The organism is Streptomyces lunalinharesii, from assembly GCF_039532155.1.
In the GTDB taxonomy this organism is placed as follows: Bacteria; Actinomycetota; Actinomycetes; order Streptomycetales; family Streptomycetaceae; genus Streptomyces; species Streptomyces lunalinharesii.
In genome coordinates this window covers 112,009-166,903 of sequence record NZ_BAAARK010000001.1, presented here as the reverse complement: position 1 = coordinate 166,903, position 54,895 = coordinate 112,009, and the positions used below count along the sequence as shown (strand labels likewise).

The window sequence follows — 54,895 nt, the reverse complement described above, 5'->3', positions numbered from 1 at the left end:
GGCCTCCGGGTCACCGCCGAGCCGGCCGCGCAGCTGGTCCAGCTCGCGGCGGTCGCGCTTGGTGGGCCGGCCCGCACCGCGGTCGCGGACGGCGACGACCGCGACCTCCTCGCGCGCCGGCACCGGCGGGCTGTGGTCGACGTAGCACTCGACGGCGACCGGGGCGCCCACCCGCTTGCGCACCAGCCGGGTCACCACGACGATGCGCTCCCGGCCGGCCTGCCGCAGCCGCACCTCGTCGCCGGCGCGCAGACCGTGGGCGGGCTTGACCCGCTCGTCGTTGACGCGCACGTGTCCGGCCCGGCACGCCGCCGCGGCCGCCGACCGCGTCTTGGTCAGCCGCACCGACCAGATCCAACTGTCGACCCGGGCGGTGGTCATCCCCTCGTCTGGCGCCATGCCGTGACTCTAGAGGAACGCCGGGCCCGGCCGCGCGGGAGATCCGCGCCCGGGCGCCGGGCATGGTCAGGACGCGCTGGACTTCGTCGTGCGCTTCGCCCGGGACGGCTTCTTGGCCGCGGTCTTCCCGGCTGCGGTCTTCCCGGTCGTGCTCCGGCCGGCCGCGGTCTTCTCGGCGGCCGCCTTCCCGGTGGTCCTCCTGCCGGCGCCGCCCGCCCCGCCGGCGGCCTGCTTCGCGGCGGAGGTGCGCCCCGTCCGCTCGCTGTCGCCCTTCGCCCGGGCCGCGGTCTTCGCGGCGGCCTTCTTACGGGTCGGACCGCGGCCCCGGAGCGGGGTGACGGAAGCGTTGCCGGCGCCCTCCCGGTCGCCGCCCCGGACGGCCCGCACGCTCCGCTCCAACGCCGCCGTCAGGTCGATGACCCGCGCGCCGGGCGCGGCGGAGGCGTCGGGGACCTGCGGGGCGCCACCTTCCCGCTTGGCGGCGACGAGTTCCTCCACCGCCTCGCGGTAGTCGTCGTGGAGCTCGGCCGGGTCCAGCTCGCCCAGCGCGTCCATCAGCGTCTCGGCCAGCTTCATCTCGTTCTCGCGGACCGTGACGGCCTCCGGTGCGACGCCGTCCGCGGAGCGGATCTGGTCCGGCCAGAGCAGGGTGTGCATCAGCAGCGCCCCGTCGTGCGCCCGCAGCATGGCGAGGGTCTCCCGGCCGCGCATCGCCACCTTGCCGATCGCCACCTTCGCGTGGTGCTCCAGCGCCTCCCGGAGCAGGGCGTAGGGCTTGGTGGCGGCGGTGCCGTTGGGGCCGAGGTAGTACGCCTTGTCCAGTTGGAGCGGGTCGATCTCGGCGGGGTCCACGAAGGAGAGGATCGACAGCGTCTTGGCGGTCGGCATCGGCAGGCGGGACAGGTCCTCGTCGGTGATCGGCACCACCGCGTCGTCGCCGGGCGGCTGGTAGCCCTTGCCCACGTCCTCGTTCGGCACCTCCCGGCCGTCCAGCTCGCAGATCTTGCGGTACTGGATCGGGGCGCCGTCCTTCTCGTGGAGGCGGACGAAGGAGACCGACGAGGTGCGGTCCGTGGCGCTGTAGGTCTTCACCGGGATGGTGACCAGGCCGAACGATATGGACCCGTTCCAGATAGCTCGCATGGTGCGCACCTCATGTGGGATTCTTCATGGTATGTCGCCGATCACCGTCGTGGAGGGGCGGCGCCTCTCGCTGACGAACCTGGACAAGGTCCTCTATCCCGAGACCGGCACCACCAAGGGTGAGGTGCTGCACTACTGCACCACCACCGCGGACGCGCTGCTGCCGCACCTCCACGACCGTCCGGTGTCCTTCCTGCGCTACCCCGACGGGCCGGACGGCCAGCGCTTCTTCACCAAGAACGTGCCGCCCGGCGCGCCCTCCTGGGTGACGAGCTGCGAGGTCCCCCATTCGAGGTCGGGGCCGGCCCGGCAGGTGCTCGTCCAGGACCTCCCCTCGCTGGTCTGGGCCGCCAACCTCGTCGTCGAACTGCACACCCCGCAATGGACCTGCGGCGCGCCGGGCGTCGCCGACCGGCTGGTCTTCGACCTGGATCCGGGCGCCCCCGCCACGATCGTGGAGTGCTGCACCGCCGCCCGGTGGTTGCGCGACCGGCTGGCGGCGGACGGCCTCGACGCCTACGCCAAGACCAGCGGCTCCAAGGGGCTGCACGTCGTCGTGCCCATCGAGCCCACCGCCGCCGACCGCACCACCGCCTACGCCCGGACGCTGGCGGTCGAGGCCGGCGTCGCGCTCGGCGAGCTGGTCACGCACAAGATGACCCGGGCGCTGCGGCCCGGCAAGGTCTTCATCGACTTCTCGCAGAACGCCGCGGCCAAGACCACCGCGACCGCCTACACGCTGCGGGCCCGCCCCCTGCCGACCGTGTCCACCCCGGTCACCTGGGACGAGGTCGCCGCCTGCACGGAGCCGGGGCAACTCACCTTCCTCTTCGGCGAGATCGCCGGTCGCCGCGCGCGCTACGGGGACCTGCACGCACCGCTGCTCGGCGCGGCCCGGGCCCGCCCGGTACCGCGCGGCGCCCGCCGGCCCGCGTAGGAGTCCGGGGTCCGCGGTCGACGAACGCCGCACGTCCCGGGGTTACCGCGGCGGACGGACCGGCGCGGGAGGCGTGCGCGGTGCGGTGCTGACGGTGCGTCGCACCGTACGGGAGCGCTGGGCCGCCCCGGCCGGTCGGCGGGCGGCTTGCGCCGGCGGTGCGGCCGGGAACCGTATGGAGTAGGCCAACCGGCGCGCGGCCCGCGGCGTTCTTAGCGTGGCCACATGTCGACAGCGACCTGGTCCCCCGTCAGAGCCCTGACCGCAGCAGCCGTCTGCACCGCGAGCATGCTGGCCCTGTGCGGCCCGGTGGTCGCCGACGGCCCCAACGGCGTCGACGACCTGCGCGGCGCGCCACCGGCCCCGGCCGAGCACCTGCTCGACGAGCGCGGCGTGCAGTTCCTGCCCCGCCCGGGGGTCTCCGCGCCACCCCGGGTCTCGGCTCTGTCCTGGGTGGTGACGGACCTGGGCACCCACCGGATCCTCGCGTCCAAGGACGCCCACCGCCCGCTGCCGCCGGCCAGCACCCTCAAGACGCTGTTCGCGCTGACCCTGCTGCCGCGGTTCGCCCAGGGGACGGTGCGCACCGTCTCCTCCGCCGACCTGGCCGGCATCGAGGCCGGCAGCTCGCTCGCCGGCGTGAAGGAGGACATGCCGTACCGCGTCGCCGACCTGTGGCGCGGCGTCTTCCTCAGCTCCGGCAGCGACGCGGTGCACGCCCTCGCGGCCATGAACGGCGGCTGGGGGAAGACCGTCGACGACATGCAGGCGACCGCGGACCGCCTGGGCGCGCGGGACACCAGGGTCGAATCCGCCGACGGCTTCGACACGCCCGGCCAGGTCTCCTCCGCCTACGACCTCTCGCTCTTCGGCCAGGCCGGGCTGACCAACCGGGACTTCGCCGGTTTCGCGGCCACCAAGACCGCCCGGTTCCCGGAGGACGGCGGCCCGGACGCGGGCGGCCTCCAGAACACCAACCGGCTGCTGGTCGGCTCGCACGGCGTGACGCCCTACAACGGCCTGATCGGGGTCAAGAACGGCTACACCAGCCACGCCGGGAACACCCTGGTCGCCGCCGCCCGGCGCGGCCACCGGACCCTGCTGGTCACCGCGATGAACCCGCAGTCCGGTGCCGAGAACGCGGTCTACGAGGAGGCCCGGGCCCTGTTGGACTGGGGGTTCGCCGCCGCGCCGCGGGCCGCGGCGGTCGGTGCGCTGCCCGCCCCGGCCCCCGACCCGAAGGACCCCGGGGCGGCGCAGGCGGCCCACCGCTCCCCGACCACCGCGCTGCACCAGGCCGCGGCGGCACGGACCGGCGGCCGAACGGGCGACGTGGTCCTGTGGTCCTTCTCCGCCGCCGGAGTGATCGCGCTGGCCGGGCTGGGCACCGCGCTGTGGTGGCGCCGACGCCGGCCGGCCGGCCCCGCGGACGGCGGACCGGCTTCCTGACGCACCCCTCCGCGGCATCGCACATCCGTCCGATCGGTCGGGGATGCGGAGGACGCGGTGTGGCCTTGCCCGGTGAAGGATGACGCGTTTGCCATGATTTGTGGTGACTGGTGGGCCCGGTCGGTGTAGCGTCCTGATCAGCTGTCGTGGTTCCGAAGTGCCGGGCGCCCGTGTCGCATTCACGGGCGTTCTTGCTGTCCGGTACGTCTCCGGACCAGGGCGATCACCTCCGGATTCCGCGCGGTGCGGGAGCCGATTCGAGCCCATAGAGCGAAGGAGACGCAACATGGCTTCGGGCACGGTGAAGTGGTTCAACTCGGAAAAGGGCTTCGGCTTCATCGCGCAGGACGACGGCGGCGCCGACGTCTTCGCGCACTACTCCAACATCGACGCGACCGGCTACCGCGAGCTGTTGGAGGGCCAGAAGGTCAGCTTCGAGGTCACGCAGGGTCAGAAGGGCCCGCAGGCGGAGAAGATCCGGGTGCTGACCTCCACGTGAGCACGGCCCCGGCCGCACGGGACGGCGCCCGCCCTCGCGCAGGGGGCGGGCGCCGCCGCACGACGCGCCGCCGCTACGGGTGACGGTCGTTGAGGATCTTCTGGAACAGCCGGTGGTCCCGCCAGGCGCCGTTGATGTGGAGGAACTTCTCCGCGGTGCCGTACGGAGCGAACCCGCAGCCGGTCAGCACCCGCTGCGAGGCGACGTTGTCCACCAGGGTGCCGGCCTCCAGCCGGTGCAGGCCGAGTTCCCGGTCGGCCGCCGCGCACGCCGCCCGCACCGCGGCGACGGCGAGCCCGCGGCGCAGCTGGCCGACGTCGATCCAATAGCCGACGCTGGCGCTGCGCAGCGGGCCGTAGGTGATCTGGGACAGGGTGATCGCACCGACCACGTCCGGCTCCCCTGATCCGTCGTCCGGCTCGCGGACCAGGACCCAGGGCAGCACGCGTCCGGCGTCCCGCTCCGCCAACTGCGCCGCGAGCCGCTCCGCCTGGCCGGCCGGCGTGTAGAAGTCGTCCGGGCGCGGCGGCTCGGTGGGCCGGAGGTGGTCGAGGTTGCGCAGGTAGGACCGGGAGAACCCGGCCGCGTCCGCCAGCTCGGCGGGGCGCATCAGGACGTCGGGGGCGAGCCTGGCGGACGAGGTGATCATCCGGTCAGCCTAATCCCGACCCGTGTCCTCGTCCCGGGTCGGGAAGGGCGAACCGGCGGTGCGCGGGATCACCGCCTCACTGCGGCGGCCGGTCCGTGTCCCGGTCCGTACCGCCCAGCTGCTCCTTGAGCTTGTCCTGCGCGGTGTCGACCTGGCTCTGGTACTTCCCCTGGGTGCGCTCGTCGACGTAGTCGCCGGCCTTGTCGACGCCCTTACCCGCTTGGTCCTCGTGGCCCTTGAGCAGTTCCTTGAGCTTGTCCAGTACGGACATGGATCGTCCTCCTCAGCACGACCCCCCTCCACACCAGCATCACCCCCGAACGGCCGATCTGCATCAGGAGCCGCTGGGAACCGGGGCCTTCAACTGGTCGCTGATGAATTTCATGGAACTGGCGTCCATGCCCTTCTGGTAATCCCAGGCATTGTGCCGGCCACCGGGAATGATCTGGAGCGCGGTGTGTATCGGCCCCTTGCCGTACTTCGCCCGGAAGCGGTGTATCGGATTGAGCACCGCGGCGCCTTCCTTGCTGCCGGCCTGGAACGCGAGGTAGACCTCCGGTCCGCCCTTCTTCAACAGGCCCGCCGCGAGCTTTTCCGGATTGTTGGCGTCCTTCTCCTTCTGGTGGCCCGCCCACATCGGCGAATCCGGCACGATGTCCGGGCCGCTGGCTATCGCCGCCTTGAACTTGTCCGGGTGCTTCAGCACCGACTTCAGGCCCACGAAACCGCCGGAGGACGAACCCATGAAGCCCCAGCCGTCCCGGGAACCGAAGGTGCGGAAATTGGCCTTGACCAGGTCGACGACGTCGTCGGTCAGCCAGGTGCCCATCTTCTGCTGGCCGGGAATGTCACTGCCGTCGTGGTAGCGGGTGTCCGGATTGAGCATCGGCATCACCACGAGGAACGGCAGGCTCTTGCCCTCCGTCGTCCACTTCGTGAGGTTCTCCTGCAATTTGATGTCGCCGCCGACCCAGTAATTGGTCACGCCGTCCTTGTCCTGCGGGCTGCCCAGGCCGCCGGGCAGGGCTATCAGCACCGGAAACCCGCTCTTGGCGTATTTGGCTTCCTGGTATTCCTTCGGGGCCCACACCCAGACGCTGCCGGTGACCCCGGACTTCGCGCCCTTGAGCGTGGTCCTGGCTATGTGGGTGCCGTCGTCCAAGGTGCGGGTGATCCGGAAGTCGCTCTTCGGTCCGGTGGGCATCCGCGTGTCCTGGTCGACGGGTGTGACCGGGGTGGCTGCGCTGCCCGGCGCTCCGGCGTTGAAATCGACCGGGTTGCCGTTCTCCGAGCAGCCGGCGAGCAGGACGGCGCAGGACGCGACGACGACGGCCGTGAACGCGCGGGCGTAAGGGTGTTTCAACGGTGACTCCGCTACTGGACGATCACATGCGAGTGACCATGACGATCAAGTGCAAGTGACCATAAAGAGTCGATTTGACCGCCGGCGGTTCCGTCGTGCGCCCATCGGCCCGTTCGACGGGCAGTCCGCGCCGGTCCGGCTGAGAATGCAGCGGTGACCGATGAACAGCGCAGTGCCGATGACACCGCCCCCCGCGGCGTGCCCGGTGCGCAGGAGCGACGGCTCGCCAGAAGGGCGCTGGCCGGCCGCGCACGGGACGCGGCGGACCTGTCCCTGCTGATGGACATGCTCGGGCTGGACCCCTGTCGGGACCCCGGTCAGCAGGCGCCCGCGGCGGCCGGGCCGCGATCCGGCGGCCGCGGGCGCGGCACCGGCCGGGCCCGGCGGCAGGCGGTCCGTCGCGGCGCCTGCCGCGACGCCCGCAACCCGCCCGCCGACCCCGGCTGAGCCGCCCGGCGCCGCGCCGCCCGCTCAGCCGACCGACCGGCCGTCCGCCGACCGGCGCAGTCGCAGCGTCACGATCTGGAACGGCCGCAACGCCAGCCGCACCGCGTCACCCTGCCGCTCCAGGGCCGGACCGTCCTCGACGGGACGCTCCAGCAGATCCGTGGCGACCGCCTCGACCAGCGAGAACCCGCAGGTCAGGGTGGGGTGGGCGCGTCCGCCGCGAGCCTCGTACAGCCGCACCACCAGATCGCCGCTGCGGTCGTCGGCCAGCTTGACCGCGGTGACCACCACCGCCGCTTCGTCCACCGAGACCAGCGGCGCCACCGCACCGGACCCGGTGACCGTCCGCTCCGGCAGGTTGATCCGGTGCCCCTCGCGCACCGCGTCCCCGATGGTCGCGCCCGGGACCAGCGCGTACCGGAAGCGGTGGGTGCCCTGGTCGGTCTCCGGGTCCGGGAAGCGCGGGGCGCGCAGCAGGGACAGCCGGATCGTCGTCGTCGTGCCGCGCGCGCCCTCGGTCCCGCCCTCCCGGACGGTGCGCGTGACGTCGTGCCCGTAGGTCGCGTCGTTGACCAGTGCCACGCCCCAGTCCGGTTCCGCGGCGTGCACGAACCGGTGCGCGCACGCCTCGAACTTCGCCGCCTCCCAGCTGGTGTTGGTGTGGGTCGGCCGGTACAGGTGCCCGAACTGGGTCTCCGCCGCGTACCGCTCGGCGTGCAGGTCCAGCGGGAACGCGGCCTTGAGGAACTTCTCGCTCTCGTGCCAGTCCACCTCGGTGTCGACGTCCAGCCGCCGGTGTCCACGCGTCAGCGTCAGCGTCTGGACCGCGCGCGATCCGCCGAAGCGCCGCACCACGCGGACCGTCGCGGCGTCCGGCGTCGCCGCGACGAGCGCCACCTCGTCCGCCTCGGTCAGGTCGGTGACCACCTCGCGGTAGAAGGCGTCGACGTCCCAGGCGTCCCACATGTTGGGGAAGTCCGGATGGATCTGCAGCAGGTTCGCCGCCGCGCCGGGGGCGACGGCCTCCCGCCCGGCGCTCACGTCGTACGCCGAGACGACCAGGCCCCGCTCGTCGACCTCGATCCGCAGCCGGTCGTGCCGGAGGACGAAGCCGCCGCCCGGGCGCGGTTCGGCGGTCACCGGGGCGCCCTCGCCCACCGGCGGCGCGATCGCCCCCGCCGCCACCCCGGACCGGGCGTGCGGCGCGGAGTTCGCCACCAACCGCCGGTCGCCGGCGCCGGCCAGGGCCGACAGCGCGGCACCGATCAGCTCCTCGAGTTCAGCGGCGACCGCGGCGTAGGTGCGCTCCGCCTCGCGGTGCACCCAGGCGATGGACGAGCCGGGCAGGATGTCGTGGAACTGGTGCAGCAGCACGGTCTTCCAGAGCCGTTCCAACTCCACGTACGGATAACGGAATCCGGTGGTGACGGCGGCGGTCGCCGACCACAGTTCGGCCTCCCGCAACAGGTGTTCGCTGCGGCGGTTGCCGCGTTTGGTGCGGGCCTGACTGGTGAGCGTCCCGCGGTGCAGTTCGAGGTAGAGCTCGCCCACCCACACCGGCGCGTCGGGGTACTCGGCCGCCGCCCGCGCGAAGAAGTCGCCGGGCTTCTCCCACCGCACGGTGGGCGAACCGTCGAGGTTCCCCAGCCGGCGCGCCTTGGCGACCATCTCGCGGGTGGTGCCCCCACCGCCGTCGCCCCAGCCGGTCGGCGCCAGGGAGTGCCGCGCCACGCCCTTCTCCTTGAAGTTCCGTGCGGCATGGGCGAGTTCGGCGCCCGAGAGCTGGCAGTTGTAGGTGTCCACCGGCGGGAAGTGGGTGAAGATCCGGGTGCCGTCGATGCCCTCCCAGCGGAAGGTGTGGTGCGGGAAGGAGTTCACCTGGCTCCAGGAGATCTTCTGCGTCAGCAGCCACTTCGACCCGGCCGCCTTGATGATCTGCGGCAGGCCCGCCGCGAAGCCGAAGGTGTCCGGCAGCCACGCCTCGTCGTTCTCGACCCCGAACTCCTGAAGGAAGAAGCGCTTTCCGTAGACGAACTGACGGGCCATCGCCTCCGAACCGGGCATGTTGGTGTCCGACTCCACCCACATCCCGCCCGCCGGGACGAACCGGCCCTCCGCGACCGCCTGCTTGACCTTGGCGTACACCTCGGGCCGGTGCTCCTTGATCCAGGCGTACTGCTGCGCCTGCGACATGGTGTAGACGAACTCCGGCTCGTCGGCCAGCAGCGCCGTCATGTTCGCCGTCGTCCGGGCCACCTTGCGGACCGTCTCGCGCAGCGGCCACAGCCAGGCGGAGTCGATGTGCGCGTGCCCCACCGCGCTGATCCGGTGCGCGGACGCCGCCGCGGGCGCCGCCAGCACCCCGCTCAGCTGCCCGCGCGCCGCCGCGGCCGTCCCGTTCACGTCCTGGAGGTCGAGCGCGTCCAATGCCCGGCCCACGGCCCGTAGTACCTCCCAGCGCCGCGGGCCGTCCACCGGCAGCTCCGCCATCAGCTCGCCCAGCACCTCCAGGTCCTGGATCAGCTCCCACACCTCGGTGTCGAACACCGCCAGGTCCATCCGCGCCAGCCGGTACTGCGGCTCGCTGCCGGCGGTCTCCCGGTCGCCGAGCGCCGTCGGCCGGAACGGATGGACGTCGAGGATGACCGGGTTGGACGCGGCCTCCAGATGCCACTCGACGCGTTCGCCGCCGCGCACCGGCGCCCCCACCCGCACCCACTGGTTGCGCGGGTTGAGGCCCTTGACCGGCGTCCCGTCCGCCAGGTACACCAGCGCCTCGCACTGGAACCCCGGCATCCGCTCGTCGAACCCCAGGTCCAGCACCGCCTCCACGGTGCGCCCCGCCCACGCCGCCGGCACCGTGCCGCGCACCCGGAACCAGGTCGTCGCCCACGGCGCGCCCCAGGCGTCCCCCACCGCCACCGGGGCGTGCCGGGCGGCCAGCCCCTCGGCGAGGGGAACCGGTTCGCCGGGCGCGACCCAGGCGGCCACCTCCAGCGGCACCGACTCCGGGTACAGGGCGGGCCGGATGCGTTCGTTGAGGACCCGCTTGAGGCGGGCTTCGACCAGTGCGCGATCGTCATGCATGGCGCTGCGGCTCCAGAGGTCGGGGAGAGGGGCGGTGCGGGAGAGCGGGCGAAGGGGGCGCGGGCGAAGGGGGCGCGGTCATCGTGGCGCCACCTCCTCGGGGGTGTACACGTCGGTGATTCCACGAGCCGTCAGATGCCTTGCGTCAGTGGCGAGTTGGGAGAGCACCAGGGTGGGGCGGGCGCCTTGGGCGGCCAGTCGCGCCCAGGCTTCGAAGACCGGACCACCGGGGGCGCACACCGACCGGTGGGGCGCCTCCTCGACGTCCCCGGCGTCCACGACCAGCGCGGTGGAGCGCACCGACGGCCGGTGCGGACTCTCCCGCCACCGCGCGACCGCCTCGGCGAGGGCCCGCCCCACCGGCTTCACGACCCGGTCCTCGGTGAGCAGACCCAGGCCGTACTCCAACTCGGGGAAGTCCGCCAGCGACCGCGACACGTCGTACGCGCACCACCAGGTGACGCCCCAGACGTCCGGGCAGTCCAAGGCGTTGGCGACGGTCGCCGTGGTGAAGCGGGCCGCGCGGTCCTCGGGGACGTGCGGGGCGGGGGCGCCGACCTCTTGGAGCCACACCGGGCGGTGCGGGTCGAGGGCCCACGCCTTGGACAGCTCGATGAGGTACGCGGCGTGCTGCTCGGTGGCGACGCCGGTCGGCCCGTGCCGCTGCGCGGTCCCGTTGAACACCCAGGAGTGCACCGCGGTCAGCGCGCCGAGCCGGGCGGCGTGCGCGGGGGTGAAGGGGTGCCCGTCCTGGTACCAGGCGGCGTCGTACGCGGCGTGCAGGTGCGCCCGGCCCGGTGCGCCCCGCTCGCAGGCGGCCAGCATCCGGGTGAGCCAGGCCGCCGCCTGCGCGCCGGTGATGCGGTCCGGGTCGGGGTGCGGGGCGTCGGCGAACTGGTTGACCTCGTTGCCGAGGGTCATCCCGAGGAAGTGGGGCCGGTCGGCGAGCGCGGCGGCCAGGGTCCGCAGGTACTCCTCCTGGCCGGCGAGCACCTTTGGGTCGGTGAAGAGGTTGCGGCGGTGCCAGGTCTGCGTCCAGGCGGGCAGGAAGTCGAAGCTGGACAGGTGGCCCTGGAGGCCGTCCACCGCGACGTCCAGCCCGCGTTCGGCCGCCGCGTCGGCCAGTTGCACCAGGTGCTCGACGGCGCGCGGTCGGATCAGCGTGCGGTTGGGCTGGAACAGCGGCCACAGCGGGAAGACGCGGACGTGGTCCAGCCCGAGGGCGGCCAGTGCGTCCAGGTCCGCGCGCACCGCGTCCGGGTCGAAGTCCAACCAGTGGTGGAACCAGCCCTGACTGGGGGTGTAGTTGACGCCGAAGCGGATCCGGCGCGGTTCGTGGGGTACCGGCATGAACGGTCCCGTCCTTCCGGGTGGGGTGGCATCAGCCCTTGACGGCGCCCTCTCCGACGCCGCGGAAGAAGTAACGCTGGAGGCAGGCGAACAGCACGATCAGGGGCAGCACGGCGATCACCGAGCCGGCCGCCACCAGGCGCTGGTCGTTCGCGAAGGTGCCGTGCAGGTAGTTCAGACCGACGGTCAGGGTGAACTTCGACTGGTCGCTCAGCACGATCAGCGGCCACAGGAAGTCGTCCCAGGCCCCCATGAACGCGAAGATCGCGACCACCGCGAGGGTGCCCTTGACCGACGGCAACGCGATCCGGACGAACCGCTGCCAGGCATGGGCGCCGTCCACGTACGCCGCCTCCTCGACCTCGTACGGCAGTGCGGCGAAGGCGTTCCGCATCAGCAGCACGTTCATCGCGCCGATGCAGCCGGGCAGCACCACGCCGAGCAGGGTGTCGTTCAACTCTAGCTGACGCATCGTCAGAAATTGGGCGATCATGATGCTTTCGACCGGCACCAGCATCGCCATGACGAACACCACCACGGCGCACCGCCGACCGCGGAACCGCAGCCGGGCCAGCGCGTACCCGGCCAACGCGGCACCCGCACAGTTGGTCAGCACGTTGGCGACGGCCACCTTGACGGAGTTCAGGGCGAAGTCCCAGACCGGGATCACCCGTCCCACCGCCGCGTAGTTGGCCAGCGTCGGATGCTGCGGCACCAGACTCGGCGGAAAGCGGTACAGGTCCTCGCCCGGGCCCTTGAGGGACGTCGAGAGCTGCCACAGGAACGGGCCGACGGTCAGCGCCAGCACCACGAGCAGCAGCAGGTAGCGGACCACCAGCGGACCCCCGCGCCCGCGCCGCCCGCGCCGCACCGGCCCCGTCATCGGTCCTCCCGACGGTTGGCGCGCAGCACCAGCAACATCAGCCCGAGCGTGAGCACGAACACCACCACCGACAGCGCCGAGGCGTACCCGACCCGGCCGCTGAGACCGGTGCCGGCCTGCTGGACGAGCATCACCAGCGTGGTGTCCTCCCCGCCGGGCCCGCCGGTCGCCCCGGCCATCAGGTACACCTCCGAGAACACCTTGCAGGCGTTGACCGCGGACAGCGCGGCCACCAGCACCATCGTGGAACGCACCGCCGGCACCGTGACGGTCACGAAGCGCCGCACCGGACCGGCCCCGTCCACCGCACACGCCTCGTGCAGCTCCCGCGGCACCTGCGTCAACGCCGCCAGATAAACGATCATGTAGTAGCCGAGGCCCTTCCAGACCGTCACCGCCATCGCGCTGAGCAGCAGCAACCACGGATCGCTGAGGAAACCGACCCGGCCGAACCCCAACACCCCCAACAGCGCGTTGATCAGCCCCCGGTCGTCCAGCAGCCACACCCAGATCAGCCCGACCACCACCACCGAGGCGACCACCGGGAGGTAGAACGCGGCCCGGAAGAAGGCGATCCCCGGCACGCTGCGCCGGACGAGCAACGCCAGCAGCAGCGGCAGCACCACCAGCGGCGGCACCACGCCCAGCACGTACAGCAGGCTGTTGCGCAGCCCCGTCCAGAACATCGGGTCGTGCAGCATCTCCCGGTAGTTGGCGCCGCCGGTGAACTGACCGACCGTCAGTGTCCGGGCATCGGTGAAGGAGTGCGCCACCGTGCTGACGAACGGGTAGAGGCTGAATCCGCCGACCACCAGCAACCCGGGTGCGAGGAACAACCAGGGACTGGTCGGCAGGTGCGGGCGGATCGCCGTACCGCGGCCGCGCTCCCGGGCGTCGCCGCCCGGCGCGGACCTCCGCATCCCCACGTCCGGCCTCAGCCGGTCTTCAGCAGGCGATCGCACTGGGCCGCCGCGGAATCCAACGCCGCCTGCGGGCTCTGCCTGCCCTGCAAGGCCCGCGCGACGGCATTGCGCAGCACCGTCTTCATCTGGTCGCTGAGCACCACCGGGGTGTAATTCACCGCGGTCTTCAGGGACTTCGCCGCCGCCACCCGCACCCGGGTGGCATCCGTACCGTCCTCCTTGGTGAAGTACGGATCGTCCAACGCCCCCTTCGTGCTGGGGAAGACGGTGACCTGCCGCGCGAACGCCATCTGGTTCTGCCGGTCCGTCACGAAGTGCGCGAGGGCCACCGCGGCCGGTTTGACCTTGCTCTGCGCGTTCACCATCAGGCCCTGCACGTACATGTTGGCCTTGCCGGTGTTGTTGACCGCATCGGTGATGCCGACGTTCTCGTACAGGCCCGGCGCGTCCCGTTTGAAGTTCTCCAGGTCCAGCGCGCTGCCCGGATTCATCGCCACCGACTGCTGCGCGAACTTCCGCCCCGCCGACTCGGCCACCGAGGTCAGTGCCTGGGAGTCCAACGCACCGGCCGCGTAGAGCTCCTTGTAGCGCGTGAGCAGTTCGACGCCCTTGGGCTCGTTGAAGGTGAACGCCGTGCCGCGGGCGTCCATCAGCCGCACTCCGTACCGCCCGAAGTCCTCGATCGACGGCGTACCGGCCAGCATCGCGATCTTCCGGTCGCTGTTGCGCGCCATGGTCAACGCGTCGGCGAACAGCCCGTCGTAGGTGGTCGGCGGCTTCGCCGGATCGAGCCCGGCCCGGCGGAACAGCGCCTTGTTGTAGAACATCGGGCCGGTGTTGAGGTACCACGGGAAGGCGTAGACGCCCGGCAACCCCGGCATTTCCTGGCTCTGCCAGGCCCCGTCCAGATACTCGGTGCGGTATTTCCCGGCGGCCTTGCCGATGTCGAGCGCCAATCCGGCCTTCGCCAGCGGATAGGCGAGGTCCGGCGACACGTTGACCACATCGGGCAGGGTGCCGGCCGCCGCATCCGCACTCAGTTTCTGCGGATATCCCTCGGCCGGCTGGTCGATCCACTTCACCTCGGTGCCCGGGTACTTCTTCTCGAAATCCTTGATGACCCCGTCGAAGTACTTCTGGAAACGCGCCTTCAGATTCCAGGTCTGGAAGGTGACCTGCCCCTTCACCGCGCCCTCGGCACTGTCGTCACCCCCACCCGGGCCCGGGGCGCCGCACGCGGACAGTAAGAGCACCGAGGCGGCGAGGACCGCTTGGGCGATGCGTGTCCGACGGGAATCACGAGGCATGGCCGGCTCCTTGGCTCAACCGCTCTGAAGTGCTCGGACCAGAAATCTCCACGAAGGCCGTTGCAGCGCGGGATCCGGTTCTGCCACACGGTTTCCAAGCTCCCGGATCGCGACGCGGCAGACGCTACTAATGCGATTTAGTAGGTGTCAACACCCTTGCCGGGAACGGTTTTTCACCCACCCCCGGAGAATCGTCCGGTCCCTTGTTTGACAGTCCCCGCCGCCCTGATCAGACTGTCCCAACCCATGGTCCGGCCGGGAGGAGCCCGCGATGACAGCGCCCGGTGAGGCCGCCCGCCGCAAACCGGCGCGCCGCCCGACCATCAAGGACATCGCCCGACGGGCCGGGGTCTCCGAGAGCGCCGTGTCCTTCGCCCTCAACGACCGCCCGGGCGTCTCCGCCGACACCCGCGCCCGGATCCGCCGGGTCGCCGACGAGTTGGGCTGGCAGGCCAACAGCGCCGCCCGCGCCCTGTCCGGCGAACGCGCCGGCTGCCTCGGCCTGGTGCTCGCCCGCCCGGCCCGCACCCTGGGCGTGGAGTCCTTCTTCCTCCAACTCGTCTCCGGTATCCAGGAGGTGCTCTCCGCCCGGCGCACCGCGCTGCTCTTCCAGGTCGTCGAGGACCTCGACACCGAATGCGCGCTCTACCGCCGCTGGTGGGCCGAACGCCGGGTGGACGGCGTCCTCGTCGTCGACCCCCGCACCGACGACCCCCGCCCCGCGCTCCTGGCCGACCTCGGCCTCCCCGCCGTCGCCGTCGGCGGCCCCGCCACCCCCGAACCCACCGGAGTGCCGCCCACCGCGCCGCTGCTGTCCACCGTCTGGGCCGACGACGCCAAGGCCATGGCCCGGGTCCTCGACCACCTGCACGACCTCGGCCACCGCCGCATCGTGCACGTCGCCGGCCTGCCCGACCTCGCCCACACCGCCCGCCGGATCCACTCCCTGCGCACCACGGCCGCCCGCCGCGGCCTCGACGCGCAGCGGGTCCGCTCGGTCACCACCGACTACTCCGACGCCGAGGGCGCCGAGGCCACCCGCCGCCTCCTCGACGCCGCCGAACCACCCACCGCGATCATCTACGACAACGACGTGATGGCCATCGCCGGCGCCGCGGTCGCCGCCGCCCGCGGCATCCCCGTACCGGCCCGACTCTCCGTCGTCGCCTGGGACGACTCCCCGCTGTGCCGCGTCGCCCACCCCCCGCTCACCGCGCTGGTCCGCGACACCGCGAACTTCGGCCGGCTCGCCGCCGCCGAACTCCTCGCCCTCCTCGACGGCGGCCCGCCCCGCACCGTCGAGGGCGAACTCCCGCACCTGGAACCCCGGCAGAGCACCGGCCCACCACCCCGAGCCGACTGACCACCCGTCACCACCCGCCCACCCCCTACCCGTCATACCTGAGGGCTACGACGACAGGCGCCCCCCAGGCGGGACGCCGACTACCCACCGTGCTCCCTACCTTCAGTGCCGCAACCTCCTTTGCACCTCGGCACGGAAGGACCACCCACCATGGCGCCCCCTGCGCGCAGCAGCCGCCTGACCCGCACCCTGCTCGCCGTCCTGGTCACCGCCTCGGTGGCCGTCCCGGTGTCCGGCGCCGCCCGCCCCGCCGCGGTCCCCGCGCCACCCCCCACCGCCCTCGGCCCGCTGCGCAGCACCGACCCCGCCGCCCTGGAACGCCGTTACACCGCCACCCGCGCCGACGTCCGGGCCGCCGAACGCACCGCCGACGCCCACGGCGACCACCGACGGGCCGCCGCCCTGCACGCCATGGCCGCCCCCGCCCGGCACTTCCTCACCTTCGACGGTCGCGACGGCGGCCGCAGCACCGAGGTCTACGGCGACCTCGCCCACGCCGACCGGATCGCCGTCCTGGTCCCCGGCGCGGACACCGGCCTCGACACCTACCCGCGCTTCCGCAACGGCGCCCAGGCCCTCCAACGGCAACTCGCCCGCCAAGGCGACGGCCACCCCGCCGTCCTCGCCTGGCTCGGCTACCCCACCCCCGCCACCGTCAGCCCGGCCGCCGCCACCACCACCCGCGCCGACCAAGCCGCACCCCGACTCAGCGCCTTCATAGCGCAGTTGCGCAAGGCCAAACCGGACGCCCGCATCACCCTGCTCTGCCACTCCTACGGGGCCGTGGTCTGCGGCCGGGCCGCCCACGACCTGCCCGCCGACGCCCTCGTCTTCTACGGCAGCCCCGGCACCGGCGTCGACACCGCCGCGGACCTGCACACCCGGGCCACCGTCTGGGCCGGCCGCGGCGCCGACGACTGGATCGCCGACGTCCCGCACGTCCGCCTCCCACTGCCCACCACCACCCTCGGCTTCGGCGCCGACCCGGTCTCCGCGGACTTCGGCGCCCGCGTCTTCCCGGCCGGCACCGGCGGCCACAGCGACTACCTCAAGCCCGGCACCCCGTCCCTGGCCAACCTCGCCCGGATCGTCGCCGGAACGACCCCGCTCACCACGCCGGACCCGGCCGCCGCCACACAGCGCACCCCCCGGGAGGCCCACCGTGCCTGACACCCCACGGGCCGCCGCGGCCGCCCTCGTCCACCGCATCGACGCCGCCACCCCGCCCGACCGGGACCGGGCCACCGACGCCCTGCGCGCCTGCGCCATCCTCGGCGTGGTCCTCGGCCACTGGCTGGTCACCGCCCTGATCGCCGACAGCGGCACCCTGCACGGCGCCAGCCCGCTCCAAGGAATGCCCCAACTCACCCCGATCTCCTGGCTGTTCCAGACCCTCGCGGTTTTCTTCCTGGTCGGCGGCGAGGTCGCCGCCCGCAGTCACGCCACCGCCCGCGCCCGCGGCACCCGCTACCGGCACTGGCTGCACGCCCGGCTCGGCCGACTGTTCCGCCCGGTCGCCGCGGTCCTCGCGGTCTGGGCCGTCGCCACCGTCGCGATGCTCGCCGCCGGCGTCGGCCTCGACACCGTCCACACCCTGGACAAACTGGTGCTGTCGCCCCTGTGGTTCCTGCTGGTCTTCGCCGCCCTCACCGCGGCCACCCCGCTGATCGCCCGCCTGCACCCGGTGTGGCCGTGCGCCGTCGTCCTCCTCGTTGACGTCGTCCGCTTCGGCCTGGACGGCCCCGCCTGGCTCGGCTGGCTCAACCTCCCCGCCGGCTGGCTCGTCCCATACTGCCTGGGCGCGGCCCGGGCCCGCGGCGCCGCACACCGCCGCCCGACCGGCTGGGCGCTGCTGCTCGGCGGCGCCGCGGCCACCGCCGCCCTGGTCCTCTTCGCCGGCTACCCGGCCGCCATGGTCGGCGTCCCCGGCGCCCCGGTCTCCAACCTCAACCCGCCCACCCTGGCCGCCGTCACCTTCGGCCTCGCCCAGTGCGGCGCCGCACTGCTGCTGCGCGACCCGCTCAACCGGGCCCTGCGGCGCCCCGCGGCCTGGGCCGCGGTGGCCCTGCTGAACCTCTCCGCGATGACCGTCTTCCTCTGGCACCAGACCGCCATGATGGTCGTCACCGCCACCGCCTGGTTCCTGGCCGGCCCGCTGCCCGGCCTGCACACCGCCCCCGACGACGCCGCCTGGATCCTCGCCCGGCTCGCCTGGCTGCCGGTCTTCGCCGCCGTGCTGCTCCTGTGCTGGGCCGCGTTCGCCGCGTACGAGCACCGCCGGCCGGGCGCCCCCCACCGGCCCGGACGGGCACCCGACGGCACCGGCCCCGACCTCCGCGAACGCCACCCTGCCCGCACGGCGGTGACGCCCCGTGCCTAAGGTGCATCCCGTGAAGAGGGGGATCACGGCCGACCGGCTGACGGCGGCCCTGCGCGCGCTGCCCCGGCACCTGCGCGACGACCTGTGGACCGGGGCGGCCCAGGAGCCGCTGCCGGTCGGCGAGCGGCGGCCCGGCTGGCTCGACTGGCGGCCGGCGATCATCGTGCCGCTGCTGGTGCTGGGGGTCGTCCTGCTCGCCGGCAACGCCAACGCCTACGCGTTCCGGTACGGGATGAGCATGACGATCGCCGTCCTCCTCGCCGGCATCCAGGCCGCGACGCCGATCCTCGCGCTCTACCGCCCCATCCTGGCCTGGTGGGCGTCGATCGGCGTGGTGCTGGTGGTCGGCTACCAGGCGGCGATCCGGTTCGACCCGTTCGTCGCTCCGCCCTGGGAGCGGACCGGGATGCCGATCCAGGCGGCGGTGCTGTTCCTCGTCGCGCTGCGGGTCCGGCCCCGGGCCACCGCCGAGATGCTGGTGCTCGGCGTCCTGGCCGGCGCCCTCGCCAACGGGCTCGCCGACGGCGGCTTCCGCGACGACGACGTCTCGGCCCTGGTGCTCGCGGTGTGCGCCCTGGTCGGCGCCCTGCTGCGGGGCCGCCAGAAGGCCCGCACCGAACTCGTCGTCCAGGAACGGCTCACCGCCGAGGAACGCGCCCGCCGCACGGTCCTGGAGGAGCGCAGCCGGATCGCCCGCGAACTCCACGACGTGGTCGCCCACCACATGTCGGTGATCTCCATCCAGGCCCAGGTCGCCCCCCACCTGGCCGAGAACCCCTCCGACGCCCTCAAGGAGAACCTCCGCGGCATCCGCCAGAACGCGGTCGAGGCCCTGACCGAACTCCGCCGGGTCCTGGACGTCCTGCGCTCCGCGGACTCCGGGCCCGAGGCCGCCCGGCACGCCCCGCAGCCCACCCTCGACCGGCTCGACGAACTCGTCGCCAACGTGCGCGGCGCCGGCGTCACGGTCACCGTCGACACCACCGGCACACCGCGACCGCTCTCGCCCGGCACCGAACTGTCCGCGTTCCGGATCGTCCAGGAGGCGCTCAGCAACGTGATCCGGCACGCGCCCGGCGCCGCCGTCCGCGTCGCGCTCGGCTACCACCCGGACCGGCTCGCCCTCCGCGTCACCAACACCGCCCCCGCCCGGCCCGCACCGCCCTCCCCGGGCGCCGGCCACGGCCTGCTGGGCATGCACGAACGCACCACGATGCTCGGCGGCGAACTGGCCACCGGCCCCACCCCCGACGGCGGCTACGAGGTCACCGCGATCCTCCCGGCCGCCGCCCCCACCACCGAGACCACCCCCGCCACTCCTGCCGCCCCCTTCGACGACGCCGAGGACACCCGATGACGACCCCCGCCACCACCCCCGCCGTCCGCGTCCTGATCGCGGACGACCAGAAGATGGTCCGGCAGGGCTTCACGGTGCTGCTCGACGCCGAACCGGGCATCGAGGTCGTCGGCCAGGCGGTGGACGGCCACGACGCCGTCGCCAAGACCGCCGAACTCGCCCCCGACGTCGTCCTGATGGACATCCGGATGCCCGGACTCGGCGGCATCGACGCCACCCGCCGGCTCACCGAACCGGCGGACGCCACCGTCAAGATCCTCGTCCTGACCACCTTCGACCTCGACGAGTACGTCTACGAGGCGCTGCGCGCCGGCGCCTCCGGCTTCCTCCTCAAGGACGCCTCCGCCGAGGAACTCGCCCAGGCGGTGCGGGTGGTGGCGGCCGGCGACGCGCTCCTGGCCCCCCGCATCACCAAGCGCCTGATCGCGGAGTTCTCCCGGATGTCCGGCGCCCCGCGCACCCCGCTCAGGGACCGGGCGGCGGGGCTGACCGAACGGGAGAGTGAGGTGCTGTCGCTGATCGCCCAGGGCCTGTCCAACGCGGAGATCGCCGCGTGCCTGGTGGTGGCCGAGCAGACGGTGAAGACCCATGTGGGCCGCATCCTGGTCAAGTTGGGACTGCGTGACCGGACCCAGGCCGCCGTCTTCGCCTACGAGACGGGCCTGGTGCGACCCACCGGATACTGACCCCCGCGACGCCCGACCACCTCAACCCTGCCGCACGCGCACGCCCGTGACGCCGCGCGCGGTCAGTGCCGGACCACGACCCCGGGCGCCAGCCGTCCGCAGTTGGAGCCGGCGACGCCGACGCTCACCGACTCGATGGCCCCGCCCCAGTCCACGCACCGCCCCTTCGCCGCGAGGTAGACCGGGCCGGCGTACGTGGTGTATTTACCGCTGTCGGACACCGGGGCGGAACTGTGGTCGGACGGCCCGAGCACGGCGTGGACGAACACCGGCTTTCCGGGGCTGTTCCGGATCGTCACCACACAGTTCTTCCCGGTTTTCGCGCTGTACGTGAGGTAGACCGTGCCCTTTCCGCTGACCGGTACGGAATTCACGACCGAGTAACCGCTGCCGCACGCCCCGTTGTACGCCGCGCTGCGGACCGGCGCGGCCGATGCGGTGGTGGCCAGGCCCATGGTGGCGATACCGGCAACGGCCAGCGTCGCCGAACCGGCGAGGAGAGAGGAACGCTTCATGGAAAACCCCCGTCAGGTGGTGTCCTTCGCGTGGTCGTGCACCGAATTGGCGCTACACCGTGTTGGACACCAGCCGGACGGGGAGGGTTGTACGCGACATTCCGCCAGTGCGCCTGTTCCTTTTCCCCGACGGCTCAATCGTCGTCGTCGTGCGCGCCGTAGGCCAGCACCTTCAGCCTGCTGAGGGGCCCGTTGAACCGGTTGTGGTCGCCGACGGTGTGTCCCGAGGAGGTGTGCTGCCAGATGCTGTGGAACCGCCAACCGCCCGGCAGCGAACCGACGGAGGAGCCGTAACGGGGGATCCACAGCGGGTTGCTGCCGCCGAACCGGTTGGAGTTGCCGGTGCACCGCTTCCACCAGTTGGTCGAGGTGTAGATCACCGCGTCCCGCCCGGTCTCCTCCCGGTACGCGCGCACGAAGTCGGCGATCCAACTGACCATGGCGCCGTGGCTCTTGTCGTAGCAGGTCGCGCCGTAGGGGTTGTACTCCATGTCGAGCGCCCCCGGCAGCGTCCGGCCGTCCCGCGACCAGCCCCCGCCGTGGTGCGCGAAGTACCGCGCCTGGATGGCACCGCTGGAGTGGTCCGGCAGCGCGAAGTGGTACGCGCCGTGGATCATGCCGACGTTGAACGCGCCCCGGTACTGCTGGGTGAAGTACGGGTTCTTGTAGCTGGTGCCCTCGGTGGCCTTGACGTAGGCGAAGCGCACGCCCAAGTGCCGCAGCTTCGCCCAGCCGACCTTGCCGTTGTGGCTGGACACGTCGACGCCGGCCACCGACTTGTGGGGCCAGGCGCCGCGCGGTTCCGAGACGGCGGCCTGCTCGACGCCCTCGTGCGCGGCGATGGTCGATCCCATCCAGTCCTGCTCGGGGTGGGCGGGGGTCTTGGCGACCTCCGGCGTCGCGAGCGCGGTGCCGGGCAGCGTGAGCGGCAGGGCGAGCACGGTGACGAGTGAGACGAGGGAACCGGCCGCAAGGGGGACCGTCCGCCGGGCCGGTGCGGATCTGCGCAAGGGCATCGCGTGCCTCCGAAGGACTTCGGTTGAGTCAGTTTCGGCAGCTTTTGAGCAGGGTTCTGCCGATGAAATGACTTATACGCTGAAATGCCAGGTTCTATGGCTGGATGGGCCCGGGGTCCGCCGTCCGGCCGGGCCATCTCACCCGTCCGGCGGCGTTCGCGGCGCCGCCGGAGGGCGCCGGTGGCACGGGACGAGCGGGCCCCGGCAGTGCCGGGACCCGCTCTGGCGCTCAGCGGCGAACGCGCCATGTCGCCGCTTCGCCAGCTCTCTCTGGTGACCCTGCCGGGTCGGATGCCTCGTCCGTCGTCGACGGTGGCTCAGTACGCCGAGTTGACGTTGTCGATGGAGCCGTAACGGTGCGCCGCGTAGTTGGCGGCGGCGGTGATGTTGGCCACCGGGTCGGTGAGCTTGTCGGCGGTGCCGGCGACGTGGTAGGTCTCGAAGGTGGGCTGGATCACCTGGAGCAGGCCCTTGGAGGGTATGCCGTTCTGGGCGTTGATGTCCCAGCCGTTCACGGCGTTGGGGTTGCCGCTGGACTCCCGCATGATGTTGCGGTGCAGGCCGTCGTAGCTGCCGGGGATGCCCTTGGACTTCATGATGTCCAGGGACTGGCGGATCCAGCCGTCGAGGTTGTCGGTGTACTTCGTCGGCGCGGCCGGGCGGTCGGCGGAGCGGCTGGCGGCCTGCTCGGCGGTGTGGCCCTGCTTCGCGACCGCGGTGACCTTGATGCGGTCCGCGACGGAGGCGGCGACCGGACGCTCGACCTTGGCGCCGTCGGCCTTGGCGGGCATCCCGTTGGCGTTCACCGGCTTGACCGCGGCGGGGGCGTGCGCGGCCGTGGCTGCGGCGGTGCTCGGGGCCGCGGTGGCGGCCAGGCCCGTGGTGGCGCCGGCGGCGGCGAGAACGGCCAGGGCGACCTTGTGGGTGCGGGTGATGCGGGCGATCCGGGCAGCGCGGGGCAGGGTGAAACTGGGCATGCGGGGGTGACCTCTTCCAGGTGCTGGGAGTACGGGGAGGTGGCCATCGTTGGCGCGTTCGAACCGGAGGCTCTGTGCCGCGTTCGCCCTTGGGGGGCGGGAGGTGCGGCGCGCTCTCGGTGCGACTGGATCCATAGTTAACGGCCGACCCGGCGGGTGGCAATGCCCCCCTGTACTACCGTTCTTCGTGAGATGGCCGAGGATGTCCGGAATGGGTAGGTATTAACCCCGTGTTCGTGGGCCGGATCCGTTCCGCCGACGACTAGGCGGGCTCGTACGTGACGTACGTCGCGTGCCGGGCGTCACCTGCCGGGGCCCTCGAAAGCCCCTCCGGAACCCCTTGCGAGTTGCCTGGGTCACACCCCGAAATGGCCATCGCCGCCCCGCACTTCGCGCCCCCGGGCGCCTCGCGTGCGGGCCGCGCCCCTGAATCCGTCGATGCGGCGCCGCCGCTGGTCCATCCGTAGCAGCGTCGGGGCTGTCACAGGGCGGCGGCGCCGCGGGTCCCCGAGAGTGGAACCACGCACAACCGCCACTCACCGTAGGGAAGTGCTCATGTTCCGTCGCACCACCGTCGTGCTCAGCGGCCTGCTCGTCGCGGGACTCCTCGCCACCGGTGTGGCCGCCGCGGCCCCCGCCGACCAGCACCAGGACCACCGGCACAGCCGCCACGCACGCCACCTCACTCCCAAGGAGCGCGCGGGCCTGCGCTTCGCCGGACACCTCCTGGACGTCCTCTTCGGCGGCCCCTCGCGGCACCGCCACATCTACTGACGGCGCACGCCAACGGCAATGGCCCTGCCCGCGAAGTGCGGGCAGGGCCATTGCCGTTGGCGTGGGGGCGCCTCAGGGGCGCGGGGTCCCGGCCGGGTGCTCCGTCATGGAGTCCCGGCGCGGAAAGCCGTCTCAGTACGCCGAGTTGACGTTGTCGATGGAGCCGTAACGGTGCGCCGCGTAGTTGGCGGCGGCGGTGATGTTGGCCACCGGGTCGTACAGGTCGTGCGGCGTGCCCGACACGTGGTACGTGTTGAAGGTGGGCTGGATCACCTGCAGCAGGCCCTTGGAGGGTATGCCGTTGCGGGCGTTGATGTCCCAGTTGTTGATGGCGTTGGGGTTGCCGCTGGACTCCCGCATGATGTTGCGGTGCAGGCCGTGGTAGCTGCCGGGGATGCCCTTGGACTTCATGATGTCCAGGGACTGGCGGATCCAGCCGTCCAGGTTGTTGGTGTACTGCTTCGGCGCGGCGGCCTTGGGGGCGGCCTTCGGCGCCTCCTTGGCGATCTCGGCGCGCTCCGCGGAACGGTTGGCGGCCTGCTGCGCGGCGTGACCCTGCTTGTCGAGCGCGGTCACCTTCAGGTGCTCCGCCACCGACGCGGTGACCACGTGGTTCTGCTCCGTGGCCGCCTTGTCCTTCGCCGCGACCGGCAGGCCGTTGGCGCTGACCGGCTTCACCACGGCGGACGCGTGCGCGGCGGGCGCCGCGGCGTTGCTCGGCGCCGCGGTCATGGCCAGCGCGGCTGCGCAGCTCGCGGAGGCCACCAGCGCCGCGGAGATCTTGTGCGTGCGGGTGAGGCGGGCGGTTCGGGGCAGGGAGAAGTGGGGCATGGGCATGCGGAGGTGACCTCTTCCAGGGCTTGGTGGCAGGGGGAGATGGCCATCGGTGGCGTCTCGGGGTCCGAGGTGTCAGTGCCGCGCTCACCGCTCTGGCGGAGTCCGCAGGCTCTCGGCGTTACGAGAAACATGGTTAGCGCCGGCCCGGGATGGTGGCAATGATGCCGTGTACTACCCATCTTCGTGGGTTCGGGCGAGATGTCCGTATTGTGGCCCGGAATCTGCGGCCCGCGCCGCCCTCGGGATCGACTAGCCCCGGTCGTACGTGACGTACGTCGCGTGCCCGGCATCACCGCCCGGGGCCCTCGAAGCCCCCCGTTTGTGGCCCCGCTCACAGCCCGACGGGGCCGGGGAAGCCCACTGCGACCGCCCCCGACCCCGCCCCTACGCGGTCACCCGGCCACGGTCCGTCGCCGCCGGGGTCCGCCCCTCACGCCCACGCCGGATCGGCGACCGCCCCCGCACCGGCCGCGCCCGGACCGGCCGCCGTCCCCAACGGCCGGTCCGTGAAGAACCGCACCGCCACGTCCGCGACCTCCTCGGGCCGCTCCAGCACCACCCAGTGGTCCGCCTCCGGAACGGTCAGGAAGCGACTGCCCGCGATGGTCGCCGCGAAATCCCGCTGCCGGGACGGCGCCGTCACCGTGTCGTGCTCACCGCTGAAGACCAGCGTGGGGATCCCGGACAGGCCCCCCGAGAAGTCCGGCCGGTCGGTCAGCGCCCGCCGCAGCGAATCCACCGCGTGCGGCGAGTGCAACGCCGCCTGCAACATCGCCCGCCGCACGTAGCGGTACGCCAGCTCCCGCCGGGCCACCGGCCGGCTTTCGTCACGGCACAGCAGCCCCTCGGCCACCATCGTGGCGAAGGTGCCGGTGTCCCCGTCCTTGAGGTGCCCCGCGGCCCGTTGCCAGTGCGCCACCTGCTCCTCGGTGATGTGCGCCGGCACGCCGCCGAGCACTAGGCGCGCGATCCGCTCCGGGAACCGCCGGGCGCACCCGAAGGCCAGCCCCGCCCCGTAGGAGAAGCCGAAGACGTTGATCCGCGGCACCGCGAGGTCGTCGACGATCCCCAGGATCGCCGCGCACAGTACGTCGACGCTGGGTCCCGGCGGCAACGGGTCGGCGCTGCCCATCCCGGGCAGGTCCGCGGTCACCACCTCCGCCACCGGCCCCAACCGGTCCTCCAGCTGCGGCCAGCCGAACATCCCCTGCAACGCACCGCCCAGCACCAGGATGGGCTCGGTGCACCGCTCCGGCTGCCGCAGTACCCGGTACGCGTACGACACCCCGCGCACCGACAGGGAGCGGATCACTTCCTCGGACATGGCTGCTTCCTTCTCGGAGAGGCTCGATGGGGCCCGGCACGTCCGGACCCCGCACGCGCGGGCGGTCAGCCGCGGGTCAGGACGAGCGCCGCGTTGTGGCCCCCGAACCCCAGTGACGTCTTGACCGCACAGTCGAACGCCGCCGGCCGCGCCGCGTCCCGCACCACCTCGACCGGGATCCGCGGGTCGGGCACCGTGAGGTTGGCCGTCGGCGGCACCAACTGGTGCTCCAGGGCCAGGACGGTCAGCGCGGTCTCGATCCCGCCCGCGGCGCCCAACGTGTGCCCGGTCATCGCCTTCGTCGACGTCACCAACGGGTGCCCGCCGAGCACCCTGCGCAACACCTCCGCCTCGATGCGGTCGTTCAGCACCGTCGAGGTGCCGTGCGCGTTCACGTGGCCCACGTCACCGGGTTGGACGTCGGCGTCCGCCAGCGCGGTGCGCAACGCCCGTTCGATGCCCCGCCCCTCCGGATCCGGTGCCACCGCCGCGTACGCGTCACTGGACGACCCGTAGCCGGTGATCTGCGCCCGGATCGGCGCCTGCCGGGCCCGGGCATGCTCGGGCCGCTCCAGCACCAGCAGCCCCGCGCCCTCCCCGACGACGAAACCGTCCCGCTCCACGTCGAAGGGGCGACAGGCCGCGGTCGGATCCTCCCGACGGGTGGAGACCGCCTTCATCTGACAGGCGCTGGCGATCAGCAGCCGGGAGAGGACCGACTCCGCACCGCCGGTGATCGCGACGTCACACGCCCCGGCGCGCAACAGCTGGTGCGCGGTGCCCACCGCGACGGTCCCGGAGGAACAGGCCGTCGCCACCCCCAGACTGGGGCCATGCGCCCCCAGATCCATGCAGACGCTGCTGGCGGCGCTGTTGATCACGGTCAGCGGAGCGAGCTTGGGGGAGACCCGCCGGGCGCCGTGCCCGGCCATCGCCGCGCTCTGCTGGTCGTAGAACGGCAGCCCGCCGTGGGCGGACCCGATGACCACCGCGACCCGACTGCTGTCCCAGCTCAGCGGATCCAGCCCGGCGTCGGCGACCGCCTCCCGGGCGGCGATCACCGCGAGCTGCGAGAACCGGTCCATCAGTCGCTGCGTGGCCACCCCGAGCAGCGCGGTGGTGTCCAGATCCGCCGCCGTGTACATGAAGTCGCAGGGCAGATCGGCGAGTTCGGCCTGCTGGGAGACGTTGGTGGGCGCCAGCTCGTGGGTGACGGAGTGCCAGGTGGCCTTCGTCCCCACCCCTGCCGCGGTCACCAGGCCCAGTCCGGTCACGGCCGCGGAGAACGGCTTCTGGCGGGCCGTCACGCCGCGACTTTGCCGTCGATGGCCGCCACCAGCTGTCCCACCGTGTCGCGCGAGGTCAGCGACACCTCTTCGAGGTCGATCTCCAGCCGCTCCTCGATGAGCACCCGGAGCTCCTCCAGGGCCAGGGAATCCAGCCGCAGGTCGCGCAGTGGAGTGTCCGCGGTCACCTCCCCGCGTGCGACCCCGAACCGCTCTTCCAGCAAGGCGTTGACAACTTCTGCCGCATTCACGTGGCGCTCCTCCGCTGTTCGTAGGCGATGCTGCCAACCGTGTCCTGGGCGGAATTTCGCCGGTGGCTCCGGCTGGTTTGGCCACCCTTTATACGCCTTTGTCCTGTGCGTCCCCCAACCTTGGTAGCTCAATGGGGTGATGGGCGCACTGGAGTGGGGGAGAGGCCCCCTTCCGGGCGGCAGGCACGACCCGGAACGGCTCGGTGTCTAACGCCCGAACGCGCTGCGGGGCACGGGTTGCCGCACGGTGGGTGCGCGGTGTCCGTCGCGCACGTCCACCCGGCCGGCGGTGTCCTCAGCCCTCGTCGAGTGCGCTGGTGACCCGACCCAACAGGCTGCGCAGCGTCCGCAGTTCGTCGACGGTCAGGCCGGTGGCGGCCAGCATCCGGCGCGGCACCGGCAGCGCCCGCTCCCGCAACCCCTCGCCGGCACCGGTGAGCCGGATGATGACCGACCGCTCGTCCTGCGGGCTGCGCTCCCGGTGCACCAGGCCCGCCGCCTCCAGGCGCTTGAGCAGCGGCGAGAGGGTGCCGGAATCCAGCCGCAGCCGCTCACCGATGCGCTTGACCGGCTCCGGGCCGTGCTCCCACAGCACCAGCATCACCAGGTACTGGGGGTAGGTCAGCCCCAGCTCCTTCAGGGCCTCCCGGTAGACGCCCCCGAACGCCCGCGAGGCGGCGTGCAGCGAGAAGCAGACCTGGTGGTCGAGGCGGAGCAGTTCGGCATCGGAAGCCGGGGGCGTGGTCATGGACCCAGGTTAACGCCCGACGCTATTGAGTTGTGCACAATTGATTTGCGCACAACTCAATGTCGTGCCACTGTTGTCCCTGGCCGGGGTGACCGGCCGGCCCGCCGCTCCACGGGGGCCGGGCCCGCCCCGCCCCCGTCTGCCACGCGAAAGGACCCCTCATGGACGCGCTGTACACCGCCGCCGCCACCGCCAACGGTCGCGAGGGCCGGGCCGTCAGCTCCGACGGCCAACTCGATCTCGCCCTCGCCCTGCCCCCGGCCCTCGGTGGCGACGGCGCCGGCACCAACCCCGAGCAGCTCTTCGCCGCCGGGTACGCCGCCTGCTTCGCCAGCGCCATGGTCAACGTCGGTCGCCAGATGGGGGTGGACACCAAGGACGTCTCGGTCACCGCCGAGGTCTCGATCGGCAAGGACGGCACCGGCTTCGGCCTCGCCGTCGTCATGCGCGTCGAACTCCCGGACGCGCTGGCCGGCGAGGTCGGGCAGCGGCTCGTCGAGGCGACGCACCAGTTCTGCCCCTACTCGAAGGCCACCCGCGGCAACATCGACGTCGAGCTGGTCGTCGAGTAACGACGCGGGGCCGACGGGGGCGGGGGTCGACGGGCCGGCGCGGACCGGTGAAGTGCCCATGGGGGTGTCGCCGAAGGGGCCGGCCGCGCGCCGTCGAGGGTGCCGACGACGACGGCGGCCGGCTGGCGAGGGGCGGCTTGTCTCGGCGGCCTCGGCGGCGTGGGGAAAGCCTGCGAGAACCCGACTATCCGGGCATTTGCCTCGTTCGAGTGCAACCATGATGCATGCCCTTCCCACGGCTGACGCGGCTGCGCCAACGACCGGATCCGAGCCACGCCCTGCTGCTCATCCCGATCGGGCTGATCGTCGCGGTCTGCGCGGCCGACGTCCTCGCGCCCCCGGACATCCACCTCGGCCCGCTGCTGGTCGCCGCCCCCGCCCTCACCGCCGCCTTCGCCGGACCCGGCCCGACCGCGGCGATCGGCACCCTGGCGGTCGCCGCCCAGGTGAGCATCGGCCTCGCCCGCGGCGTGTTGTTCACCGAGAACCTCTACACGCAGATCAGTGCCCTGATCGTGGTGTCGGGGTTGGTGTTCCTGTTCACGGTGGTGCGGGAGCACAACGAGCGGCGGCTGTCGCGGAGCCGTTCGGTGGCCGCGGTGGCGCAGAAGGTGCTGCTGCGGCCGTTGCCGGAACGCAGTGGGGACTTGGAGTTCGCCTCGCTGTACCTCGCCGCCGAAGAGGAGGCGGAGATGGGGGGCGACCTCTTCGCCGCGGCGCGGACCGCGGCCAGCACCCGGCTGATCGTCGGCGACGTCCGCGGCAAGGGCCTCCCGGCCTACAGTCACGCGGCCCTCATCCTCGGCGCCTTCCGCGCGGCGGCGCACCGCCAGGCCACGCTGCCCCGGCTCGCCCGCCATCTCGACGGCGCGGTCCGCTGGGACACCAGTCAATGGGCCACGGCCCCCGCGCGCCCGGCCGCCGACCCCCCGCCCACCGCCGCCGGCGTCACCGACCCGGCCGGCGCCGCCGATCAGGCCGTCCCCGACCCGGCGCCCGTCCCCGGCCCAGGCGTCGTCGACCCCGCGCCCGACGCCGACGAAACGTTCGCCACCGTCGCCCTCTTCGACATCCCCGACCGGCGCCCCGAGCTGAGCACCATCAGCTGCGGACACCCGCCCGCCCTGCTCCTGCGCGACGGCCGGGCCCGCGTCCTCGACCCCCGGCGGCACGCCCTCCCCATCGGCCTCGGTGCCCTCGCCGGCCCGCCGGACTACGACGTGGAGACCTTCCCCTTCCACCCCGGTGACCTGCTGCTCCTCTACACGGACGGGGTGACGGAGGCGCGCGACGCCGACGGGGACTTCTACCCGCTGGCCGAGCGGGCCGGCGCCTGGAGCGACGGCAGCCCCGCCGGCGTCCTGCGCCGCCTGCGCGCCGACCTCCTCGCCCACACCGGCGGCCGCCTCGCCGACGACGCGGCGGCGGTCGCCGTCCGCCGCCTGCCGCCCCGCCCCGCACGCCGGCCGGACGCGGCGGCCGGCACCGCGTAGCGGCCACGGTCGGGAGCGGACGCCGCCTGCGCGCCTGCGGCGGCGGTGCCCCGTCCGCCCCGCCGGTCCCGATGGCGGGCCTTGGCGCGCGCGGCGGGGCATGACATCCGTCACGCCCGGCCGCCCGGCTCCGCGCCCCGACCCCGAGATTCCGCCCTTCCGCGGCCCCCCGTGACGCACCAGGCGGAGGGTTTCTCCGGTTGACGCTTCCTCAAGTCCGTCCCACTTGCTAAACACGTCCGATCAGGGTTACTCGCCCCAAATCGTCCGCTAGTGGTACAGGAAGCGCATCATGACCGACCCCACCAGCCCCACCGGCACCGGAGCCGACATATCCCGCGTCACCGGGATCTCCGACGACCGCACCCACGGGACCTTCGAACTCGACCTCGCCGGCCACGAGGCCTGGCGCCGAGCCGAAGTCTTCGCCGCGCTCGGCGACAGCTGGGACCCCGTCGCGGTGATGCAGGACGAGGCGGAGGCCCAGCGGCTCCTCTACTCCGGTCTCGACGCCGACCAGCAGGCCACCTACGCCATGCTGGTCGCCGCCGGAGTGCTGCCGGCCGCCGGGCAGGGCTGAGCATGCTGCCGATCGACCCCACCGCCGACATCGGCCGCCGCGCCTGGGTGCCCTGCCCCCGTTGCGAGGACCACCAGGACTGCGGCACCTGCCGCGCCGGCCGCACCTGCGGCGACCACTGGCGCTACCTGCTGTCCAACAAGGGCAGCCTGCTGCACCTCCAGTGCCCCGCCTGCACCCACCTCTTCGCGTGGGACTCCGGCTTCGGAGCCGGCGGCCGCTCCTGACCCAACGGCCGCCCCGGCAGCCGCCCGCCGCGCTCGCACCGGACCCGGCCGTGCGCCGGGCCTCGGCCGCGGCGCCGCCGAAACCGCACGATCCGGCCGGCCGCCCACGCCCTCCCCACCGCACCGGAACCGGTGACCGCACCGGTCAGCCGGGCGGCCGGGCGGGCGCCGTTCCCCCCGCTGCGCTGCGCCGCGCCCCCGCCGCCGCACACCGATCAGCGGGAGCGGACCGGCCGGCGGCTCCTCGGCCCTCGGCCCCCTCGACACTCTCGTGGCCCCGCCGCCCGATCGCCCTCGCTGCCGTCGGTGCATCACCGCACGTCGATCACCGCCCGTCGATCCCCGCACGTCGCCCCCGGCCCACCCTGGCCGTCCTCCCTCCCCCCCACGCCGTCCCCCACGCCATCCCCGCTTCCCTGCGCCCCCGCCCGGGCAGCGATAGCGTGCGAAGCGGCGGAGCCACCCACCACGAGCCGCGCGCGGAGCCACCGGAAAGTCGCCGCGGGGCCGGCGGTCGGGCCGCACCGTCCGCCCGTCGCCCGCCCCGTAGCCGTCCGAGGAGCAGACCATGGAGCCGCCCGAGGCGCAGCGAGCACGATCGCTCTGGCTGATGACCGAACCGCTGCACGCCGTCTGCTACTTCGACGACGACTGCCGAGCCCTGGGCAAGGCCCTCGGCCTCAAGGGCTTCTGGATGGGCTACTTCGCCGCCCGCACCGCACCCCTGGGCGCCGTCGAACCCGCGGCCGCCACCGCGGTCCTCGGAGTCTTCGCCCCGGGCATGGTGGCCCGCGCCCTGCCCGCCGCCTGGAGCACCGTCAGTCCGGCCCACGTCCTCGACGAACGCGGCACCCGCGCCGCCCGCGCCCTGCGCGCCACCGCCCCGGACCTCGACCGGTCCGCCACCGCCCTGCTGCCCCGGCTCCAGGCGCTCGTCGACGCCGCCCCCGACACCGCGCGCCCGCTCTTCGCGGCCAACCGGGCACTCTGCGACCACGCCGACCCCGTCGAACGCCTCTGGCAACTCGCCACCACACTGCGGGAGTTCCGCGGCGAGGCCCACCTCGCCGCGCTGGCCGACCGCGAACTCGACGGCTGCGAAGCGCTCGTCCTCACCGCCGCCACCGGCCGGGTGCCGGAGGGCAGCATGCGGGAGGATCGCGGCTGGACCGAAGCGGAGTGGGCCGCCGCCGCGGACCGCCTGCGCAGCCGCAACCTCCTCGACGCGCAGGGGAACGCCACCGCCCTCGGCCGGGACGAACGGACCCGCATCGAGGCGCAGACCGACCGTCTCGCCGCCCGACTCCTACGCCCCCTCGCCCCGGCGGACACCGACCACCTCCTGGAGCTCCTGCACCCCGTCGTCCGCCGCATCCTGGCCGCGGACGTGCTCCCCTTCCCCAACCCCATCGGCCTGCCCCACCCGGACACCCCGTAGCGACCTCCGCGCCGGGCCGCCGGCCGGGCACCCTCGCCCGCCACCCGTTCATCTGCTACCACCCCCGCCCGTCGGAACGACCGGTACGAGCCGCCGGCCGGCGCCATGTTCCGCCGATTTCGACGGTAACGCGCCGCACTGACACTCGACTTCTCGCCCGGGAGGGGCCCTCCCGGACTACGACGTGATTGTCGACTGCGCTACGACGTGATTGTCATCTCGTGGTTCGATGGGTGCTTTGGGGTGCTTTGCAGCGACAGATCGGATCACCTCCGACGGAAGCGACGTTGTCTGAGTATGGATCCGAGAGAATTGTGGGACCGCAACGCCGTACTGGCAGAAGCGTTTTGTCTGGGCGATGAACGTGTCCGGGAAGCGCAGGCCAGGCTTGACGAGGCGCAGGCCGACCGCTCCCGCGTCCTGGCAGCGTTCGCCCTGACCGTGGGCAGTACGGGCGCGGTGGCCGGCCTGTTCGGGCTCAACGAGCGGGAAGTGCGGGTCGCCCGGCGCACGGTCGGCAAGGACGATGCCCGCGTCGTCGCCGAAGAGCTGCTCTCCAACGCCGCCCGCACGCCACCCAAAGAGCCGGAGGATCCGGTACCGGACTACGGCGCCGACGTTTCCGCCCCGGCCCAGCCCGCCGCCACGGCCGCTCCACCGCAGGCCGGCAACCGCCCGACGGGCGCGGCGACCACCGGCTTCGCACCGGACCAGAACTGGTCGCCCGCCATGGACGCGGTGTTGATCGGCAGTTGGCAGACCGGTGTGGACCTCAGGGAGCTGGCCGTCGAATTCGGCCTCGACCTCAGTCGCCTGATGGCACGGGCCCAACAGCTCTCCGCTCAAGGGCGCTTCTATCCAGGCTCCACCGAGACCTACGCCGGACGTCACCGGCGCGGCCCCGGCGACATCCACGAGTCCGAATACACCATCCCCGCCCAGCAGTCGGCGACCTGGAACGGCGTACCCACCGCCCACCCCATGACGTCCGCCGCCTGGTACACGGGCGCGATGCCCCCGAACGAACCCGTCACCGACGTCAGCGCCCTCGGCACCGACTGGGACGGCGCCCTCGCCCCCTGGGGCACCCTTGCTCCCGCCTACGAGGAGCCCGCACCGGCCCACCAGCCATGGGCCCAGTACCACCTCAGCTCCTGATGCAGCCGCATGCCGAATTGCCGCATGCTGCATGTCACATGCCAAATGCAGAACGGTGCCGAGTTGCGCGTGATATACGAAATCAGTTGCCTGAGGGTTCGGCGACAACGAATTCAGTGAAATAACTGGTATGAATATTATGAAGTCGTTACTCTGACGGGCAGTCCTCGTGGGCTGCCCGCTCGCGTACCCAGCCGCGCCCAGGCCCGCGACACGGGCACCCGCCCGCAGCGCACCGGCCCAGAGCAGACAGGCAGACCACCATGACGCAGACCACCACGACCGCGTCCATACCCCGCCCCGACCGCACCCTGGCCGAGACCGACCGGACCCGGCACCGCCGGCTCCGCGAACAAGGCAGCCTCGACCGCGCCGCACTCGACGCCATCCTGGCGGCCGGCTTCGTCTGCCACCTCGGCGTGATCGTCGACGGCTCCGTCCGCGTCATGCCCACCGTCTACGGCTCGGACGGCACCACCCTCTACTTCCACGGCTCGGTCGCCAGCCGCAGCCTCGTCTCGTCCCCGGACGCGGAGGTCTGCGTCACCGTCACCCACGTCGACGGACTCGTCCTGGCCCGCTCGGCCTTCGAGCACGGCGTCAACTACCGCAGCGCGATGATCTACGGCGTACCGCGCCCGGTCACCGACGACCAGGAGAAGACGGCGGGCCTGCGCTGCCTCACCGAGCAGTGCGCCCCCGGCCAGTGGGACTACGCCCGCCGACCCGACCGCAAGGAACTGGCCGCCACGGCACTCCTCGCCCTCTCCCTCGACGAGGCATCGGTGAAGATCAGGACCGGTGCCCCGGACGACGGCGACGGCCCGGACGCCGCACGGGGCCGGTGGGCCGGCGTGCTGCCCCTCCACACGACCTGGGGAGCCCCGCAGCCCGACCCCGCACTGGGCACCGAACCCCCCGCGGCACCGCACCACATCGCCGCCCGCGCGGACACCCCCGCCTCATGACCCGCCCGCGCCTCGACCTGTCTGCGCCGTGCCCGTGCGCGTGCTGACGGACGCTCACCCCCTGCGCAGCGCCTTGCGCTTGCACCAGGCGACGACCACCGCCGCCAGCCCACTGACCGCGATGAACCCCATGGACAGGAGGAACGCCGGCGACGTCGGCGTCGACGCCCGCGCGCCCGCCACCGCGTACGCCGCCGTGTTGGGAATGCTCCCCAACGCCGTGGCCAGCAAGTACGGACACCAGCGCATCCGGGAGACCGCGGCGGCGTAGTTCATGGCGGCGAACGGCAGTCCCGGAAACAGCCGGATCGCCAGCATCGAACGGAACCCGTGCTCGCTCAACTGCCGGTCCGCCGCCGCCAACCACCGGGCCCGCAACAACGGCCGGAGCGCCTCCTGCCCCAACAGCCGCCCCAGCCCGAACGCCAACCCGGCGCCCAGCACCGTACCGGCGAGCGCGGTGACCAACCCCGACTGACTGCCGAACAGCGCACCCGCGGCCAGATTCAGCACCGGCCGCGGCACGAACGCCGTGGTGCACACGCCGTAGGCCACCGTGAACCCCACCAGCGCCGCCGGCCCCGACCACTGCGCGGTCCAGCCACCGGACAGCAACTGCTGCGGATGCCACAACAGCATCGTGGCCGCGGCGGCGGCCAACAGGACCAGCAGCAGGGCCAGCCGCGACCAGGGGGAGAACACCACGCGCGTACAGCGTGCGGCGAGGCCGTCGGACGTGGCGGCGGGGGCGGGCATCCCGGGAGCGTAACCGACGCGTGCGGCGGACCGCCGGAATCCGGGCCGCACGACCCCGAACCGGGCGGACACGGCACCCCGCACGCCACGCAGCCGGCTCGGCCAAGGCCCCCGGACCGTAAATCGCTCGACGCCCGACCGGTGCCCCGGCACCATGGGGCACATGTTCCGGCACGTCTTCCTCCCGATGCCGTCCGCGGTCGCAACGACCGCCGCGGACGCGCCGAAGGCTGCCGCCGGACTCCTCGCCGCAGCCGCGGCACACGGCGCGCGACGCTGACCCTCTCCGGATCGTCCGGCGGACCCCGCAGGGGGAGGGTCGGAGCGGGCCAGGGGTCCCCACGGCGTCGAGGCGCCGTCATCACCGCATTCCTGCGAGGAAGCACACCATGCCCAAGACGGCATACGTCCGCACCAAGCCGCACCTGAACATCGGCACCATGGGCCACGTCGACCACGGCAAGACCACGCTCACCGCCGCCATCACCAAGGTCCTGAGCGACCGGGGCACCGGCACGTTCGTCCCGTTCGACCGCATCGACCGGGCCCCGGAGGAGGCCGCCCGCGGCATCACCATCAACATCTCGCACGTGGAGTACGAGACCGACACCCGGCACTACGCCCACGTCGACATGCCCGGCCACGCCGACTTCATCAAGAACATGGTCACCGGCGCGACCCAACTGGACGGCGCGATCCTCGTGGTCTCCGCGCTCGACGGGATCATGCCGCAGACCGCCGAACACGTCCTGCTCGCCAAGCAAGTGGGCGTGCGGCACGTCGTCGTCGCGCTCAACAAGGCCGACGCGGGCGACCCGGACCTCACCGACCTGGTGGAACTGGAAGTCCGCGAACTGCTCACCGCCCACGGCTACGACGGCGAGCACCTCCCCGTCGTACGGGTCTCCGGACTCCGCGCCCTGGAGGGCGACCCGCGCTGGACGCACGCGATCGGCGCCCTGCTGGACGCCGTCGACACCTACGTCCCGGTGCCCGAGCGGTACGTGGACGCGCCGTTCCTGCTCTCCGTGGAGAACGTGCTGACCATCACCGGACGCGGCACCGTCGTCACCGGGGCCGTCGAACGCGGCACGGTGCGCTGCGGCGACCAGGTGGCCGTACTGGGCACGGACGCGGTGCAGACCGTCGTCACCGGCGTGGAGACCTTCGGCAAGCCCATGGAATCCGCCGAGGCCGGGGACAACGTCGCGCTGCTGCTGCGCGGCCTGCACCGCGAGCACGTCCGCCGCGGCGACGTGGTCGCCGCTCCGGGCAGCATCACCCTGCGGCGACGCTTCACCGCCGAGGCGTACCTCCTCTCCACCGAGGAGGGCGGCCGCCGCACGCCGTTGTCCACCGGGTACCGCCCGCAGTTCTACCTCCGCACCGCGGACGTGGTCGGCGCCCTCGACCTCGGCGAGCGCGCCGTCGCCCGCCCCGGCGAGACGATCACCGCGACCGTCGAACTGGGCCGCGCGGTACCGCTGGAGCCGGGCCTCGGCTTCGCCATCCGCGAGGGCGGCCGGACGGTCGGCGCGGGCACCGTCCGCACCGTACTGGAGTGAGCGCGCGCCAACGGGGGCGCCGTCCCCGCTGAGGGTGGGGCCGCCGCCGGCGAGCGGCCCCACCACACCGCGGCCTGCCCGGACGACGCCCCTTCCGGCCCGTCCGAGCAGGCCCCGGCCGCGCCCGCGCCCCTGCCCCGCCCCTCCACGCCCCCGTTCACGCCGCCGCCCGTCCCCCTGGCCTCCTTCGCCCTGGTCTCCTTCGCCGCGCGGGCCTACGATCCGGCAGGACGCCGGCGCCGCCCCACCTGGAAGGGACATCACATGCCCGAGTCGAGAACGGCACTGGTCCTCGGCGGTGGGGGACTCACCGGCATCGGCTGGGAGGTCGGCATGCTCGCCGGCCTCGCGGAAGCCGGCGCCGACCTCACCGACGCCGACGTCGTCATCGGCACCTCCGCCGGGTCGATCGTCGGAGCGCAGTTGACCTCCCGCCCGCACCCACTGAACGAGCTCTACGCACGCCAACTCGTCGCGCCGGACGGGCGAGCGGCCGCCGCCCGGATCGGACCGGCGGTGCTCGCGCGCTTCGCGGCCGCCGCGCTGCGTTCCCGGGACGCGGTGTCGTTCGGCGCACGGATGGGCCGGTTCGCGCTGGCGGCGCGCACCGCACCGGAGGCCGAACACCGTGCGGCCATTGCCCGGACGCTGGTCGTGGACACCTGGCCCGCGCGGCACCTCCTGGTCACCGCGGTGGACTCGGCGACCGGGCGCCGCGCGGCCTTCGACAGCGCCAGCGGCGTCGCCCTCCTCGACGCGGTGAGCGCCAGTTGCGCGGTGCCGGCCGTGTACCCGCCGGTCACCGTCGACGGGAAGCGGTGGGTGGACGGCGGAGTGCACTCCAGCGCCAATGCGGACCTGGCCGCGGGGTACGACCGGGTGGTGGTCATCGCCCCCATCACGGCCGGCGGCGGACCGATCGCCGCGCCGCGCACCCAGGCCGCACGGCTGGCCGGAAAGGGCGCCCGGGTGTACGTGATCACCCCCGACCGGGCCTCCCGGTCGGCCTTCGGGCGCAACATCCTGGACCCCGCCAAACGGGCCGACGCCGCCCGCGCCGGCCGCCGCCAGTCCGCCACCCACGCCCCACACGTCCGCGCCCTCTGGACCACCTGAACTCCCGGCCCGGCCCGGCCCCGTCCCGCCCCGCACAGCCCGCCCGCCTGGCACAACGGCCTACCCGGCGCCCGTCACCGCGGCCAGCCCCACCCTGATCACCACAGCGGGCCGACCACACCCCCCGCCGCCCGTTACTCCCGTACTCTCCCGCCGCACCCCCTGCGGGACGGCGCTCCCACCCCGCGGGCGACGGAGCCCTTCCACGTCCGGGACGGCGCTCGCACCCTGTTCGGAACGGCGCGCCCACCCCGTCCGGGACGGCTCCCTCACCCGTCCGGGACGGCGCTCCTCCTCGCCCGTCACAATGGCATCGTGCACAACGAATCACCGGAGACGGCCGCGGCCCCGGCGGCCGGCGCTGCCCCGTCGGACGACCGGACTCCCACGCAACCCCCGACCGCCCGGCCCGCCGACGACCCGGTGCCCGTGACGCGCCCCGTCGATTGCGGCACGGCCCGACTCCTCCCGGACGTCGACCGCCCTCGCGCCTGGCTGCTCACGGTGGACGGCGCCCCGCAGTCGTACGTCGACCTCGACGAGCCCACCCACCTGGAGTTCGAGTACGTCCGCCGGCTCGCGCACGTCCTGGACGAGACCGCGCCCCCGGGACGACCGCTCGACGTGCTGCACCTGGGCGGCGGCGCACTCACCCTGCCCCGGTACCTCGCCGCGACCCGCCCGCACTCCCGCCAGGACGTCATCGACGCCGACCGCGGGCTGCTCGCCCTGGTGACGGAGCACCTCCCCCTGCCCGGCGACTCCGGGATCGCGCTGCACGGGCAGGATGCCCGGGCGGCGCTGGACGCGGCGCCGGAGGCCGGGGCCGACGTGATCGTGGCGGATGTCTTCAGCGGCTCCCGGGTGCCCGCACAACTCACCTCGGTCGAGTACGCGCGCGCCGCCGCCCGCGCCCTGCGCCCGCACGGCTGCTACGCCGCGAACCTCGCGGACAGCGCCCCGTTCGACTTCCTGCGCCGTCAACTCGCCAACTTCAGCACGGTGTTCGCGCACCTCGCGCTCATCGCGGAACCGTCGGTGCTCCGCGGCCGCCGGTTCGGCAACACGGTGCTGCTCGCCTCGCACGAGGAGCTCCCGATCGCCGCCCTGGCCCGCCGCACCGCCGCCGACGTCTTCCCCGCGCGCGTCGAACACGGTGCACCGCTGCGCCGCCTGATCGCCGACGCCCGCCCCGTACCCGATACCGAAGCCCTCCCGTCGCCCGTCCCCCCGGACGGCGCCTTCAGCCTCTCGTGACCTCGTGACCTGAGTGATTCCGGTCGGGGCGCTGAGCTTGGCGGCGCTCCGCGTTCCTCTGGCGGAGTGTGTCTGCCTCTGCCGGTCGCGAGCCCTCGGGCGGACGGGCCCATGCCCTAGTGACGGCCGGGCCCCTCGACTCCTTGTCTTCGTGACGGCCGGGTGCCGCGCCTTCATAGCGGCCGGGGACGCCGCCGGGGACAACCAGTCACCTGGCCAGCGACCGGGCCGCTTCTTCGCTGTGGTCGCGCCGCCGCATGGTCGGGAGCCTCCGTGCCGCCCCGCTGCCTCCTTTCTTCTTTTCACGGCAACGATTACGGAGAGTGATTAATTCCTCTCGGTGTGTGGGGAGTGGGGCGGGCCTACTGCGTCGGAGTCCGAGCCCCAAGAGCCCGAGGCGCCAGAAGAATCCGAGGGGCCTGACCGGCCCGAGGGGCCCGAGAGGTGAGCGTCGTCGTGATGCCTCGCGAGGGAGCCCCCGGGGGGCCGCGAGGGGGACGCCGGCAGTGAAGTGCCGGGGGAGGGAGGAGCGGCCGGGGAGGGCGCGGGGGGAGATGGGGGTGTCGGGGGAGTGGGAGGTGCCGAGGAGGAGGGAGAGGAAGAGGGAGACGTAAGGGAGGCGGGAGGCATAGGGGAGCCGGGAGGCGTAGACGGAGATGTCGACGCCGTGTGGCGGTGGGTGAGGTGGCGGACGTCGGGGACGCAGAGGACGGCCGCCGTCAGGAGCACGATGAGGGTGGCGCAGGCCCACAGGGCGGCGGTGCGGCCGATGGCGTCCTGGGCGGGGCCGGCCAGTGCCGTGGCCACCGGGACCATCGCCAGTGAGCCGAGCCAGTCGTAGGAGGAGACCCGGGAGAACTTCTCCTCGGGGATCTCCTGGTGGAGCGCCACCATCCAGGTCACCGAGAAGACCTCGACCGAGACTCCGGTGCCGAACATGACGGCGGCGAGCCAACCGATCGGCACCGGTACGGCGAGTGCGGCGGCGGGGAGGGCCAGCGGGAAGACGCAGAGGCTGCCGGTGAACAGGAGCCGGCGCGGTCTGAGGCGCGTCATCAGCAGGGCGCCGCTCGCGGTGCCGGCGCCGAAGGCGGACAGGACCAGGCCCCACGGGCCGGCGCCGCCCAGGTGGTCCTCGGCGACCAGCGGCCCGTAGACCGACTGCACCGCGATGACCATCGCGTTGACGAGGGAGAACTGCGCCACGATCGCCCAGAGCCACGGTCGGGAGACCACCTCCCGCCAGCCTTCCCGCAGCGCCGTGCCCACCCCCTCGCCGGGGTCGCGCTTCGGCATGCCGTGCACGTCGAGGAAGGCGCGCAGCGCACCGGCGACGGCGAAGGCGGCGGAGTCGATCGCCAGCACCCAGCCCGGGCCGACGGCCGCCACCAGGGCGCCGCCGAGGGCCGCGCCGCCGATGCTGGCCCCGTTCACGCCGACGCGGAACAGCGCGAACGCGCGGCTGGACTGCTCGCCGGTCACGCTGGCGAGCACCATGCCCTCGGAGGCCGGCGCGAAGAACGCCTGCCCCGTTCCGCCGACCGCCGCCAGCAGCGCCATCTGCCACAGGTGCGCCGTACCGGACAGGACGAGCACGGCGAACAGTCCTTGGGAGACGCAGTTGACGCTGTTCGCCGCGACCATCACCCGGTGTCGGGGGTACCGGTCGGCGACCGCGCCCCCGATCAGCAGGAAGAGGACGAGCGGCACCATGCGGGCGGCGGAGACCAGGCCGACGTCGGTCGCCGAGCCCCCGGCGCCGAGCACGGCGAACGAGGTCGCGATCAGCGCTCCGCTGTTCCCGAGGCCCGCGATCACCGTCGCGGCGCTGAGCAGGACGAAGTTCCGCCCCGGGGGGATGGCGCGGGCCGTCATCGGAGGTGGTCCCGTCGGCCGGGACGGCTCGGGCGACGCCGGGGACCCGCGGCGTTCAGGTCCTTCGAGGGGCGCGGTGGCCGCCGGCGGGGGGACGGAACGGGGTGGGTTCGCGAGGGTGGGCGAGACAGCGGGCGTAACGGTGCGTGCTCGGTTCGCTGGGTGTGCCCCCGTGCGGTCATGGGCGTTCACGATATGGGGGGCCGGTCGGCGGGAACACCTAGTTTTCGGCGGGGGGTTGGGGTGCCGTGGTCCGGGTGGGGTGGAGGGATGCGGCCAGCACTTCACAGCTAAGCTACCGCTAGGTAACATGGTGCCATGTCCTCTGACTCCCTGCCGTCGATCGGCGACATGATGGCGGCATCCGTGCCGATGGTCCGCACCCTGAACCTCGAGTTCACCGAGACCACGGCCGAGCGCGCCGTGGTCCGCATGGCCGACCAGCCCGATTTCCACAACCACGTCGGCGGCCCGCACGCCGGCGCGATGTTCACGCTCGCGGAGTCGGCGAGCGGCGCGATCGTGATGACGGCCTTCGGCGACCAGTTGGGCCGCGCGGTGCCGCTGGCGGTGGGCGCCGAGATCGGTTACAAGAAGCTCGCCATGGGAGCGGTCACCGCCACCGCCGTGCTGGGCCGGCCGGTCTCCGAGGTGATCGCCGAGCTGGACGCCGGGGAGCGCCCGGAGTTCCCGGTGAAGGTCGAGATCACCCGCGACAAGGACGGCGCGGTCACCGGAGAGATGACGATCGTCTGGACGCTGCGCCCCAGCAACTGACCCCGGTGGGGAGCGGACGACTCCCTGGGGACGGGTGCCCGGTGGGCCCCGCGGGCGGGCGGGTGCGCGGATGCACCCGCCCGCGCTCGCATTCGTGGTCGGCGCCACCCGATCGAGTACGCTTCCCGGACGCGCTGATACGGCGCGTCAGGGGGATCGACTGATCGGTGTCGCGCGCACCGGGCACGGCCCACGGGGGCCTTACACCAGCGGAGGAAGCGGCCTTGCACATCCAGGAATGGCTGGCGACGGTACCCGCCTTGAGCGTCTACCTGCTCGTGGGGTTGGTCATCGGGGTGGAGAGCCTGGGCATCCCGTTGCCCGGCGAGATCGTCCTCGTCAGCGCGTCCATCCTGGCCGCGACCCAGGACCACATCGACCCCTTTGTGCTCGGTGCCTGCGCCTCCGCCGGCGCGATCATCGGTGACTCCATCGGCTACCTGATCGGTCGCAAGGGCGGCAAGCCGCTGCTGGTCTGGGCCGGCCGGAAGTTCCCCAAGCACTTCGGGCCGGACCACGTCGCCATGGCCGAGTCCAAGTTCGACAAGTGGGGCATGTGGGCGGTCTTCTTCGGCCGCTTCATCGCGCTGCTGCGGATCTTCGCCGGCCCGCTCGCGGGCGTGCTGAAGATGCCGTACTGGAAGTTCCTGATCGCCAACGTCCTCGGCGGCATCATCTGGGCCGGCGGTACGACCGCCCTGATCTACACCGTCGGCATCGTCGCCGAGCCCTGGCTGAAGCGCTTCTCGACGTGGGGCCTGGTCGCCGCGGTGCTGTTCGGCATCGGGTCGTTCTTCCTGATGAAGCACCGCGCGAAGAAGGCCGCGGCGGCGCGCGAGGCGGCGGAGGCCGCGGAGTCCCCGGTCGCCGCGACGGCCCGCGACTGAGCCGCCGCCCGCCGGACGAACGAACGCGCGACGCCCCGGAAACCCTCAGGGTCTCCGGGGCGTCGCGCGTTCCCTGCCGTCAGGGCATCTGCCAGATGTCCGGGCCGCCGTCGCGCCATTCGACGATGCCGGCGTCGTCCCAGGCGAAGCGTGCGGTGGAGAACCCGGCGCGGCGCAGGATCGCGGCCACGTCGCCGGGCCGCAGCGCCCGGCCCAGGTCCTGTCCGTGGAGCGTGACGCGACGACCGCCGGTGGACGGCGGATGCACGATCACGGGGGCACGTTTCATGCCTTCCAGCATGCGGCGGCCCCGGCCCTCCCGCACCCCGACCGCAGTCGGCGCGTCACGTACGGTGCCGGGGCCGGCGGGTCGGTGGCAGGTGGCGTCAGGACGTCGTGCGCAGGCGTGAGAAGAACGGTTGGCGGCGCGGGTCGGCGGGGTCGCGCCGCCACCAGCGGGTCGCGCCGGCGCCGGGGCCCCGAACGGGGAGGTCGCAGCGGACGCCGCGGCGCAGACCGGCCAGCATCGTGCGGGCGCCGGCGACGAAGAGCGGGTCGCCGATCAGCTTCTTCGCGACCAGGGCCCGGCGGCAGGCCCGGAGGGCGGCGGCCGGGTCGCCGTGGGCGCGTTCGATGACGGCGTGGGCGTAGAGGATCGTCGAGTGGAGCCAGAAGTCGCTGTCGGCGTGGCGGGTTTCCCAGGCGCGTCGGGCGGCGGTGCGGGCCCGGGCCGCGTCGAGCGGGGCGACGGCGATGGCGAGCAGCGCCCAACCGTGGGCGGGGCCGGGCCCGAACCACGGGTCGCGGGAGGTGTGCCCGGCGGCCTCTTCCAGGCAGGCGACGGCGGTCGTGGTGTCCTCGCGGTAGAGCGCCAGCACCGCGTGCGCATGGGCGATGCGGGCCAGGCCGTCAGCGTCGGCGTGCATCACGGCTGCCGTCCACGCCTGGGCGAGCAGGGGTTCCGCGGCGGTGGGGGCGTTCTCCTGGGCGGCGAGGTAGCCGGCCAGCCACAGGGCGCGGGCCCGTAGCGCGGTGTCCTCCTGGCAGTGCCGCAGCAGCCGGTCCAGATGGGCGCGCCCCTCGCCGCGGAAGCCGCAGGCCGCCCACTGGAACCACAGGGACACCGCGATCTCCAGGGCGCTGAGGGCGTCCTCGGCGTCCAGCGGGGGCCGGGTGAGCGCCGCGTCGAGATGGTGCTGCTCCTCCTCGACGAGGCGGACCGCGAGTTGTTGGCCGGTGCCCTGCCAGGTGATCTGGGCCTCCGCCGCGAGGGCCGCGCACGCCTGTCGGAACCGGCGCAGCGCCCCGTCCTCGTCGCCCGCCGCACGCAACCTGGCACGGCCGAACTGCCGTGCTCCGTAAGGGAGTCGGTAGCGGGGCGGCAGTGCGGTGGCGGAGCCGGGGGTGCCCTCGGCCTCCCGTACGCGTTCGAGGACGGAGGCGGTGCTGAGGCGTTCCAGTGCGCCGTCGACGGCGGCTGCAGGAACGTCACTGCTGCTACCGACGCACTCGGCCAGCCAGGGATCGAAATCCCCGGGGAGAATCGACAGGCGGGCCCAGACCTGACGGTCGACGGGTGAGCAGAGGGCGTAGCCGGCGGCGTGCGCGGCGTGCAACGACGTGTGGCGGGTGGTGGGGGAGGGACCGGAGTAGTGCAACGGGCCTTCGCCGTCGAGTCGGGCGGCCAACTGGACCAGCGTCATGCGGTCCAACTGCCGGGCGGCCAGGCCGATGGCGAGCGGGCAGCCCTCCAGCGCCCGGCACACCGCGACCAGGAGTTCCGGGGCGGCCGGGCCGCTTCGCGCGGCGAGGAGTTCGACGGCCGGGCCGGCGATGCCCTCGCCGAGGGTCACCGGCAGGGGGGCGAGGGCGAGGACGCGTTCGCCGGGCAGATGCAGGGGCCGGCGGGCCGTCGCGACGATCCGCAGCTCCGGTTCGGCCCGCAGCAGGCGCCGGACCAGGGCGGTGCAGGCGTCGAGCAACGGGTCGCAGTCGTCGAGCAGGATGGTCGCGCGGCGGGTCCGGCAGTGCGCGGCGAGGGCGTCGAGGGTGCCGTGCGGGGGGAGCCCGGCCGCGCGGAGCAGGGCGCCGGGCAGTTCGTCCGCGGTCAGCCCGTCCCAGCAGGCGATCCGGACGACAGTGTCCGGGCCGGTCGCGGCGTGCGCTTCGAGGACGGCGCGGGCCAGCAGGCTCTTGCCCACCCCGGCCGGTCCGGTGAGCGTGACCGGCGCGGCCCCGCGCAGTAGTACGGTCAGCTGCTCCTGCTCAACGGCCCGTCCCACTACGCCGGGCAGCGGCCCCTGATCGGCCCACGCGGTCATCGGTCATCCCCAACCACGGCACAGCGCCGCGCACTTTCCTAGGAGCGACCCACGATGCCAGAACCGGCGGTGGGGCAAACAGCGGAAGGGGTGCACCGTTAGGGGGAAACGCGTTCGGTGCGCTTGACGAGGGCGTTCGTCTTAGTGGTGAAACAGAACGGTAAACCCCAGGTCACGAAGGGCGGGGTCGGCGTTCGACGGCTGACGGGTCGCTCTTAGAGTGATGCCTTTCGACCGGTTTCGCGGTGGCACCGTGGTGCCCCGGCCGGCCCCAAGTGCCTGAGGAGATCGACCCGATGAAGCCCCTGCACGTCAGAGCTGCGGTGTGTGTGCTGGCCCTGGGGCTGCTGACCGCGTGCGGGGGGCCGGGTCAGGACGTCGTCGACTCGTCGAACGTCCCGCGGCTGCGGGCGCACGCCGCCGACGCCGTCAACGGTCGGCCGCGGACGGTGCTGCCGCAGGGCCCCCGGTCGATCTTCACCACCTACCGTACGACCGGGGACGACGGCACCAAGGTGCTGCACACCAGGTGGCACGGTCGGGCCTCCGGCTACACCGGGGACGTCTGGACCTGGGTCCCGCCGCAGTACGACCAGCCGCAGTACGCCCGGAGCGGCTTCCCGGTGCTGATCGCGCTGCCCGGTGCCTGGGGGTACCCGGCCAACTACTGGGCGGATGCGCCGTTCGCGCTGGAGGAGCGGCTCGCGGAGTGGTCGAAGCAGGGCAAGACGCTGCCGTTCATCCTGGTGATGCCGGTGCTCAACCCGCGCAAGACGTACTACGACGGCAGCGACATCCCGGGGCAGCCCAAGATGGGCAGCTGGCTCACCAAGGACGTGCCGGACTTCGCTCGCGCCAACTTCCGCACGTACGGGTCGCGCGACGGTTGGGCCTACATGGGGTCCTCGTCGGGCGGGTTCGCGGCGTTGAAGGCGGTGCTCAAGGAGCCGCAGCGGTTCAAGGCGGCGATCGTCAACGGTCCGGACACCGCGCCGGACTCGCCGTTGTGGAAGGGGCACCCGGCCGAAGAGCTGGCCAACGACCCCCGGCACCTGGCGCGGCAACTGGTGGCGCGCGGCGGGCCGCAGGTCTACCTGGCCTTCGAGCTCGGCAGCAAGGAGGACGCGGTGCCGGACGTGCAGCGCTTCATCAGCGGGTACACGAACGGGGTCCGCGGGCCGATCCACTCCACGCTCTTCGAAATACCGGACGGCGTGCACAGCGGCCACACCTACATCAAGCGAATGGCTGAATCGTTGCACTGGATCAGCGAACAGATGCAGGGACCGGTGGCGGCGCCGTCGGTCTGACGGCCCGTCGGCACGGCGCACGGGGCGCGCGGGACCACCGACCGCGGCCCGTGCGCCGACTGCTGTGTGCGCCACGACGCCGGCCCGTCCGCGCGGTCCGACGGCGGCCGGTCGCGGTCGCCGACTTCCCGCGCACCGCGGGTGGTTGACGGTGCCGTGTTGCGATCGCTGCGCGTGGCGACCCGCGGTGCCGCGGGATTGCGTTGCGTTCGCTACGCAGGGGTCAGCGGTGCTAGCGGACCGTCAGGAAGCGCGTCAACCGGTTGCGTCGGAGAGGTGCGTCGGGAGCCAATGGCCCCAAAGCGCACCTTTGTTGAATCTCCGTCAGGTGCCAGAACGTTACAGATCACTGTTGGACTTCAGCCGATGTCGTGATGCTAAGATCATCGCACTTGCCAACCGGGTAGTCACCTGCTATGGCAAAAGGAAATTCCGCGCATTGGCCTGAGAAAATTGCCACCCCGGGGAGAGCTATGCCATTAACCGGGCCTTCAGAGGCTTTCTGGCAAGCGACCGTGCGCGGCCGTTCGTCTATTGTCTGGGGCCGCGCGTGAACAGCTGCACGGCAGCCGGGCATACGGCACCTGGTGGCTTCGTCATCCGAAGAGAGACCTATGACGCAATATCTCCAGGATCCAGCACTGTGGGCATTGGTCGCTGGTACACCTGTCGCCGCTACCGCGATTGTTCGTGGCCGGAAGAAGATTTCGGAGCTGAGGAAGGAAAGGGTTGAGCTAAAGCAGCACTACACCCAACTTGAAGAGCACTACGCGGAGGCCGTCGAGGAGGCCAAGGACCGCGCCGAAGAGGCCACCAAGAACACCCTGAAGGCCGCCATGCGAACCCTCCAGGGATTGGCGAGCGAACAGCAGCTGACGATCTCCAAGATCCAGGAGACCTACGGCGAGCATAAGATCCTGCAAGACCTGCTGGATATCGACCACATGAACTCGCAGTTCGCGCGACGGGCCCAGTCCATCGCGGTGCTCTGTGACGGTTGGCTCGGTCGTCGCCGAAACGATGCTTCGCTCTACGACGTGGTCCGCAGCGCCAAGGGTCGCATTCGCCACTTCACGCGCGTCGAAATCCGGTCGCAGAGCAACTTCGCGATCGTGAGCCGCGCCGTCGAACCGGTGGCGCTGGTCCTCGCGGAATTGCTGGACAACGCCACCAGCTATTCGGCGCCGGAAACGGTGATCGAGATCAACATCCGCCCGGTACCCAGGGGCGTGTGCATCGTCGTGGACGACGCCGGCGTCGGCATGAACGAGGAGGAGAAGGCGCGGGCCGGCCAGTTGCTCGCCGGTGGCAATTCCGCCAGCGTTTCCAGCCTCGGCAACCCGCCCCAGTTCGGATTCACCGTCATCGGCGTGCTCGCCGCCCGCTACGGCTTCACGGTCTCGGTGGACTCCACCTCGCCGTACGGCGGTGTGCGCGCGGTCGTCCTGCTCCCCGACGAGCTGCTCACGTCCCTGCACGAGCCCGAGGAGGGTCCTGCCGTGGCCGCGTCCAATCCGTTGCCGCCTGAGATTCCTCCTGGTCAGCAGGGCTCCCCGGCCCCTGGACGGCACCGCGCGCCGGCAGCTGCCGCGTTCGGCGCCCCGGACGAGGGCGCCCCGGCCGTGAACGAGACGACCGCCGGCGGACTGCCGAAGCGGCGCCGGCGCGGGGCGATTTCGATCGTTCCGTCGGCGACCGAGGAAACCCCCACCCCGGCCCGCGACAGCGCCCGGACCGCCTCCGCGATGGGGGCCTTCCAACGCGGTACGCAATCCGGCCGTCGTTCCACTCAAGCAAGCAGTGAAGGGCATGAAGTTCCGTGAACTACGATCTGTCGTGGATGCTTGACAGTGCTCTGGAATTGCCTGAAGCGCAGCATGCCATTCTCGTCTCCGCCGACGGTCTCCTTATGGCTCGTTCCAAGGGTGTCGGCCGGGATCACGCCGACACCGTGGCCGCCGCTATGAGCGGCATGCAGTCGCTCAGCCGCACGGTCTCCGACTTCTGCAACAACGGTCCGGCCATGCGTCCGCAATGGCGGCAGACGTTGGTGGAGTTCGACCACGGCTGGGTCTTTCTCATATCGGCCGGTGAAGGCGCGTATCTCGCGGTGTCCGCGTCGCCCGACGTCGACATGGGAGAGATCTCGTTCCGGATGCAGCAACTGGTCGGTCAGCTCGGCAAGGCACTGACCAGTCCTCCGCGTGAGAGGGCCGATATCCAACCATGACGACCGATGACGAGCCGGAGCTGGTACAGGAAGCAGCGGAATTAGTACGGCCGTACGTCATCACCAACGGCCGGGACCTTGTCGAAGACAGCGCCTTCTCGCTGCTGACGCTGGTCACCGTCGCTCAGGAACCACCCCATCAAAAGCCGCTCGACCCGGAGAAGCAGCGTTTGCTGGAGCTGTGTGCCGGGGGTTTTCTGTCGATCGCCGAGATAGCCGGGCACACCGGGTTCCCGGTGGGCATCGTCAAAATTCTGGTGTTCGATCTCACGGAGGAGGGCCATCTCTATGCGCGCGCGCCCATCCCCAGCGCTCAGCTTGTCGAACGGCAAATCCTGGAGGAGGTGCTGAATGGGCTCCAGGCTCGCTTTGGATGACGGAGTGTACGTACGGGATACCGTGCAGACCGCGGCCAAGATTCTGGTCGTCGGACACTTCGCCGTGGGCAAGACCACGTTCATCGGAACGATGTCGGAGATTCCGCCGCTGCGCACCGAAGAGGTGATGACGCAGGCCAGTGCGGGAATTGACGACCTGCGGGCGGTCCCGGGCAAGACCACGACGACCGTGGCCATGGACTTCGGTCGGTTGACGCTGAGTGAACGACTGGTGCTCTACCTGTTCGGAACTCCCGGGCAGCAGCGCTTCGTTCAGGTGTGGGAAGACATGACGCGCGGGGCGCTCGGGGCGTTGATCCTGGTCGACCCGGAGCGCCTGGAGGAGTCCTTCGCTGTCATGGACCTGGTGGAGCACTACGGCATCCCGTACGCGATCGCCGTGAACCGCTTCGACGGGACGCCGGCGCATTCGCTCGACGAGATCCGGGAGGCGCTCGATCTCCTGCCCGAGACTCCGGTCATCAATTGTGACGCGCGGGACCAGAAGTCGTCGGCGGACTCCTTGATCACATTGGTTCGCTATCTGCAGTCCCGCTTCAACTAGGAGTGCATCCATGCAATCTCATCCGGAATTCCAGACTCCACCGCCGGGTTGTCCGGCACATGCCGAAGGCATGAAGACCTCCCTGCACGGTGCGGAATTCGCCGCCGCGCCGCACGCGGTGTACGAGCAGCTGCGGACGTACGGCCCGACCGCGCCGGTCGAACTCTCACCCGGCGTCGAAGCGGAACTCGTCACGGACTACGCGACGGCGCTCCAGATCCTGCAGAACCCGGATTCCTTCGCCCGCGACCCGCGTCGCTGGCGGGCGTTCAACGAGGGCCGGGTCCCCATGGACAGCCCCGTGCTGCCGATGATGATGTACCGGCCGAACAGCATGTTCTCCGACGGGCCGGCGCACCTGAGGCTGCGTCAGGCGGTGACCGACAGCCTCTCCCGTCTGGACATGCACCGCGTGGGGCGGCACGTGGACCGGGTGGCCAAGTACCTGATCGAGCAGTTCAGCGGGCACGGCAAGGCCGACCTGGTCGCCGACTACGCCCGCTGGCTGCCGCTGCTGGTCTTCAACGACCTCTTCGGGTGCCCGGCTGAAATCGGCGACCGGCTGGTGTTCGGGTTCTCCGGCATCTTCGACGGCGTCGATGCCGAGAAGGCCAACGAGACCCTGACCGAGTCGCTGCTGGAACTGGTCGCCCTCAAGCGCGCCAACCCGGCCGACGACGTCACGTCGTGGCTGATGCAGCACGCCTCCCAGCTCTCCGACGAGGAGATGATCCACCAGCTGGTGATGCTGATAGGCGCCGGCGCGGAGCCGATGCAGAACCTCATCTCCAGCGCGCTGCGGCTGATGCTGTGCGACGAGCGGTACGCGGGCGGCCAGCACACGGCCGGCCTGCCGGTCGACGACGCCATCCACGACGTGCTGTGGAACAGCCCGCCGATCGCCAACTACGCCACGCACTATCCCACCCAGGACGTCGAGGTGTCCGGGAGCAAGCTCGCCGCGGGGAGCCCGGTGCTGATCAGCTTCGCGTCGGCCAACACCGATCCGGGGCTCTCGGGCGGTCGGCAGACGCTGAGCAAGCGGGCGCACCTGGCCTGGGGCGCCGGCCCGCACGCCTGCCCGGCGAAGGACCCGGCGCTGCTGATCTCGGTGCTGGCCATCGAGAAGCTGCTGAACGCGCTGCCCGACATCGAACTCGGGGTGCCCGAGGAGAGCCTGACCTGGCGTCCGGGCCCGTTCCACCGGGCGCTGAACTCGCTGCCGGCACGTTTCACCCCGGTGCGCGTCGACCGCCGTTCGGCCGGGCCGATGCCGGCTCCGGTGGGCGCCGGCGCCATTGCCGCACAGGAGGCCGCTTCCGGCAAATCTCGGAAGAGTAGTTGGTGGAGCGGGTTTCTGTCGTGGTGGAAGATGTGACGTTCGCAACGAAGTCGATCATGAGTGCGTCGTATGAATGTTCAAGGGCAAGGGTAGGAAGGGGTGTCGCGTCCAACATGATCTTCTAAAGGGGAGTTGTTGTGGAGCCCGCCCTGGCCTCTCGGTCCGTTGACCGGCGTGCGGTGGTTTCGCTCTTCTCGCGTTTGCGGAAGGCGAGCGGACAAGCAAATCCGTTGCCTATCTACTCCGAACTCAGGGAGATGGGCGATGTCGTTCCAGCCCCCTGGGGCGGGTACCTGATCAACTCTTTTGTCTGGTGTGACCGCATTCTTCGCGATCGTGCGTGGCGGGTCCCCGACAGTGCCTGGCGGGCACGTCAGGGGGGTGGCACCCGCTGGGGCGCACGTTCTTCGACGGAAATGGGGCGGACCCTGCCCGCGCTCAATGCACCCAATCACACCCGGGTACGACGGTCGTTGGGCAACATGTTCGACCGGAAATGCCTCGGTGGTATCACGCAGACCATCGAGGTCCACGCCGAGCGCCTACTCGACCGCTTTGCCGATGAACTCCGCAACGGTGAGGCGGATTTCAGTACGTTGGTGAGCGAGCAACTCCCCATGTGCTCCATAGGGGAGTGGCTCCAATTGCCGCAGAGTGATTATGAGTTGCTCCGCTCGCTCGCTCATGACCAGGTATTCACGCAGGAATTGTTGCCCTCCGCGAGCCAACTCGCGCTCTCCGACGCCGCCACCGTGGAGCTGGAGTCGTATTTCCGTGAGCTGGTGCAGGAGCGTCGGAGGGCACCGGGTGACGACCCGGTGTCGCGGTGGTTGCACACCTGGGACGCGCTCGAACCCGACCGGGAGGCCGCCGACGAGGCCGTGTACCTGCTGGCGCTCCTGGTGTTCCTGGCCGCGCCGGAGACCACCGCGACCCTGCTTTCGAGCATGGTGTGGCTGCTCCTGGAGCACCCGCGCCAGTTCGGGTGGCTGCGCGCCCATGAGGATCACGTACCGGACGCCATCGAGGAAGTCCTGCGCTACGACTCCCCGAACCACATCATCAGCCGGGTCGCCCCCGAGGACACCACGATCGGCGGCGTGCGCATCGAGAAGGACCGCATGGTGCACCTGATGGTGGGCGTGGCCAATCACGACCCCGCGCACTTCGCGGACCCGGAGGTCTTCGACATCCGCCGCAAGGCCAACCACCTCAGCTTCAGTGGCGGCGTCCACTACTGCCTCGGCGCGCCCCTGGCCCGCCTGGAGGCGAGCACGCTGCTGACCGCGCTGCTGCGCCGGATGCCCCGCCTGCGGGTCAGTGCCCCGCCGGTCTATGCGCCGCGGGTGGGCTTCCGGCGGATCGTGGAGCTGCGGGTCGTCGGGGCGTGACGGGATTTCGGACGCTCTCTGGTCAGTGACAAGCGAGGAAGACAGCACACCGTGATGGAAGACTTCAAGGCCCTGCGCGCGAGACTCGACGGGCCCGTGGCAAGAGTGGAACTGAACAGCCCGGAGACGGGGAACGCGGTGTCCGGACTGCTCCTGGACGAGCTGCTGGCCGTCCTGGGCGCCGTGCACGACGACCCCCGCATACGCGTGATGGTGCTGTCCGGCAGGGGAGACGACTTCTGCCTGGGCGGCGACCGCCGGGAGTTCGGCGAACTCCTCGCGGCCGATCCCGGCGGCGCGGACGTGCGCGCCCTGGCGGGCAAGGCGCGCCGGGTCTGCGACGCCCTCGCCACCGCCCCGGCGGTCACCGTCGCCCGGCTGCACGGCGGGGTCATCGGAGCGGGGCTGGCGCTCGCGCTCTTCTGCGACCTACGGGCCGGCGCGGACAGCTGCCGATTCCGGATGCCGGAGCTCGCGCTCGGCATGCCACCTGCCTGGGGCGGTTCCCTGCCGCGCCTGTTGCAGGAGGCGGGCGCCGCCAAGGTGCGCGAGCTGATGCTCACCGGCGCCAACTTCGGTGCGGAGAAGGCCGCCGAACTCTCGATCCTGCACACCGTCGTCCCCGAGGACGAACTGGACGCCGCCGTCACCCGCTGGACCAAGCCGCTGGTCCGCCGGTCGCCCACGGCGCTGCGCACCGCCAAGCTCATGATGAACGCCTACGGGAACGCCAACCGCCTAGCGGACGCCACGCTCTTCGACGCGGAGCTGTTCTCCTCCGCGCTCGGCGTCGCCCACCAGGCACGACGGGACTGAACCCGTCCACCACGGGGAATCTCGACCCGTCGGTGCGGCCCTGACCAGGCCGCACCGCGCATCCGCGGGCGTCAGTCCGTGGACTGCCCGCCGCGCGCATCGTCCGCGCCGAGCGGGACCGCCGCGCGGTGACGGGCCGCCAGCTCCAGGTACATCGCGGCGTTGAGCTTGATGGACTCCCGCTCCTCCGGCGTCAGTTCGCGCTTGACCTTGGCGGGCACCCCGGCGACCAGCGAGCCCGGCGGCACCCGCATCCCCTGCGGCACCAGTGCCTGGGCCGCGACCAGCGACCCCGCGCCGATGTGCGCCCCGTTCAGCACCGTGGCGCCCATGCCCACCAGCACGTCGTCCTCGACGGTGCAGCCGTGCAGCACGGTGTTGTGGCCGACCGAGACCCGTTCGCCGACCGTCACCGGGAAGCCCGGATCCACGTGCACCGTGCAGTTGTCCTGGATGTTGCTGTCGGCGCCCAGGACGATGGGGCCGCAGTCGGCGCGCAGCACGGTGTGGTACCAGACGCTCGCCCCGGCGGCCAGGGTGACGTCCCCGACGACGACGGAGGTCGGCGCGGTGTACGCGCCGGGGTCGATGTCCGGTGCCTCGCCGCCCACTGCTGCGATCACTGCCCGTGCTGCCATCTGCGCATCTCCTCGCCGGTTGAGTGCCGCGCCACCAGCACCGTAGACGACCCGGTCGGTGGTCGGGGCGGCGGTCGGTGGGGTGAAGATCACAGCCGGCCGCGCGATCGGTGGCCGGGACCGCTGAGTACGGTGTGCGGGTGCCGATAAACCAGAACGTGTTCTCGTCCCTGACGGCCTGGCGGCGCCGGGCGGTGTCCCGGGCCGTCCACCGCGGGGCGCGTTGGGTGCGGGAGACGGGGGCCGTCACGGCCGAGCGGCCGGGCCCGTACCGCTTCCGCCGGATCGGCACCGGCACCCGGCTGGCCTTCCCGCAGGGCACGGTCTTCGGCGATCCCTGGATCGAGCTGGGCGCGCACTGCATCGTCGGCCAGGACGTCACGCTCACCGCGGGCATGATGCCCGACCTCGACCTGGGCCCGGACCCGATCCTGACGCTGGGCAACGGCGTGGTGCTGGGGCGCGGCAGCCATGTCATCGCGGACGTCCGCCTGACCATCGGCGACGACTGCTTCTTCGGCCCCGGCGTGTACGTCACCACCACCAACCACAGTTACGACGACCCCGAGACGCCGGTGGGCAAGCAGTGGCCGCGCACCGACCCCGTCGTCATCGGCCCGGGCGGTTGGATCGGCACCGGGGCGGTCATCCTCCCGGGCGCCAGGCTGGGGCGGAACGTGGTGGTCGCGGCCGGTGCGGTGGTCCGCGGCGAGGTCCCCGACCATGCGGTGGTGGCCGGAGCGCCCGCCAGGATCGTCCGCCGCTGGGAGCCGGCCGAGGGCTGGCAGCCACCGCTGCGGACGCCGGCGCCGGTGCCGATCCCGGAGGGCGTCACGCCGGAGCAGCTGGTGGCGCTGGGGGAGTGGGACAAGGCGCAGGGGTAGCCGAGCGGGCGGCGGGCGCCGAGCCGGCACGGGCGTCGCGCGGGCGCCGACGGCCCGGCCGGCCCGAGGTCGTGACCGGCGCTGCCGACGGCCTTCGGGGGCCCGCGTCCACACGGCCGGGCCGACGCCGTCGCGGAACGCGTGGCCAGGTCCGTGCGGTGACGGTCGAGGCCGTCCGCCGGGCCCGCCGCGCCTGCTAATTTGGCCGCATGCCCGTGCCGATGGATGCCTTCGACGAAGTCCGGCCCGCCACCGAGTGCCTGGACCTGTTGCCCGCCCCCGTGGCCGCCGCGCTGCGCGACTGGCGCGGCTCGGTCCCCGTCGCGGAAGTCCGCCACGTCGACACCGACCCGGCCATCGCCGACACCGAACTCCTCGTCGCCCACTACGGCGACTGGTTGT

At 72.3% G+C, this 54,895-nt stretch carries 55 protein-coding genes (2 of these 55 running past the window's edge); 32 read left to right on the top strand and 23 right to left on the bottom strand.

From position 1 onward, the window contains the following. Nucleotides 1-399: the 5' portion of an RNA-binding S4 domain-containing protein gene (locus ABD385_RS00805; protein WP_344572860.1), read on the bottom strand. Its footprint begins 15 nt before the window's first position; only the first 399 of its 414 coding nucleotides appear in the window; it begins with the start codon at nucleotides 397-399; the stop codon falls past the left edge of the window. 66 nt (nucleotides 400-465) lie between these two features. Further along, nucleotides 466-1,542, bottom strand: a complete 1,077-nt coding sequence (ku, locus tag ABD385_RS00800; RefSeq protein WP_344572859.1) for a non-homologous end joining protein Ku — start codon at nucleotides 1,540-1,542, stop codon at nucleotides 466-468. A gap of 31 nt (nucleotides 1,543-1,573) precedes the next feature. Here ku and ligD point away from each other — a divergent pair, with 31 nt between their 5' ends. From ligD to ABD385_RS00785, 3 genes are all read left to right on the top strand, one after another. After that, the gene (gene ligD, locus ABD385_RS00795) at nucleotides 1,574-2,479 is read left to right on the top strand and encodes a non-homologous end-joining DNA ligase (RefSeq protein WP_344572858.1); all 906 of its coding nucleotides are present in this window, start codon (nucleotides 1,574-1,576) and stop codon (nucleotides 2,477-2,479) included. Nucleotides 2,480-2,704: 225 nt separating this feature from the next. After that, nucleotides 2,705-3,928 carry a D-alanyl-D-alanine carboxypeptidase family protein gene (locus tag ABD385_RS00790; protein ID WP_344572857.1) on the top strand — a complete coding sequence of 408 codons (1,224 nt, stop codon included), beginning with the start codon at nucleotides 2,705-2,707 and terminating at the stop codon, nucleotides 3,926-3,928. Between the two features lie 286 nt (nucleotides 3,929-4,214). Further along, nucleotides 4,215-4,427, top strand: coding sequence for a cold-shock protein (locus ABD385_RS00785; protein WP_344572856.1), 213 nt, complete (start codon nucleotides 4,215-4,217; stop codon nucleotides 4,425-4,427). Between the two features lie 73 nt (nucleotides 4,428-4,500). Here the strand turns inward: ABD385_RS00785 and ABD385_RS00780 are convergent, their stop codons facing one another. The 3 genes from ABD385_RS00780 to ABD385_RS00770 all read right to left on the bottom strand — a co-directional run bounded on the left by ABD385_RS00780 (nucleotide 4,501) and on the right by ABD385_RS00770 (nucleotide 6,439). Further along, nucleotides 4,501-5,076, bottom strand: a complete 576-nt coding sequence (locus ABD385_RS00780; RefSeq protein ID WP_344572855.1) for a GNAT family N-acetyltransferase — start codon at nucleotides 5,074-5,076, stop codon at nucleotides 4,501-4,503. Between the two features lie 76 nt (nucleotides 5,077-5,152). Further along, nucleotides 5,153-5,347 carry an antitoxin gene (locus ABD385_RS00775; protein ID WP_344572854.1) on the bottom strand — a complete coding sequence of 65 codons (195 nt, stop codon included), beginning with the start codon at nucleotides 5,345-5,347 and terminating at the stop codon, nucleotides 5,153-5,155. 63 nt (nucleotides 5,348-5,410) lie between these two features. After that, entirely contained in the window at nucleotides 5,411-6,439 is a 1,029-nt protein-coding gene (locus tag ABD385_RS00770; RefSeq protein ID WP_344572853.1) for an alpha/beta hydrolase, read from the bottom strand. Between the two features lie 153 nt (nucleotides 6,440-6,592). Between ABD385_RS00770 and ABD385_RS00765 the strand changes: the two genes are divergently transcribed. Next, entirely contained in the window at nucleotides 6,593-6,886 is a 294-nt protein-coding gene (locus ABD385_RS00765) for a hypothetical protein (RefSeq protein ID WP_344572852.1), read from the top strand. Between the two features lie 24 nt (nucleotides 6,887-6,910). On the opposite strand, the gene ABD385_RS00760 is transcribed toward ABD385_RS00765, so the two are convergent. The 5 genes from ABD385_RS00760 to ABD385_RS00740 form a co-directional block, all read right to left on the bottom strand. After that, entirely contained in the window at nucleotides 6,911-9,973 is a 3,063-nt protein-coding gene (locus ABD385_RS00760) for an alpha-mannosidase (RefSeq protein ID WP_344572851.1), read from the bottom strand. 78 nt (nucleotides 9,974-10,051) lie between these two features. Continuing rightward, nucleotides 10,052-11,323, bottom strand: coding sequence for a glycoside hydrolase 5 family protein (locus tag ABD385_RS00755; protein ID WP_344572850.1), 1,272 nt, complete (start codon nucleotides 11,321-11,323; stop codon nucleotides 10,052-10,054). 31 nt (nucleotides 11,324-11,354) lie between these two features. Continuing rightward, entirely contained in the window at nucleotides 11,355-12,206 is an 852-nt protein-coding gene (locus ABD385_RS00750; protein ID WP_344572849.1) for a carbohydrate ABC transporter permease, read from the bottom strand. Next, nucleotides 12,203-13,126, bottom strand: coding sequence for a carbohydrate ABC transporter permease (locus ABD385_RS00745; RefSeq protein WP_344572848.1), 924 nt, complete (start codon nucleotides 13,124-13,126; stop codon nucleotides 12,203-12,205). The genes ABD385_RS00750 and ABD385_RS00745 overlap by 4 nt, the downstream gene beginning before the upstream one ends. 14 nt (nucleotides 13,127-13,140) lie before the next feature. Further along, nucleotides 13,141-14,436, bottom strand: coding sequence for an extracellular solute-binding protein (locus ABD385_RS00740; protein WP_344572847.1), 1,296 nt, complete (start codon nucleotides 14,434-14,436; stop codon nucleotides 13,141-13,143). 271 nt (nucleotides 14,437-14,707) lie between these two features. Between ABD385_RS00740 and ABD385_RS00735 the strand changes: the two genes are divergently transcribed. From ABD385_RS00735 to ABD385_RS00715, 5 genes are all read left to right on the top strand, one after another. Next, nucleotides 14,708-15,799, top strand: a complete 1,092-nt coding sequence (locus ABD385_RS00735; RefSeq protein ID WP_344572846.1) for a LacI family DNA-binding transcriptional regulator — start codon at nucleotides 14,708-14,710, stop codon at nucleotides 15,797-15,799. Between the two features lie 150 nt (nucleotides 15,800-15,949). Then, nucleotides 15,950-16,969 carry an alpha/beta hydrolase gene (locus tag ABD385_RS00730; protein ID WP_344572845.1) on the top strand — a complete coding sequence of 340 codons (1,020 nt, stop codon included), beginning with the start codon at nucleotides 15,950-15,952 and terminating at the stop codon, nucleotides 16,967-16,969. Further along, entirely contained in the window at nucleotides 16,962-18,179 is a 1,218-nt protein-coding gene (locus tag ABD385_RS00725) for an acyltransferase family protein (protein WP_344572844.1), read from the top strand. Before ABD385_RS00730 ends, ABD385_RS00725 begins: the two co-directional genes overlap by 8 nt. A gap of 10 nt (nucleotides 18,180-18,189) precedes the next feature. Continuing rightward, nucleotides 18,190-19,536 carry a sensor histidine kinase gene (locus ABD385_RS00720; RefSeq protein WP_344572843.1) on the top strand — a complete coding sequence of 449 codons (1,347 nt, stop codon included), beginning with the start codon at nucleotides 18,190-18,192 and terminating at the stop codon, nucleotides 19,534-19,536. Then, nucleotides 19,533-20,222, top strand: coding sequence for a response regulator (locus tag ABD385_RS00715; RefSeq protein ID WP_344572842.1), 690 nt, complete (start codon nucleotides 19,533-19,535; stop codon nucleotides 20,220-20,222). The genes ABD385_RS00720 and ABD385_RS00715 overlap by 4 nt, the downstream gene beginning before the upstream one ends. A 62-nt stretch (nucleotides 20,223-20,284) precedes the next feature. Here the strand turns inward: ABD385_RS00715 and ABD385_RS00710 are convergent, their stop codons facing one another. The 3 genes from ABD385_RS00710 to ABD385_RS00700 all read right to left on the bottom strand — a co-directional run bounded on the left by ABD385_RS00710 (nucleotide 20,285) and on the right by ABD385_RS00700 (nucleotide 22,730). After that, the gene (locus ABD385_RS00710) at nucleotides 20,285-20,737 is read right to left on the bottom strand and encodes a spore-associated protein A (protein ID WP_344572841.1); all 453 of its coding nucleotides are present in this window, start codon (nucleotides 20,735-20,737) and stop codon (nucleotides 20,285-20,287) included. A gap of 134 nt (nucleotides 20,738-20,871) precedes the next feature. After that, nucleotides 20,872-21,753 (bottom strand): lysozyme, encoded by an 882-nt coding sequence (locus tag ABD385_RS00705; protein ID WP_344572840.1) that lies wholly within the window; start codon nucleotides 21,751-21,753, stop codon nucleotides 20,872-20,874. A 317-nt stretch (nucleotides 21,754-22,070) separates the two neighbouring features. Continuing rightward, nucleotides 22,071-22,730 carry a transglycosylase SLT domain-containing protein gene (locus ABD385_RS00700; RefSeq protein ID WP_344572839.1) on the bottom strand — a complete coding sequence of 220 codons (660 nt, stop codon included), beginning with the start codon at nucleotides 22,728-22,730 and terminating at the stop codon, nucleotides 22,071-22,073. A gap of 555 nt (nucleotides 22,731-23,285) precedes the next feature. Between ABD385_RS00700 and ABD385_RS00695 the strand changes: the two genes are divergently transcribed. Then, nucleotides 23,286-23,504, top strand: a complete 219-nt coding sequence (locus ABD385_RS00695; protein WP_344572838.1) for a hypothetical protein — start codon at nucleotides 23,286-23,288, stop codon at nucleotides 23,502-23,504. 132 nt (nucleotides 23,505-23,636) lie between these two features. Here ABD385_RS00695 and ABD385_RS00690 read toward each other — a convergent pair whose 3' ends face one another. The 5 genes from ABD385_RS00690 to ABD385_RS00670 form a co-directional block, all read right to left on the bottom strand. Continuing rightward, the gene (locus ABD385_RS00690) at nucleotides 23,637-24,335 is read right to left on the bottom strand and encodes a transglycosylase SLT domain-containing protein (RefSeq protein WP_344573476.1); all 699 of its coding nucleotides are present in this window, start codon (nucleotides 24,333-24,335) and stop codon (nucleotides 23,637-23,639) included. Nucleotides 24,336-24,771: 436 nt separating this feature from the next. Continuing rightward, nucleotides 24,772-25,665 carry an alpha/beta fold hydrolase gene (locus tag ABD385_RS00685; RefSeq protein WP_344572837.1) on the bottom strand — a complete coding sequence of 298 codons (894 nt, stop codon included), beginning with the start codon at nucleotides 25,663-25,665 and terminating at the stop codon, nucleotides 24,772-24,774. Between the two features lie 65 nt (nucleotides 25,666-25,730). After that, nucleotides 25,731-26,972 carry a beta-ketoacyl-[acyl-carrier-protein] synthase family protein gene (locus tag ABD385_RS00680; protein WP_344572836.1) on the bottom strand — a complete coding sequence of 414 codons (1,242 nt, stop codon included), beginning with the start codon at nucleotides 26,970-26,972 and terminating at the stop codon, nucleotides 25,731-25,733. Then, nucleotides 26,969-27,175: an acyl carrier protein gene (locus tag ABD385_RS00675; protein ID WP_425585340.1), complete on the bottom strand. Its 207-nt coding sequence runs from the start codon at nucleotides 27,173-27,175 to the stop codon at nucleotides 26,969-26,971. The genes ABD385_RS00680 and ABD385_RS00675 overlap by 4 nt, the downstream gene beginning before the upstream one ends. A 322-nt stretch (nucleotides 27,176-27,497) precedes the next feature. Continuing rightward, nucleotides 27,498-27,950, bottom strand: a complete 453-nt coding sequence (locus ABD385_RS00670; RefSeq protein WP_344572834.1) for a MarR family winged helix-turn-helix transcriptional regulator — start codon at nucleotides 27,948-27,950, stop codon at nucleotides 27,498-27,500. A 161-nt stretch (nucleotides 27,951-28,111) separates the two neighbouring features. Between ABD385_RS00670 and ABD385_RS00665 the strand changes: the two genes are divergently transcribed. The 7 genes from ABD385_RS00665 (at nucleotide 28,112) to ABD385_RS00635 (ending at nucleotide 34,386) form a co-directional block, all read left to right on the top strand. Further along, entirely contained in the window at nucleotides 28,112-28,522 is a 411-nt protein-coding gene (locus ABD385_RS00665) for an organic hydroperoxide resistance protein (RefSeq protein WP_344572833.1), read from the top strand. A gap of 224 nt (nucleotides 28,523-28,746) precedes the next feature. Beyond that, the gene (locus tag ABD385_RS00660; protein ID WP_344572832.1) at nucleotides 28,747-30,015 is read left to right on the top strand and encodes a PP2C family protein-serine/threonine phosphatase; all 1,269 of its coding nucleotides are present in this window, start codon (nucleotides 28,747-28,749) and stop codon (nucleotides 30,013-30,015) included. Nucleotides 30,016-30,304: 289 nt separating this feature from the next. Next, the gene (locus ABD385_RS00655; RefSeq protein WP_425585339.1) at nucleotides 30,305-30,595 is read left to right on the top strand and encodes a DUF6400 family protein; all 291 of its coding nucleotides are present in this window, start codon (nucleotides 30,305-30,307) and stop codon (nucleotides 30,593-30,595) included. A gap of 2 nt (nucleotides 30,596-30,597) precedes the next feature. Next, nucleotides 30,598-30,822: a hypothetical protein gene (locus tag ABD385_RS00650; protein ID WP_344572830.1), complete on the top strand. Its 225-nt coding sequence runs from the start codon at nucleotides 30,598-30,600 to the stop codon at nucleotides 30,820-30,822. 568 nt (nucleotides 30,823-31,390) lie between these two features. Further along, on the top strand, nucleotides 31,391-32,260 hold the full coding sequence (locus tag ABD385_RS00645; protein WP_344572829.1) for an SCO6745 family protein: 870 nt from the start codon (nucleotides 31,391-31,393) through the stop codon (nucleotides 32,258-32,260). A gap of 297 nt (nucleotides 32,261-32,557) precedes the next feature. Further along, the gene (locus ABD385_RS00640; protein ID WP_344572828.1) at nucleotides 32,558-33,418 is read left to right on the top strand and encodes a hypothetical protein; all 861 of its coding nucleotides are present in this window, start codon (nucleotides 32,558-32,560) and stop codon (nucleotides 33,416-33,418) included. A 263-nt stretch (nucleotides 33,419-33,681) separates the two neighbouring features. Then, on the top strand, nucleotides 33,682-34,386 hold the full coding sequence (locus ABD385_RS00635) for a pyridoxamine 5'-phosphate oxidase family protein (RefSeq protein ID WP_344572827.1): 705 nt from the start codon (nucleotides 33,682-33,684) through the stop codon (nucleotides 34,384-34,386). Between the two features lie 54 nt (nucleotides 34,387-34,440). On the opposite strand, the gene ABD385_RS00630 is transcribed toward ABD385_RS00635, so the two are convergent. After that, nucleotides 34,441-35,142 (bottom strand): TVP38/TMEM64 family protein, encoded by a 702-nt coding sequence (locus ABD385_RS00630; protein ID WP_344572826.1) that lies wholly within the window; start codon nucleotides 35,140-35,142, stop codon nucleotides 34,441-34,443. 389 nt (nucleotides 35,143-35,531) lie between these two features. Here ABD385_RS00630 and tuf point away from each other — a divergent pair, with 389 nt between their 5' ends. The 3 genes from tuf (at nucleotide 35,532) to ABD385_RS00615 (ending at nucleotide 39,080) form a co-directional block, all read left to right on the top strand. Beyond that, entirely contained in the window at nucleotides 35,532-36,707 is a 1,176-nt protein-coding gene (tuf, locus tag ABD385_RS00625) for an elongation factor Tu (protein ID WP_344572825.1), read from the top strand. A 264-nt stretch (nucleotides 36,708-36,971) separates the two neighbouring features. Continuing rightward, nucleotides 36,972-37,823: a patatin-like phospholipase family protein gene (locus ABD385_RS00620; protein WP_344572824.1), complete on the top strand. Its 852-nt coding sequence runs from the start codon at nucleotides 36,972-36,974 to the stop codon at nucleotides 37,821-37,823. 315 nt (nucleotides 37,824-38,138) lie between these two features. After that, nucleotides 38,139-39,080: a spermidine synthase gene (locus ABD385_RS00615; RefSeq protein ID WP_425585323.1), complete on the top strand. Its 942-nt coding sequence runs from the start codon at nucleotides 38,139-38,141 to the stop codon at nucleotides 39,078-39,080. A 327-nt stretch (nucleotides 39,081-39,407) separates the two neighbouring features. On the opposite strand, the gene ABD385_RS00610 is transcribed toward ABD385_RS00615, so the two are convergent. After that, nucleotides 39,408-40,955, bottom strand: a complete 1,548-nt coding sequence (locus ABD385_RS00610) for an MFS transporter (RefSeq protein WP_344572823.1) — start codon at nucleotides 40,953-40,955, stop codon at nucleotides 39,408-39,410. Between the two features lie 318 nt (nucleotides 40,956-41,273). Between ABD385_RS00610 and ABD385_RS00605 the strand changes: the two genes are divergently transcribed. Both ABD385_RS00605 and ABD385_RS00600 read left to right on the top strand, forming a co-directional pair. Continuing rightward, on the top strand, nucleotides 41,274-41,732 hold the full coding sequence (locus tag ABD385_RS00605) for a DUF4442 domain-containing protein (protein WP_344572822.1): 459 nt from the start codon (nucleotides 41,274-41,276) through the stop codon (nucleotides 41,730-41,732). Nucleotides 41,733-41,956: 224 nt separating this feature from the next. After that, nucleotides 41,957-42,619 (top strand): DedA family protein, encoded by a 663-nt coding sequence (locus ABD385_RS00600; RefSeq protein WP_344572821.1) that lies wholly within the window; start codon nucleotides 41,957-41,959, stop codon nucleotides 42,617-42,619. Nucleotides 42,620-42,698: 79 nt separating this feature from the next. On the opposite strand, the gene ABD385_RS00595 is transcribed toward ABD385_RS00600, so the two are convergent. Then, nucleotides 42,699-42,908, bottom strand: coding sequence for a hypothetical protein (locus ABD385_RS00595; RefSeq protein WP_344572820.1), 210 nt, complete (start codon nucleotides 42,906-42,908; stop codon nucleotides 42,699-42,701). 97 nt (nucleotides 42,909-43,005) lie between these two features. After that, a complete protein-coding gene (locus ABD385_RS00590) occupies nucleotides 43,006-44,940 on the bottom strand; it encodes an ATP-binding protein (protein WP_344572819.1) in 1,935 nt (644 codons plus the stop codon). A gap of 296 nt (nucleotides 44,941-45,236) precedes the next feature. Between ABD385_RS00590 and ABD385_RS00585 the strand changes: the two genes are divergently transcribed. The 8 genes from ABD385_RS00585 to ABD385_RS00550 all read left to right on the top strand — a co-directional run bounded on the left by ABD385_RS00585 (nucleotide 45,237) and on the right by ABD385_RS00550 (nucleotide 52,971). After that, nucleotides 45,237-46,250 (top strand): alpha/beta hydrolase, encoded by a 1,014-nt coding sequence (locus tag ABD385_RS00585; RefSeq protein ID WP_344572818.1) that lies wholly within the window; start codon nucleotides 45,237-45,239, stop codon nucleotides 46,248-46,250. A gap of 614 nt (nucleotides 46,251-46,864) precedes the next feature. Next, entirely contained in the window at nucleotides 46,865-48,073 is a 1,209-nt protein-coding gene (locus tag ABD385_RS00580) for an ATP-binding protein (protein WP_344572817.1), read from the top strand. After that, nucleotides 48,070-48,480 (top strand): roadblock/LC7 domain-containing protein, encoded by a 411-nt coding sequence (locus ABD385_RS00575; RefSeq protein ID WP_344572816.1) that lies wholly within the window; start codon nucleotides 48,070-48,072, stop codon nucleotides 48,478-48,480. Before ABD385_RS00580 ends, ABD385_RS00575 begins: the two co-directional genes overlap by 4 nt. After that, nucleotides 48,477-48,857 (top strand): DUF742 domain-containing protein, encoded by a 381-nt coding sequence (locus ABD385_RS00570; RefSeq protein ID WP_038523811.1) that lies wholly within the window; start codon nucleotides 48,477-48,479, stop codon nucleotides 48,855-48,857. The genes ABD385_RS00575 and ABD385_RS00570 overlap by 4 nt, the downstream gene beginning before the upstream one ends. Next, nucleotides 48,832-49,422: a GTP-binding protein gene (locus tag ABD385_RS00565; protein WP_344572815.1), complete on the top strand. Its 591-nt coding sequence runs from the start codon at nucleotides 48,832-48,834 to the stop codon at nucleotides 49,420-49,422. The genes ABD385_RS00570 and ABD385_RS00565 overlap by 26 nt, the downstream gene beginning before the upstream one ends. Nucleotides 49,423-49,492: 70 nt before the next feature. Then, on the top strand, nucleotides 49,493-50,800 hold the full coding sequence (locus ABD385_RS00560; protein ID WP_344572814.1) for a cytochrome P450: 1,308 nt from the start codon (nucleotides 49,493-49,495) through the stop codon (nucleotides 50,798-50,800). A gap of 446 nt (nucleotides 50,801-51,246) precedes the next feature. After that, nucleotides 51,247-52,155 carry a cytochrome P450 gene (locus ABD385_RS00555; RefSeq protein WP_344572813.1) on the top strand — a complete coding sequence of 303 codons (909 nt, stop codon included), beginning with the start codon at nucleotides 51,247-51,249 and terminating at the stop codon, nucleotides 52,153-52,155. Nucleotides 52,156-52,206: 51 nt separating this feature from the next. Beyond that, entirely contained in the window at nucleotides 52,207-52,971 is a 765-nt protein-coding gene (locus ABD385_RS00550; protein ID WP_344572812.1) for an enoyl-CoA hydratase/isomerase family protein, read from the top strand. 71 nt (nucleotides 52,972-53,042) lie between these two features. Here ABD385_RS00550 and ABD385_RS00545 read toward each other — a convergent pair whose 3' ends face one another. After that, complete coding sequence (locus ABD385_RS00545) at nucleotides 53,043-53,609, bottom strand: gamma carbonic anhydrase family protein (protein WP_344572811.1); 567 nt, start codon at nucleotides 53,607-53,609, stop codon at nucleotides 53,043-53,045. Between the two features lie 140 nt (nucleotides 53,610-53,749). On the opposite strand from ABD385_RS00545, the gene ABD385_RS00540 reads away from it, so the two are divergent. Together ABD385_RS00540 and ABD385_RS00535 are read left to right on the top strand one after the other, a co-directional pair. After that, nucleotides 53,750-54,493, top strand: a complete 744-nt coding sequence (locus ABD385_RS00540) for an acyltransferase (protein WP_344572810.1) — start codon at nucleotides 53,750-53,752, stop codon at nucleotides 54,491-54,493. Between the two features lie 209 nt (nucleotides 54,494-54,702). Next, nucleotides 54,703-54,895: the 5' portion of a YbaK/EbsC family protein gene (locus tag ABD385_RS00535; RefSeq protein ID WP_344572809.1), read on the top strand. Its footprint extends 365 nt past the window's final position; the window shows 193 of its 558 coding nt (coding positions 1-193); the start codon lies at nucleotides 54,703-54,705; the stop codon falls past the right edge of the window.

What these genes read in the sequence shown, in the direction of transcription:
- ABD385_RS00785 (WP_344572856.1), top strand. Translation starts at nt 4,215, where the DNA reads ATGGCTTCGGGCACGGTGAAGTGGTTCAACTCGGAAAAGGGCTTCGGC.
- ABD385_RS00690 (WP_344573476.1), bottom strand. Translation starts at nt 24,335, where the DNA reads ATGCCCCACTTCTCCCTGCCCCGAACCGCCCGCCTCACCCGCACGCAC.
- ABD385_RS00665 (WP_344572833.1), top strand. Translation starts at nt 28,112, where the DNA reads ATGGACGCGCTGTACACCGCCGCCGCCACCGCCAACGGTCGCGAGGGC.
- ABD385_RS00555 (WP_344572813.1), top strand. Translation starts at nt 51,247, where the DNA reads ATGTTCGACCGGAAATGCCTCGGTGGTATCACGCAGACCATCGAGGTC.
- ABD385_RS00605 (WP_344572822.1), top strand. Translation starts at nt 41,274, where the DNA reads ATGTCCTCTGACTCCCTGCCGTCGATCGGCGACATGATGGCGGCATCC.
- ABD385_RS00570 (WP_038523811.1), top strand. Translation starts at nt 48,477, where the DNA reads ATGACGACCGATGACGAGCCGGAGCTGGTACAGGAAGCAGCGGAATTA.
- ABD385_RS00645 (WP_344572829.1), top strand. Translation starts at nt 31,391, where the DNA reads ATGGAGCCGCCCGAGGCGCAGCGAGCACGATCGCTCTGGCTGATGACC.
- ABD385_RS00630 (WP_344572826.1), bottom strand. Translation starts at nt 35,142, where the DNA reads ATGCCCGCCCCCGCCGCCACGTCCGACGGCCTCGCCGCACGCTGTACG.
- ABD385_RS00560 (WP_344572814.1), top strand. Translation starts at nt 49,493, where the DNA reads ATGAAGACCTCCCTGCACGGTGCGGAATTCGCCGCCGCGCCGCACGCG.
- ABD385_RS00750 (WP_344572849.1), bottom strand. Translation starts at nt 12,206, where the DNA reads ATGACGGGGCCGGTGCGGCGCGGGCGGCGCGGGCGCGGGGGTCCGCTG.
- ABD385_RS00730 (WP_344572845.1), top strand. Translation starts at nt 15,950, where the DNA reads ATGGCGCCCCCTGCGCGCAGCAGCCGCCTGACCCGCACCCTGCTCGCC.
- ABD385_RS00610 (WP_344572823.1), bottom strand. Translation starts at nt 40,955, where the DNA reads ATGACGGCCCGCGCCATCCCCCCGGGGCGGAACTTCGTCCTGCTCAGC.
- ABD385_RS00740 (WP_344572847.1), bottom strand. Translation starts at nt 14,436, where the DNA reads ATGCCTCGTGATTCCCGTCGGACACGCATCGCCCAAGCGGTCCTCGCC.
- ABD385_RS00670 (WP_344572834.1), bottom strand. Translation starts at nt 27,950, where the DNA reads ATGACCACGCCCCCGGCTTCCGATGCCGAACTGCTCCGCCTCGACCAC.
- ABD385_RS00590 (WP_344572819.1), bottom strand. Translation starts at nt 44,940, where the DNA reads ATGACCGCGTGGGCCGATCAGGGGCCGCTGCCCGGCGTAGTGGGACGG.
- ku (WP_344572859.1), bottom strand. Translation starts at nt 1,542, where the DNA reads ATGCGAGCTATCTGGAACGGGTCCATATCGTTCGGCCTGGTCACCATC.
- ABD385_RS00595 (WP_344572820.1), bottom strand. Translation starts at nt 42,908, where the DNA reads ATGAAACGTGCCCCCGTGATCGTGCATCCGCCGTCCACCGGCGGTCGT.
- ABD385_RS00780 (WP_344572855.1), bottom strand. Translation starts at nt 5,076, where the DNA reads ATGATCACCTCGTCCGCCAGGCTCGCCCCCGACGTCCTGATGCGCCCC.
- ABD385_RS00685 (WP_344572837.1), bottom strand. Translation starts at nt 25,665, where the DNA reads ATGTCCGAGGAAGTGATCCGCTCCCTGTCGGTGCGCGGGGTGTCGTAC.
- ABD385_RS00580 (WP_344572817.1), top strand. Translation starts at nt 46,865, where the DNA reads ATGACGCAATATCTCCAGGATCCAGCACTGTGGGCATTGGTCGCTGGT.
- ABD385_RS00660 (WP_344572832.1), top strand. Translation starts at nt 28,747, where the DNA reads ATGCCCTTCCCACGGCTGACGCGGCTGCGCCAACGACCGGATCCGAGC.
- ABD385_RS00565 (WP_344572815.1), top strand. Translation starts at nt 48,832, where the DNA reads ATGGGCTCCAGGCTCGCTTTGGATGACGGAGTGTACGTACGGGATACC.
- ABD385_RS00715 (WP_344572842.1), top strand. Translation starts at nt 19,533, where the DNA reads ATGACGACCCCCGCCACCACCCCCGCCGTCCGCGTCCTGATCGCGGAC.
- ABD385_RS00640 (WP_344572828.1), top strand. Translation starts at nt 32,558, where the DNA reads ATGGATCCGAGAGAATTGTGGGACCGCAACGCCGTACTGGCAGAAGCG.
- ABD385_RS00545 (WP_344572811.1), bottom strand. Translation starts at nt 53,609, where the DNA reads ATGGCAGCACGGGCAGTGATCGCAGCAGTGGGCGGCGAGGCACCGGAC.
- tuf (WP_344572825.1), top strand. Translation starts at nt 35,532, where the DNA reads ATGCCCAAGACGGCATACGTCCGCACCAAGCCGCACCTGAACATCGGC.
- ligD (WP_344572858.1), top strand. Translation starts at nt 1,574, where the DNA reads ATGTCGCCGATCACCGTCGTGGAGGGGCGGCGCCTCTCGCTGACGAAC.
- ABD385_RS00760 (WP_344572851.1), bottom strand. Translation starts at nt 9,973, where the DNA reads ATGCATGACGATCGCGCACTGGTCGAAGCCCGCCTCAAGCGGGTCCTC.
- ABD385_RS00705 (WP_344572840.1), bottom strand. Translation starts at nt 21,753, where the DNA reads ATGCCCTTGCGCAGATCCGCACCGGCCCGGCGGACGGTCCCCCTTGCG.
- ABD385_RS00710 (WP_344572841.1), bottom strand. Translation starts at nt 20,737, where the DNA reads ATGAAGCGTTCCTCTCTCCTCGCCGGTTCGGCGACGCTGGCCGTTGCC.
- ABD385_RS00735 (WP_344572846.1), top strand. Translation starts at nt 14,708, where the DNA reads ATGACAGCGCCCGGTGAGGCCGCCCGCCGCAAACCGGCGCGCCGCCCG.
- ABD385_RS00635 (WP_344572827.1), top strand. Translation starts at nt 33,682, where the DNA reads ATGACGCAGACCACCACGACCGCGTCCATACCCCGCCCCGACCGCACC.
- ABD385_RS00650 (WP_344572830.1), top strand. Translation starts at nt 30,598, where the DNA reads ATGCTGCCGATCGACCCCACCGCCGACATCGGCCGCCGCGCCTGGGTG.
- ABD385_RS00585 (WP_344572818.1), top strand. Translation starts at nt 45,237, where the DNA reads ATGAAGCCCCTGCACGTCAGAGCTGCGGTGTGTGTGCTGGCCCTGGGG.
- ABD385_RS00695 (WP_344572838.1), top strand. Translation starts at nt 23,286, where the DNA reads ATGTTCCGTCGCACCACCGTCGTGCTCAGCGGCCTGCTCGTCGCGGGA.
- ABD385_RS00620 (WP_344572824.1), top strand. Translation starts at nt 36,972, where the DNA reads ATGCCCGAGTCGAGAACGGCACTGGTCCTCGGCGGTGGGGGACTCACC.
- ABD385_RS00755 (WP_344572850.1), bottom strand. Translation starts at nt 11,323, where the DNA reads ATGCCGGTACCCCACGAACCGCGCCGGATCCGCTTCGGCGTCAACTAC.
- ABD385_RS00700 (WP_344572839.1), bottom strand. Translation starts at nt 22,730, where the DNA reads ATGCCCAGTTTCACCCTGCCCCGCGCTGCCCGGATCGCCCGCATCACC.
- ABD385_RS00775 (WP_344572854.1), bottom strand. Translation starts at nt 5,347, where the DNA reads ATGTCCGTACTGGACAAGCTCAAGGAACTGCTCAAGGGCCACGAGGAC.
- ABD385_RS00790 (WP_344572857.1), top strand. Translation starts at nt 2,705, where the DNA reads ATGTCGACAGCGACCTGGTCCCCCGTCAGAGCCCTGACCGCAGCAGCC.
- ABD385_RS00745 (WP_344572848.1), bottom strand. Translation starts at nt 13,126, where the DNA reads ATGCGGAGGTCCGCGCCGGGCGGCGACGCCCGGGAGCGCGGCCGCGGT.